Origin of the sequence: Streptacidiphilus anmyonensis (genome assembly GCF_000787855.1) — a bacterium.
Taxonomy (GTDB): domain Bacteria; phylum Actinomycetota; class Actinomycetes; order Streptomycetales; family Streptomycetaceae; genus Streptacidiphilus; species Streptacidiphilus anmyonensis.
In genome coordinates this window covers 1-49024 of record NZ_BBPQ01000063.1, presented here as the reverse complement: position 1 = coordinate 49024, position 49024 = coordinate 1, and the positions used below count along the sequence as shown (strand labels likewise).

Below are 49024 nucleotides of genomic sequence, written 5' to 3'. Positions count from 1 at the left end.
GCGGCTGCGCGTGCCTCGGACCAAGGGCACAGCCCGGGGGCGCGGGGCGAGCCCCTGACGCTGCGGGACATCGCCCCCAACGGTGACCGGTTGACCTGGAGGAAGTCCATCACCCGCCCGATGAGCCTCGCCTGATCGTCGCCGTTACAGTCGACGGCGACGCGCTGACCGGAACCTCCAAGGCGGGCCGTCTCCCGTCCTCGAAGGTCACCGGCCGACGCCGGCTGCGACGATGCCATCGACTCCGGGTCGGCGTGATGACGACATCACGATCACGCACGATGTTCGCTGTCACCGGTGCGGTTGCGGCGGTGCGTGCTCGGCCGTGGCCGGCTGGACGGGGCAGGCGCGGGGGTTCTTCCTGCCCCCATGCTGATCCCGGTCGTGGCAACGGCTGTCTGCCTGCTGTCCCTCGTGTCCGGCCGGCCCCTGGCAGGCCCTGGTCGCCAACAGGATCGTGGGCCGCCCACCCGGGTGGTGCCCCCACCAGGCACTGCACCGATTCTACGCAGTGTCAACTGTAGTGGTTGCGTTCGTCAGCGTCGCGAGCCCAGCCGCACAGGCGGCACTGTATCGCCGCAGCGACGTCGCCTGGCTGGGGCTTCTCCAAATGCTCATGGGACCGATGTGGGCTGCCGTCACAGCGCTCTTCGTACTCCTGGCCCGCAGGAAGGTCACCCGCGAGCGGACCGCCGCCCAGGCCGACAGCGGTTGACGCTCGACCCGGTCCGCGCAGGCCGCTCACTCGCGGCGGACAGGCTCACGTTGGTCTTCCCGTGAGCGACACGCTTTCAGTCCGGCGTCGTCAGTGGTCCCGGTAGGGACTTGCGTATCCGTGCTGTCGCGGTCGGATGCAGCGTGGAGATCAGATCCAGGGCGCGCGCTCGTGCCTTCTCCGCCTCTCCGGTGCGGCCGAGCTGGTCGAGTGCAATGGCGAGGGCCGCTGATGCGTGAGCCTCGTACAGGTCTCCGGCGGCGTGTCGGGAAGTGGCCAGGGCCTCTCGGAGCGGTTCGAGAGCCTGTTCGGGGCGTCTGTTGGTGATCTCGATGATGCCGATCTGCGTGAGCGCGCCGGCTTCGCTTTGGTGGTCCTGGAACTCGCGGGCAAGGCTCGCGCACTCCCGGTTGCTGCGGAGGGCCTCGTCGAAAAGGCCGAGGCCCTGCTCAACAACGGCAAGGTGGCCCAGTACGCTGCCGCGGCTCTTGCGCAGTTCCCTGGTGGTGGCGAGGCCGAGGGCCTGGAGGAGGTGATCACGCGCCTGGCCGTACTGGCCCTGGTTAGTGAAGAGAACTCCGAGCGTGGCCAGAGAAGCCACCTGGCCTGATCGGTCGCCGATGCGCCGACGGAGGTCGAGCGCGGCGTTGAGGTACTTGTCTGCCTGCTCCACGTTGCCAAGAAGGACGCAGGCGGCTCCGCCCGAACTCAGCAGGGTGCTCTCCGCGTGCTCGTCGCCGATGATCCTGGCGCTTCGCAGGCCGAGCTCGGCGGCCGTGAGCCAGTCGTCCAAACTGCAGGTGTGGTTGAGGTAGGCCCAGGCGTGGCCCGGTATGCGCCAGGCCACGTCGTGGAAGCCGTGTTCCGCCGCGAGGCCCGTGGCGGGGATCAGGTTGGCGTGTTCCGCCGCGAACCAGGCCAGAGCCTGCTTGCGGGTGGTGAACTCGTGGGGCAGGTAGTGCGGGTCGGGCTTCGGCGCCTGGGGTCGGGGGTGCCCGGGGAAGAGGGTCGAGTCGGCCTCCCGCACGCTGTGCAGGTACCACCGCGACACGCGGCCGACGGCTTCCTGCCGGGTGGGCCCGGAGTCGACGGTCAGGGCCTTGTCACGGGCGTAGGAACGGATGAGGTCGTGCATGCGGTAGCGCGCCGGCGCGGGACTGTCGAGGAGGCAGACGTCGACCAGTTGCTCGAGCTGGTCCTCGGCGAGATCGAGCGGCTGTCCCAGCATCGCCGCTGCGGCGCGTAGCGCGATGTCCCTGCCGGGGGCCAGACCCAGGAACCTGAATGCGCGAGCTGCGCCCTCGGTCCCCCCGCTCGCTTTGGAGAGCTGGGCGTAACTCATTTCGAAGCATGCGCGCACCGCCAGATCCTCGATGCGCAGTTCGTCGAGCTGCCGTGTCCGGTCGGTCAGTCTGGCGGCCAGCATGGTCATGGTCCAGGCGGGCCGGGTGGCCAGGCGGGCTGCGGCGATGCGCACGGCGAGCGGGAGTCCCGCGCAGGATTCCACCACGGCACGGGTCGCCTCAGGATCGCCGTCGGTGCGCTCGCGTCCGGCGACGGAGGCCAGGAGGGCTCGGGCGTCGGAAGGCGCGAGAACCCCCAGCTCGGCTCGATGGTTCACGGCCAGGCTCGCGAGTTTGCTACGACCGGTCACGATCGCGGCCGACGGGCCCGCGCCGGGCAGCAGAGGACGGACCTGGGCGGCGTCGCGCGCATTGTCGAGCAGGATCAGAACGCGCCGGTCGGCGAGCAGGCTGCGCAGCAGCGCGGACCGGCCGTCCAATGTTCTTGGGATGTCGTGCTGTTCGGTTCCCAGGTCGTGCAGGAATCCGGCCAGGACCTCCGCGGGTTCCAGGGCCGTGCGGTCCGCCCCGCGCAGGTCCGCGTAGAGCGTGCCGTCGGGGAAGGCGTCCGCGGCCAGGTAGGCGGCGTGGACGGCGAGGGTTGTCTTGCCCATTCCGCCCGGGCCGGTGATCGCGCAGACTGTCGCACTTCTGCGGAGTTTGCCCGGACCGAGCTCGGACAGCAGGAGGCGGAGCTCCTCGACGCGTCCGGTGAAGTCGTGGATGTCCGGCGGCAGCTGGGCAGGGCGCACCCGGTCCGGCGTCGTCCTCGGCGCGGTGCCGGAAGGGACGGGCATCCTGTCCGCGCGGGGGCGCCGTCCTGATGCCGGGGCCGCTGGCTCCGGCGCGCCTTCGAGCGCGAGTTGATGGACCTGTTGGGCCTCCGCGGAGGGATCGATGCCCAGTTCCTCGGCCAACGTGCGACGCAGCCTCTGGTAGGCGTTCAGCGCGTCGGCGTGGCGCCCGGTGTGCAGCAGAGTCCGCATCAGCTGGATGTGGAAAACCTCCGCCAGGGGGAACTCCTCAATGGCGGCGTTGATCTGCGTGGGCAGGCCGTCGGTCCTGTCGGTCCGCAAGGCGGCGTCGAAGTGCCACTCCAGCACGTCACGATAGCCCTCCACCAGACGCTGGACGGCAGCTTGGAGCTGGTCTGCGCGGATTCCGGTCAGCGGTCGGCCACGCCACAGTCTCTTCGCTGCGGTGGTGTGGTGCAGTACCGTGGCCCAGTCCGTGGCCCCGCGTGCCTGGCGAGCCTCGGCGAGGAGCTGCTCGAACTCCAGAGCGTCCGATTCCCCGGGCCCCACGTACAGCCGGTACCCCGACGCGGTGGTCATCAGCCGCTCGCGCGCTGAGCGGGGAGCGGGGGATGCGCTCTCGTCAAGGTGCCGGCGAAGCCGGGCGACGTGGTTCTGCAACGAGGCACGCGCGGTCCGCGGTATCTGCTCGCCCCAAAGAGCATCCATCAGAGTGTCAACGTCAACCGACCGGTTGGCCTGCAAGAGCAGGGTCGCCAGCAAGGTCCTCACCCTTGGGCTACCGATACTGACCGGCCCGTGACCGGCATGGACTTCAAGCGTGCCCAGCAGAGCGAATCGCACCGTGCCCCCGTGTCCCAACGACTCGGGCGATTCTAACCACCCGCCTCGGCAGCCACGAGCGATCCGTCAGGGCCATTGGCGCACTCCAGGAGGCTAAGAGAGCTCACGGGCGCCCGCGAGCGGGGCGAAAGGACGCGCCTGCGGGAGGCCGTCGCCTCGAAGCGCGCGGAAACACACCTCACGGCGGCACCGTGCACACGGCCAGTATCGCCCGGAGCGTCGGCGTCTTCGTCCCCGTCCCCGTGCCGACACGACTACCGGGCAGATACCGCCCCTGTACAGCAACGGCTCCCAGACCGCGACCGTCGCCCCGGTCAGCTCCCGGTTGGTGGCGCATACCAGACCCGGCGTTCACGCCCGGTCCGTGATCTGCTTGGGGGAGTCGAGACGCAGCTGACGGAGTCCGGGAGTCCTGGAGCTTCTCCGCAACTGGCTGGGGCGGCTGATCGGGCTCAGGCCCGTGCGGTTCCATCGATGGCGGTTGATTCGTCATAGCGCAGCGGCGAGGACTCGAGCCTTCGTCGCTGATGCTCCGCCAGCTCGCCCGGGGCGTTGTCGAGAACGGCGTCGCCCCGCGCCGCGCTGTGGCGTGCTTCGGCGAGGCGTCCTTGGCCGTACAGGGCCCGGGCCGTGCCGTGCAAGGACTCGGCGTGGCGGAAGGTGTCTCCGAGCTCCTGGAACATGACGGTGGCTTCGCGGAGTCGGGCTTCCGCGTTGAGGTGGTCCTCAAGGACGAGGTAAGTGAAGCCCAGGTTGCGGACCAGGGTCGCGACCAGCTGGCCGTTGTGGCCGGACCGGGCGTAGCGCAGCGATTCCTGCAGGTCCTTCAACGCCTGCGCCGGGCGGTGGAGCTGATGATGGGTGATGGCCCGGCTGTTCAGGACCTTCGCCGCGGCGATCGAGTCCCCGGGGAGGCGGGCGATGGACAGGGCCTCCGCCACCATGGCGAACGCCACGTCATGCCGACCGGCCGGGGCGGCATAGGCTGCGAAGTTCCCCAGCACGGCCATTTGTCCGGCGTGGTCCCCGAGCCGGCGATACGTGTCCAGCGCCGCCACGAGGTGCGTTTCGGAAGATTCGAGACGGCCCATCTCCGCCAAGGCGATGCCGATGCGCAGGCGCAGCCACGCAGTGGCGGTCTCGTCCTGCGCATCCGAGGCGTTCATCAGGACGGCCTCGCCGACAGTCGTGGCGTCGTGCCAGCGCCGCTCGATGCGCAGATACCAGTCGGCCGCCGCGTACAGGCGGATGCAGAGCAGGGCATCGCCTCGCTCGTAGGCGAGGTTGATCGCGGCGAGCAGGTTCGGCACCGTCACCGCAGCCGCCCGCGTCATCTGGCTCCGCACATGATCGGCCGGACAGCACCTAGTAGTGCTTTGTTAGGTCGGGGCTGGTTCTGGTGCCGTGATGTGCTGGTGGCAGGTGGGGCAGGTGCCGGTCCAGACGGTCAGTAGGTGCTCGAGGGCTTGGACCGTCTGGTAGAGGGTCAGGCCCCGGCAGGCACTCTTGGGTGGGTCCTGGTCAGGGTCACGAAGAGGTGGGCGGCGGTGACCAGGGTGACGTGGCGGTGCCAGCCGGTCCAGGAGCGGCCCTCGAAGTGGTCCAGGCCGAGGGCGGTCTTCAGTTCGCGGTAGTCGTGTTCGATCCGCCAGCGGATCTTGGCCAGTCGCACCAGTTCCTTCGCCGGTGTGGTCTCGGGCAGGTTGGACACCCAGTAGTGCGATGGTTCGGCCTGATCGGGCCGCCACTGGGCCAGTAGCCAGCATGCGGGCAGGGTGCCGTCGTCGTTCAAGCGCGGGCGGCGGCCGGCCAGGCGGACACGCAGGACGACGAACGTCGAGGTGAGCCGATCACGTGAGCCTTGCCGCCAGGCGGCCGCGTGGGCCGATGCCCGACCTGCGGTCCTCACGTGATCGGCCAGGGACAGGTGTGGGGTGCGGTAGCGGGGTTTGGGCCGCGGCCCCAGGCCGCTGTAGGGCGGGGTGACGGTGACCACGTCGATCCGGTGGGCGGTGGCCTGGCCCTTGACCTGCACGATCCACGGCAGGCCACGTTCGTCGAGGGCGTGGCGGAAGGCCGCATTGTCACCGTAGCCGGCGTCGGCCACGACCACTGACGGGCGCAGGCCCCGGGCGGCAAGCTGGTCCAGCATCTCGACCGCGAGCTCCCACTTGGGGCGGTGGCCCTGGTCGGCCGGGATCTTGCAGAGGTCCCGACGCCGGGTGATCTCCGCCGCAGCTGCCGGGTCGGTGGCCTGGTCAGGATCCCAGGAGGCGGGCAAGAACAGCCGCCAGTCCAGCGGGCAGGACGCGGTGTCGGTGACCGCGTGGACGCTGACCCCGATCTGGCAGTTGCCGACCTTGCCCAGCGTGCCGGAGTACTGGCGGGCGACCCCCGGCGAGCCGGTGCCGTCCTTCGGGAAGCCGGTGTCGTCGACCACCCACGCATCCGGCTTCAGCTCCCGCACGGCCCGTGCGGCGATCAGGTGGCGGACCTCCTCGACCGGCCAGGTCGAGGACGACACGAACTGCTGCAGCCGCTGGTGGTCGATCCCCAGACGCTCGGCCATCGGCTGCATCGACTTCCGGCGTCCGTCCAGCAGCAGCCCCCGCAGATAGGTCAGGCCCTTGTCCTGCTGATCAACACGTTGCAGCGGAGCGAACACCTCCGCCGCGAACGCCTCCAACTCACCACGTAAGCCCGCCAGATCCTCCGGAGTCATACACCCAACGAACTACCGGAACACGCCTCTGACCAGCCCCCACGCACCAAGTAACAAAGCACTACTAGGTGAGAACTCCGGCAGCCGTGCAGTTTCCTGCGCATCCGTTGGGCTTGGGAGTGAACCTCACTCGTTCGTGGAGGCTGCCCCTGGCACTGGCGGGTGGTGCGGCTAGGATCGGTGGCCGTGCCCAGCCAGGATCGTGCCCCCGCCTACGAGCCTTCCCGTGCCCGCCGGTTGGGCAGGTGCGTCAGGGAGTTGCGTCAGGCGCGGGGCTGGTCGCGCGCCCGGTTGGCGGAGCAGGCGGGCGTGTCCGAGCGGACCGTGGCACGCCTGGAGGAGGGCGCTGTTGTGCGGCCCGGGGTGTTCACTCTGGCCGCCGTGGCCGATGCCCTAGAGGTGACGGTGGACGGCCTGCTGGCCGCGGCGATGCCGGTTCCGGGGCTGTGGTCGACCGGCTACGAGGGCCGCACGATCGAATCGTTTGTCGCTGCGCTCGTCGAGGCGGGAGTGGAGGCCGTCGCGGATGTGCGGTTGACGCCGATCAGCCGTAAGCCTGGCTTCAGTAAGACCCGGCTGCGCGGCGCCCTCGCGGACGCCGACATTGCCTACGTTCATCTGCGCGCCCTGGGGAACCCGAAGGACAATCGGGCGCCCTTCTGGGACGGCCGTGTGCGGGAGGGGCTGGCCGGCTTCGAACGTGTGCTGCAGGAGAAGCAGGCGCAGGACCAGCTCGCCCAACTCGCCGTGCTGGCCGAGGAGACATCGGTGGCGGTGTTCTGCTTTGAGCAGGACGAGTCCCGCTGCCACCGCCAGGCCGTGCTGGGGGAGATCCACCGGCGCACCGAACTGCCTGTCAGCGCCCTGGCCTGACACCGCGCTTCGGGCGTGGAGGTGAAGGCCTTCTTGCGCGGATGGCATATGCGGGCCCCAATGGTGTCAGGGGCGAAGGGGGCCGGGCCATGACACCTTTAGGGTGGGAACGGGCACGGATCTTGATCACTGTGAAGACCTATCCCGACGTGTCCAACAAATACTTGGAGACGTGCTGTGTCGCCGGCATACGGCTGGACTGTGATCCGGTCCGGCACGTGCGGCTGTTCCCGGTTCCGCACCGACTGCTGGAGCAGGACAAGCAGTTCGCGAAGTACAACATCGTCGAGGTCGACGTGCGCCGTCACCACACCGACCGGCGGCCGGAGAGCCTGCGGCCGAACCTCGACAGCCTCACCGTCGTCGACGAGGTCGACACCCGTGACGGCTGGGCCGAGCGCCTGCGGCTGGCACGGCCGCTCATCGCCCCGTCGTTGTGCGCGATCAAGAGACGCCAGCAAGAAGACGGCACATCGCTCGGACTGTTCCGGCCCGCCGTGATCGAGTCCTTCCGGCTGGCGGACGCCAGGCCCTGGTCCGCGGAGCAGAAAGGCATCGTGAACCAGACCGACCTCATCCACCCGGACCACCGCCCGCTGGAGTGGGTGCCGTTCGAGTTCCGCTACCGGTTCCGCTGCCAGGACCAGGCATGCGCAGGGCATGACATGGGTCTGCACGACTGGGAAGCCGGACAGTCGTGGCGCAGGTTCCGCCGCACCTATCCGGCCGACCGCCTCAAAGACGTTCTGCACGACCGCTGGTGGACCAAGATGATCACACCCGGCCGGGCCACGCACTTCTTCGTCGGCAACGTCGCGGCACGCCCGAAGACCTTTATGCTGCTCGGGCTCTTCCAGCCCACCGTGCAGGCTCTGGAGGCGCCCCAGCAAGATGCGCTCTTCTGATCGGCGGCGTCAGCTTGTCGAATGACGTCGGGGGCCGTGTACCGGGGACGGACTTCTGTCCGATCTCATCTGAAGGGGAAGGTCCCAGCGTCCGCGAGGTCTGATGCTCACTGTTGGCTGGGATCCCGGGGTAGCCGATGAGTTCGTGGAGCGCCATGGGTCCATTTGGATGGGGATTGCGGCGTGCCAGTGACCTCTCGCTCTCCCAGGCGGGTTCTCAACATGCGTTCAGCAGGGTGCTCATAGAGGCCGTTCGCCGGTGACGCGCCCGAACACGGCACCTGTGAAGTGACCGGCCGCGATGACGCTCGCCGGGTGGGCCAGTACGTGCTCGCGGGCGGCGCGGGCCTGGGCGCGGTCAGTGTCCGTCGCGAACGCCAGGGCGGGGTCGCTGATCTGGGCGGTCGAGTGCAGGACGTCGCAGACGATGAGCACGGACTGGGGTGCGGAGCTGGCTGGGTCCCGGACGGTGATGCCGATGTGGCCGGGGGTGTGGCCGGGCAGGGACAGTACGTCGACCCCGGGAGCGATGGTGTTCCCGTCCTGGACGAACTCGATGGCGCCGGTCAGGGGTTCGAGGATGAGATCGCGGTCGGGGCCGCCGGTGGTGGAGGGATCCGACCAGTGCTGCCATTCGCGTTCGGAGACCAGATGCCGGGCTCGGCGGAAGGTGAGATCGGTGGGCGTGCGCGGTGTGGAAGCGAAGGGGGAGGCATCGGTTGTCCACCTGACGTGGTCCTGGTGCAGGTGTGTGTAGACGACGGTGTCGATGTCGTCCCGGGACAGGCGTTCACCGGCGAGGTTGTCGAGCAGTAGACCGCCCTGCATGTGGCCGACGCCGGGGAGGTCGGTGTCGGCGTTGCCGACGGCGAGGTCGACGAGGATGTTGCGGTCGGGCATGCGGATGAGGAAGGAGCCGAACGACAGGACGAGTGACCCGTCGTGGATGTGTCCCGGGTGTGCGGACCAGTCCGCTCCGGGAAAGAAGGTCCCCGGGTCGAGCGTGGCGAATCCGTCGGGCAGGTAGGTGATGGTCGTCGTTCCCAGGGCCAGTTGGGAACGCTGTGGGGCGGCTGGCCGGAGCATGGTGTTCTCCTCACGGTGGGCCCGTCGTTCGTCCGGCCGGCGGCGCGGGCGGGGTGCAACTCGTGTGGCGCGGGGCCGGCCCGGGGGCGGAAACGACTGGCCCGCGGCGGGGCCGGTAGGTGACGCGGTGTCCTCAGTCGTGGTGGTGCATCGCCGTCATGAGGGGGAAGGGGACCGGGGTTGTGTGGCCGGTGGGGTTGAGCTCGCCCGTCTTCGGGTCGGCGGCGAACTGGGCGACGTTGTCGGCTGTGCTGTTGTTGACGTAGAGCCATCGTCCACTGGGGTCGATGACGAAGTTGGTCGGGCCGCTCACACCTTGGTGGGTGTGCGCGATGACGGAGAGGGTGCCGGTGGGGCGGTCGATCCGGTAGCCGGTGATGGCCTGTGGGCCGCGGTTGGACGCGTAGAGGAAGTCGCCCGAGGGATGGACGGTGATCTCGGCGCCGCTGGGCGGGCCGGCATAGCCGGATGGTTCGCTTGCCAGGGTCTGCCGGATCTCCTGGAGCGTTCCGGTCGCCGGGTCGTAGCCGATCACCGCGATGGATCCGTCGAGTTCGCCGATCACGTAGAGCGTCCTGCCGTCCTCGGTGAAGGCGAGGTGCCTGGGTCCGGTGCCGCGCGGGAGCAAGGTCTCGCTGACGTGTTCGAGGCGGCCGTCGGTGAGCCGGAAGACCTGCACCTTGTCGATGCCGAGGTCGGCGGTCGCGAGGAACCGGCCGTCAGGGTCGAAGACGACGGCGTGGGGGTGCGCCGAGTCCTGGCGCGGGTGCGGGCCGCTTCCGGTGTTCTGCACCGCCGCGCTCACGGGGCCGAGCCGCCCGTCCTCACCGACCGGGAGAACGGCGTACGTGCCCCCCGTAGTAGTTCGCGACCACCACGTGCCGTCCGTCCGGAGCCAGGGCCAGGTGGGCGCAGCCGCTTTCCTGCAACGGCACCCGGTTCAGGAGTTCCGGGATGCCGGTGTGCGGGTCGATGGTGAAGGCGTCCACCGCGCCGACGCGGGGCGTGTCAGCGCCCTGGAGTGAGTAGCAGGTGTACAGGAACCGGCCGGACGGGGCGACCTCGATCCAGACCGGGCTCGCGCCGGCCACCTGCTGGACCGGCGTCAGGGCGCCGGTGTGCCGATCGAGCCGGAACACGTGCAGGCCGATCGCGTCGGCGGAGCCCGTGGCGGAACTGTTGGCGTACGAGGACACGTACGCGTACGCCGTGGATGTGCGTGACATTTCTCGTCTCCCTGAACGGCGGGCGTTCGGTGACGGCTACTCGCTCGCCTTGACGGGGGTGGGCATCAGGGCGTCCCACAGGGCGGTGGACTGGCCGCGATTGCGGGCGCTGAGCTCTTCCAAGTACCAGTCCTGGCCGAGGAGCTTCATGACGCGGGGGATGGCCTCGCCGTCGGGACCGCTGTAGTAGTGGACCTTCTTGGTGTCGCCGTCGGTGACCATGCGGAACATCACCTCGGCGGTGAGCGCCGGTTCGGAGCGGACGAGGTTCAGCGCGGCGAAGGTGTTCCAGGAGGAGGTGTAGTCCTCGGGGACGTTCTCCGCGCGGTCGACCTTGCTGAAGATCTTGGTTTCGTGGCTGCCCGGGTGCAGTGCCTTGACCTGGACGCCGAACTCGGCCAGCTCCGCGTGCAGCCCCTCGCTGAGCGAGGCGACAGCGGCCTTGGACGCCTGGTAGACCGAGGTGTACGGGAATCCGGCGTCGGCGCTGATCGAGCTGACGTTGACGATGACGCCCGAGCGCTGCTTGCGGAAGATCGGGATGACCGTCTTGTTCAGGGCGATCAGGCCGAAGACGTTGGTCTGGAACTGGTGGTGGGCCTGGTCCATGGTCGTGGCTTCCAGAGGACCGCTCTGGAAGTAGCCGGCGTTGTTGATCAGCGCGTCGAGGCGGCCGAACTGGCTCAGCGCGAGGTCGCCGAAGCCCAGGTCGGCTTCCTCGTCGTCGACGTCCAGCAGGAGCGTCCGCACGTTGTCGAGCCCAGCGTGGGCGCCCAGGTCGGTGTCCTTGCGGACGGTGGCTACGACGTTCCAGCCGGCGCCGGCGAAGCGGCGCACGGCCAGGTGACCGAACCCGCTCGACGTGCCGGTGATGACGATGGTCTTCGCAGACATCGGAGAGCTCTTTTCGTGAGGTGCGGGCGATCCCCCTCCGGTTTAGTGAAACACTGGTGCGCTAAGTCTGCAAGTGCAACGCACCAGCGTTGCGTTAAAGTGCTTTCATGACCACGCAGCCGTTCCAGCGCGCCCGCCGCCCGGAGCACAAGGAACAGCGCCGACATGACATCCTCGAGGCCGCCGCCACACTGGGGCTGCGCGACGGCGTGCGTCCGGTCACCCTCACGGACATCGCCGCTGAAGCCGGCGTCCACAAGTCGGCCGTGCTGCGCTACTTCCAATCCCGCGAGGCGGTCTTCCTGCTGCTGACCGCCCATGGCTGGCAGGACTGGGCCGCTGCTGTCGAGGAGGCCCTGCGCGGCCCGATGCCGACGTCAGACCTTGCCGCCGTGCTGGCCGAGACCCTGGCAGTCCGGCCACTTTTCTGCGACCTGCTCGCGCACGCGCAACTGAACCTCGAACGCGGCGTGACTCTGGAGCAGGTTCGCGACTTCAAGGTCGCGACGCTGGACGCTGTCGCCGGGATTGCCGATGCCCTGGCGGTGGCCATGCCAGGAATCACTCGTGAGCAGGCCGTGGATGTCATCGCCGGCGCGACCGCGATGGCAGCGTCGCAGTGGCAGACGTCCAACCCGCCAGAGACCCTGGCCCACCTCTACGCACAGGATCCGGCCTTGGCTCATGTAGCGTCCGACTTCGCCCCTCGGCTCACCCGACTGATCACCCTTCTCCTAGTCGGCGCAGCCACGGCGGGTCGGCTGACATAGGCACTCCGCGTAGATGCGCTCACACCCGCACCAGTAGCCGGCGCCGAAGACGCACCGGAACTGGTCGAACACCTCCAGCTCACCGCCGACCGCTACCGCCGCGCCACCACTCCGGCGGGCTGACCGGGGGCGCTCGGCCTCGCGACCCGGTCTGCCACGCAGCGGTCTGCCACCCAGCGGTCGGCGGGGCGCGGCGTCGATCGAGCGGTGCGGACAGCAGTCCAAGCTCAGAGCGCGGGCGTGATACCGGACCGCTTCCGGCGCCCGGCGATCCAGTCCCGTGTCTGCACCCGCCCCCCGAAACCAACCGGGAGGCCGCGATGCAGGATGAGCCGGCCGGTGCCTGCGAGGACCAGGCCGAAGGGGGGCGAAACGGCCTCACTGCCCGACGAACGGGGGCGGATCTCGTGAGCTACCCTTCCATCTCGCCCGGATCGACCAGGTCTCCTGGGTCGCCCCGGTCAGCCGGCTCGACGGCAGGGGCCGTGGGATCGCCCACCGTGTCCTGGCTCGGCAGGGGAGTCGCCGGCAGCAGAGCGTAGGAGAACCAGGTCGGCTCGACTGTTACGAGCGGTCGCCAACGGTGGGCGAGGAGCGCGGTGATCTCGCTCTCGTCGATCCCGCGGGGCCCGATAGCGCGGCGTCGGTGTTGTTCGGCACGCACCAGCAGGACAGCCCCTGGTGCGGCAAGAGTGCTGACCGTGGCAGCCCAGCCCGTCCGGCGTCCCACCGGGACCCCGTGCAGGCAGCCGTTGTCGAGCAGGAGCGAGGTGGCACCGGCGAGTCGGCCGTCGGGGTCGACCGCGCCGGGCTCGGTCACGTCCGCGACACGCCAGACGACGTCGCCGTGCGCATGGTCGCGGCGGGCAGCGGTGATGGCCTCGGGTGTGTAGTCGACGGCCGTGACCGACCAGCCGTGCGCGGCGAGGTAGTGGGCCTGGCGGCCGGTGCCGCAGCCCAGGTCCAGGGCCTGGGCGGGTGGCAGCGCTGCCGGGCCCTCGAGGAGGTCGACGAGAGGGGCTGGCGCCCCGGGCTGGTCCCAAGGGACGATGCCCAGCCGGTACAGCGTGCGGTAGGTGCGGCGCATGGGGAACTCCTCGGCTGTGATTGGCGGTCAGCGGTTGGCGGGCAGTCGGCGCGGGTGGAACCACAGGAGCGCGCCGATGAAGAGCGCCGGCGCGAACGCGGCGGTGCTGACCTGGCTCAGACTCAGGTCTCCGCCGGCCAGGTAGGCGAGCGTGGCGATCCAGTCGATGGCCTGGATGACGATCATCGTGTCGATCCAGCTGGCGCGCAGGCGCGGTGCCCGCGCCGCGGTGAACATGCCGTAGGCGTAGCCGAGGAAGCGGCCGGCCATCATCGCGAACAGCCAGTTCGCCCACGAGGGTGCTGCCGGGCGCAGGCCCAGCGCCTCGGCGCCTGCCACGGGTGCCAGCAGGAACAGGGCCCCCAGGGCGAGTTGGAATACTCCGACGGTGACAAGGGTGATGCGTAGTGCTCGCACGGGTGGTGCTCCGTTCAGCAGGTGGACGATGCCGTGACGGTAGGCGAGCACCAGGGTCGATTGTCAAAGAGTGAACTAGTATCCGTTATTGAACTATTGGGTCCGAGCAGGGAGATGTCATGGATGAGGAATGCGCCGACGGCGGCTGCCCGGTGGCCCGGGCCGTGCAGATCCTCGACGGCAGGTGGACGATGCTCGTGATCCGTGACCTGCTCGGCGGCACCAAGCGCTTCACAGAGCTGCGGACCTCGCTCGCCGGTATCAGCCCGAAGACCCTCACCGACCGGTTGCGCTCCCTGGAGGAGCACGGGCTGGTCCTGCGCGTCATCCACGCGGAGGTCCCCCCACGCGTGGAGTACACACTGACCGACACAGGCCTCAGCCTCGAGCCCGCGATTCGCGCGCTGGGTGCCTGGGGCGCAACCATGGCTCCAGCATCGGCAGGAACACCCGAAGCTGGCGTCAGCCAGCCGCTCGGACCGTCCTCGCCCGCTCGTCGCCGCGGCCGGTCTGTCATGGAACCATCAGCAGAACCAACTGCCTGATCGAACGCCACCCGATCCACACGGCCGACCGCACGCGACCTCGCCGGCGTCATCGAGAAGGTCGGCGCCGGGTCGCGGGATTTCTCGCCCGGTAACGAGGTGATCGGTTTCAGCAACAAGCGGGCCTCCCAGGCCGAGCTGGTCCTGGTGGAGGCCGACGAGCTCACGCGCAAAGCGGGCGCGGGTCTCCTGGGAGGTGGCGGGCAGCCTGTACGTCGCCGGCGTCACCGAGTGGGGGGCGAGTCACGCCGTCGGGCCCGAGAAAGGGGAGACCGTCGTCATCTCCGGAGCCGCCGGCGGAGTCGGCTCACGCGCCGTCCAGCTCGCGCGCCACACCGGGGCCACGGTCATCGGCCTGGCGAGCGGGCACAACCACGCCTGGCTGAGGAGCCATGACGTGATCCCCGTCAGCTACGGCGAGGGCGTCGCGGACCGCATCAGCGACGCCGCGCCGCGCGGCGTGGATGCCTTCGTCGACACCTTCGGAGCCGGGTATGTCGAATTGGCCCTGGCCCTCGGCGTCGCGACTGAGCGGATCGACACCATCGCCGACTTCGCGGCAGCCGAAAAGCACGGGGTGAAGACCGACGGAGGGGCCGCCGCCGTACCGGGCGCGAAGGTACTCGCCGGGCTCGCCCGTCTGGTCGCCGACGGACACCTCGAGCTGCTGATCGCCAACGTCTACCCGTTGACGGAGGTCCGCGAGGTTTACGCCGAGCTCGAGCGTCGGCACACCCACGGCAAGATCGTCCTCATGCCGTAGCCACGTGGAGCTGGGAGGCAAGCCGGGTGACCTCCGACGCTGGGACCAGATTCCCCGCTGCGGTACCGCGGGTCACTCCCATACGTTCGGGCCGCCGCCGATCCACTGCACCATGTCGTCGGCCTCAAGGTCGAGCTCGTCCAGGCCGGCGCGGCGGCAGAACTCGCCGACGTCCCGAAGGCTGTGTGCCCTGCCCACCTCGGTGCCGAGGATGTCCACGCGCCGGAACGGCGGGTTGGCGTCGACAACGTGGTGAACAACGACGTGAGCGTGATGGTGCGGCGCGCCGGAAGGCAATGGCTCGGTCATGCGCCCCAGCCTGCGACGCCTCCACGGTGACCGCACCTGCGTTCGGCCATACGTCACCCGAACGAACGACGCTGTCCCCGTGCACGAAGGTGCAGCACGGCAGAGCCGTCCCGGCTCTGCGCGTACAGCACTGTCAACGAGTTCAGGGCGGTCTTGGAGGATCGGTAGGAGGCGAACACGTCGCGGTAGCCGGCCATCTGTTCGCCCGCTCAGATCAGTGACGTGGTTCCGCTGGAGATGTTCACGATTTGTGGGTGCCGGGAGCGGAGCAGCAGCGGGAGCAGGGCGTTGGTGATCGCGACCGGGCCGAAGAGCACCACGGTCCCACCATTGAGTGCTCAATGGGCGAATTCCGAGGTGAGGCTGCCGTGAGCTCAAGCGCTGGCGTGATCCCAGGCTTATCCCATCCGGCTGGTGAACTGGCTTTGGTCGAAATAGTCGCGCCAGGCGTTGATCTTGCCGCCAGTGATCTCGAAGGTCCCCATGACCGGCAGCTCGAACGATCTGTCAGCGAGCCTGAAGACGTCCACCCGCTCCGTCATGACGACCGGTCCGTTGGCTGCGATGTTGATGACACGGAACTCGATGTGCTCGATACCTGGCGGTCCAGGGCGGATGAACGAGCTGATGGTGTCGGCGATGGCGTCTCGGCCGGTGATCGGCTCGAGTGGGATGTTGTGGTAGACGGCGTCGTCGGTGAAGAACGCTGCCAGCTCGGCGGCTCCGGCGTTGTCCGACCACGCCGTGCAGAACCTGCGTACCACCTCGATCGGGCTCTCCATCTGGTTCCTTCCGCGGTTGATCTGAACGGTGTGCTGCAGTGCGCGGCTAAGCGGTAAGGATGAGCTTCTCGTGCGCTGTGCCCGCTTCGAGGAGGGCGTGCGCCTGCGCGGCGTCCCGCATCGGGAGCAGCCGCTGGGCACGCAGGCGCAGTTGTCCGGACGCGAGGAGTGGCATCGTCTGTTCGACCGCGTCGGGGGCGCGGTCCGGGGTGGGGGCGGAGAGGGCGACGCCGAAGTCGGCCGCGTGCTCGTCCGCGAGGGTGATCACGCGCGCGGGGCCGCCGGCGAGTTCGACAGCGTCGTGCAGACCGCCCTTGCCTGCGGCGTCGAAGACGGCGTCCACCTTGGCGACGTGCGCGCGCACCCGCGCAAGGAGCGCCGATCCGTAGCCGACCGAGATCGCCCCGAGCTCCTTCGCGAACTGCTCGTCACGAGGGCCGGTGGCGCTGAAGACCGTGAGGCCCTGGAGTACGGCCAGCTGGGTGGCGATCACGCCGACCGAGCCTCCGCCGCCGAGGACGAGCAGGGTCTCGCCGGAGGTGACGCCGAGTTGACGCAGGACGCCGACGGCGGCCTCGGCCGAGGCGGGCAGCGCTGCGGCGTCGGCCCAGCTGACGGCGGCCGGCTTGACGGTCCAGGCCGAGGCGAGGGCGTATTCGCCGTACCCGCCGAGCGTGGGCAGTTGGGCGGCGACCTCGTCGCCCAGCGACACGCCGGTCACGCCCGCGCCGAGGGCGTCGACAGTGCCGGCGGCCTCGAACCCGAGAACGGCGGGGTCGGGCAGCGGGAACACCTCTCGGAGGTCGCCGCGCCGGATCTTCAGGTCGGTCGGACCGACCCCTGACGCGTGCACGCGCATCCTGATCTGGCCAGGTCCCGGTGAGGGTAGGGCGACTTCCGACCACACGAGCGTCTCGGGCGAACCGTATCCGGTGAGCACTGCTGCGTACGGCATGGGTACCTCCAGCACCCGGCGGTCCGCGCGCGATGATGTAGGGGCGGCACGCCTCGACGGTGGTCCTTGACGGAAAGCTTAGGTGAAATGTCACGCAATTCCAACGATGGCGCGCCGGTGCCCGAGGGCGGGTGGCTCGACGGCGAACAGCAACGGGCCTGGCTGGCGTACATCCGGGTGCAGCTGCGGCTGACCTACGAGATGAATCGCCAGCTCCAGTCCGACAGCGATCTGTCCCTGCCGGACTACGACGTGCTGACAGCCCTGAGCGTCGCTGACAGGGGCCTGATGTCGATCAAGGTGCTGGCCGCGCAGATCGGCTGGGAGCGCAGCCGGGTCTCGCACCACGTGCGGCGGATGGCCAAGCGGGACCTGGTGAGCTGCGGCCTGTCCACGGGCGACAGGCGCGTGACCGAAGTGGGGCTGACGCAGCACGGCCGGCAGGTGCTCGAGGCCGCGGCTGTGGGGCACGTGGAGCTCGTGCGTCGGCTGTTCTTCGACGGCTTGCCGCCTGAGCTCGAAGGGCCCCTCGGTCAGGCGCTGGAGAGCGTCTACACGAACATCATCGCGCAGGGCACGCTGCCGCCGCCTGTGGACTGGCGCCCGCACGGGGTGAGTGACCGCCGATGACAGGTCCGACTGAGGTCGATCGCCCCGCCCGGCTCAAGGGGTCTTTTTCCATTGCCGGATGCACCATCGCCCGGCGCTGTTTGTTCGCGCGCTGCACCTTATCGTGCGGCCGGGGCGGTGTCGCAGGTTGACCGACCTGCTGCTCCGCGTCACCGCTGCAAATGGTCTTGCCGCCCCCTTCGCTGCCCTGGATGCCGCCGCGTCACGCTGATGAGGCGTCATGCCGGTGCGCCGTCGGTGATTCCGGGCGGGAGCTTCGGCGTCGGAGTGGTGCTCGTCGCGGCTGTGGGTTCGGCGGGGAACCGCGCGGCGACCCGGGCCGCACTGGCGGTGGCGCACGGGGTGGTTGCCGCCAGGCCGATCGCCGCGATCAGCAGTCCGCCGGCGGAGAGGATCCACCACCCGGGGTGACTGGCCGCGGCGAATCCCGCACGGTCAGGGGTCGCGTGGGTGTGTGCGGCGACGACGGAGCCGAGAAGGGCGACGCCGAGGGTGTTGCCGATCTGGCGGCCGGTCGTGGTGATCGCGGCGGACACCCCGGCCTGGGCGCGTGGCATCCCGGCCACGGCCGTGGTGGTGATCGGCGCGTTGACGAGACCGAAGCCGACACCCAGCAGGACGTAGGCGGTGAGTAGAACAACCCAGGGCGTGGTCGGGGTGAGGGTTGTCAGCGTCAGCTCCGCGGCGGTGATCAGCAGGCCTGCCGTGACCATCGGCAGGCGCGGACCGCGCGCGGCGGTCAACCGCCCGGACAGCGGAGAGGCGAGCGCGATACCGACGGCCATGGGAACCGTCAGCAGGCCGGCGTCCAGCGCGCTGCAGTCGCGTACGTCCTGCAGGTACAAGGTGTTGAGGAACAGGAAGCCGGACAGGGCGAGGAACGCGGCGACGGCGACGACGAAGGATCCGGTGAACGGGACGGACCGGAAGAACAACGGGTCGATCAAGGGCTGCTCGCGGCGGCGTTCGTAGCGGGGCAGCGCCGCGGTCGCGACGGCCGACAGGGCGAACATGGCGACGATGGGGGCAGCGGTGTAGCCCTGGTGCGCGCCTTCGATCAGGGCGAACAGCAGGGAGGTCAGGATGGTGCCGACGAGCAGCTGACCCACCGGATCCGGCCGTCGCGTCGTGGTGGCGCGGGATTCTGGCACGAACGCGGCCGTGAGGGTCAGGGCGGCGACGCCGATCGGTATGTTGATCCAGAAGATCGAGCGCCAGCCGGCCGAGGCGACCAGCAGGCCGCCGACCACCGGACCGGCGGCCACGGACAGGCCGACCGTCGTACCCCAGAGCCCGATGGCGCGGGCGCGTTCGCGCGCGTCAGGGAAGGCGTGCGTGATGATCGACAGGGCGACCGGGTTGAGCATGCTGGCGCCCAGGCCCTGCGCGACCCGGAAAGCGATCAGCCACCTGAGGTCCGGGGCGAGTGAGCAGGCCAGCGAGCCAAGGGTGAACAAGGCCAGGCCGGTCTGGAAGACCCGACGGCGTCCGATGCGATCGGCGGTGGATCCGGCGAGCATCATGAAGCAGGCAACCGCCAGGGTGTAGCCGTCGACGGTCCACTGGAGTCCGCTCACCGGCGCGTGCAGATCACGGCCGACGGCGGGCAGGGCCACGTTCACGGCCGTGGTGTCCAGGGCGGTGATCAGCAGGCTCAGGCAGCACACTGCCAGCACGACACCTGACCGCCGCCGGCCGCCGTCGGCCGGGGGCGTGGGCGTCGTCACGCCGGCTCGCCGTCGGGCTCGACCTGGGTGTCGACGAAGTCTCCGATCGCGGCGAAGACGGCGGCAGGCTGCTCGATGTGGGGGAAGTGGCCGGCCTCGGCGACGGGCCGGAAGGTGGCGTGCGGGAAGGAGTCGGCCAGGGTCCGCTCGTAGGCCAACGGCGCGATGCCGTCCTGCTCGCCGGCGAGCACCAGCACCGGGACGGTGACCCGGTGCAGGCGGCCCTGGAGCTTCGGGTCGTAGCAGAACGGGTCGCCCGCATACACGGCCAGGGTGCGCTGGTTGGCGGCCATCGAAGCGAGCTGTTCGGGGCCGAGAGCGGCCGGGTCCAGGCGGAACTGCGGGTTGTGGAAAGCGAGTTCGCCGGTCTTCGCCGGGCCGAGCTCGGCCGGGTCGGCGATCCGGACCGGCGGTTCGGGGGCGATGCCGGTCGACGCGAGCAGCGTCAGGCAGGAGATCCGGGCAGCGTTGTCGCGCAGCGCCATCTCCGAGGCGATCCAGCCGCCCACCGAGCTGCCGGCCACCATCACGCCGCGCAGATTCAGCGCGTCGAGCAGGTCGAGGTAGGTGGTGGCCAGGTCGGCCACGGTGTCGGTGGAGTCGGGACGCGGCGTGCCGTCGAACCCGGGGTGGGTGGGCACGACGACGTAGGCGTGCTGCGACAGGCCCGCCGCGAAGCCGGCCATCGAGCGCGGTCCGGCGCCGCCGTGCAGCGCGAGTACGCCGGTGCCGTCGGTATTGGCGCCGAACTCCTGGATGGTGAGTGGGAGTCCGCCCGGCAGGTCGATGGTACGAGTGGTGGCGGTGGGAGCGGGGAGAGTCATGGTGTTTCCCTTGCGTTCGGGGGTGGAGTACGGAGTGGGTTCAGAGCTCGACGCGGATGCCGGGTTCGACGATGCGGACGCCGGTGGTGGGGGTTCGGGCCTAAGGGCGGTAGGTGAGCTCGGCACGGCGGCCCGGCCGTGCAGGAGCAACAACGGCTGGCAGGAACCGTAGTCGGCACGGACACCTCGACGGGCCCGATGCCGTCGAGGAAGCAGGGGAGGTTCGAGGGTGGGTGCGCTCACGCGAAGTCGGTGGCCGGTTCGGTGGCGTAGTGGCTCATGGTCTCGATGGTGGTCTCGGGGGTGAGGGGGCGTCCGGCGGCGATCATGTCGCGCAGGTCGCGGAAGTAGTCGACGTACAGGTCGGGGGTGAAGGTGTTGAGCAGGACGGTGACGTGGTCGGTTGGGTTGGCGAAGGTGTGCGGGGCGCCGGGCGGGATCATGACGAGCGTTCCGGCGGGCGCGTCGTGCACGGTCTCGCCGACGGTGAAGCGGGCGGCGCCGGAGACGACGTAGAACCCTTCGTCGTGGCGGGCGTGGCGGTGCTGCGGCGGTCCTTCGGTGTGCGGGGCGAGCGTGATCTCCCCGATGCCCAGGCGGTGCCCGGTCGTACTGCCGTCCTCCAGGATCCGCATCACGGTCGGACCGAGCTGGATCGACTCGCCGGCCTCGGGGCCGACCACGGAGACGTCTGCCATCTGAACCTCCAGGGAAGAGAACTGGCCAACATGGTGAGGGGTGACAGGCCTCTGGTTGTTGGTGGACGTCAGCCCAGGGCACCGGTTTGGCGTAACAGCCCTGCCGCGTCGGCGACGGCCCAGTGCTCGGCCCACTTCCCGTCCCGGTAACGGACCAGATCCATCACCCGGAGCTCGATCGGGTTGCCCGAGGGCGGGACACTGAACCACGGGCCGGTGTGCCGGCCGCGGAGCACCTTGTGGGTGGCCACAAGATCGCCGTCCCCGATGCAGTGCAGGATCTCGATCCGCAGGTGCGAGAAGGCCATGTGCATGGCCGCCACGATCTCGCCGATCCCGGCCCGGTCGTCGGGTTGTCCTGGTTCGACGGTGTCGTTGCGAAAGTCGGGCTGGACCAGGTTCTCGATCAGTTCGAGGCGGCCGTTCTGCTGGACTTGTTCCACGAACAGCAGCATGCGCTGCACGTTGGACTCCGGGGTGCTCATGCCGTTTCTCCTTGTCTGACGGAGCGGTGGGATCGCAACGGCATTCGAGGTCAGGCGTCGACGGCGTAGAGGTTGGTCTGGCCGTCGGACGCGGTCAGGCCACCGTCGACGGTGATGTGCGCGCCGTTGACGTACGCGGCGTCGGGGCCGGCCAGGAACGCGATGACGGCGGCGACTTCGGCCGGTTCGCCGGCGCGGCGCATGGGCACGCGGTCGGCGAAGCGCCGCTGCAGTGCGGTCCCCTCGGCCATTGCGTCGCGGTAGTACGGGCGGCTGAGGGTGAGGCCGGGGTGGACGGCGTTGACCCGGATCCGTTGGCCGTGGTCCAGTGCCATCGAGTTGGTCAGGCTGGTCACGGCGCCCTTGGTCATGTTGTACGCGGCCTGGTTCCACTCACCGCGCAGCCCGGCCACCGAGCCGACGTTGACGATGCAACCTTGCACGGCTTCCAGATGGGGCAGCGCGGCGCGCGAGGCGAAGAACACGCCGTCGACGTTGGTTGCCAGCATGGTCCGGTAGCTGTCGACGTCGATCCGGTCCACGGTGCCCGGCATCGCGACAGCCGCGTTGTTGACCAGCACGTCCAGCCGACCGAACCGCTCGGCCGCCTCGTCCATCACTGCGGCCACGGCCGCCGCGTCCGAGACGTCCGCGACCCGGGGATGCATGCACGCCGCGTCCGGGCCGGTCTGCGCGGTCTGCTTCAACGTCGCCTCGGTGCGGCCCACGAGCACCACGGTGTACCCGTCGGCGGCGAACCGGTGCGCGGTCGCGGCCCCGATACCCGTGCCGGCTCCCGTGATAACCGCCACGTGGCCGGAGAACTGATGATCCATGAGCCTGTCGCCTTCCCATCCGTTCGCGCTGAACCGGGGATTGCCCCCACGAACGAGGCTAGGAAGACTGGGGGTCCGCGGGCTTGCACGACAGCGCCGGCCGAATGGAACATCGGCGCCACACAGACACGCACCGCCGCCACCGGATGTCAGGGGACGAACGGCGATGGATACCACCGGACCGGACGGCACGGAGTCACGCGCGTTCGCTGCGTTCCGGCAAGGGTGGGAGGCGGAGTTCGGCACCACCGCCCCTCTGCCGGCGTTCAGTCCGGCCACGCGAGGCGACTTCCGGGTCAGGAGCCGCGCGGTCCGGGTGCACGACGTGGCGGTCACCGACCTGCGCGGCGCGTCGGTCATCCGAACCGAGGGCCCCCTGGGCGGGCCGGAGGACGTGGTGCGGCTGTACGTCGTCAAACGCGGCGCCTGGACGCTCGGCGGCGCCCACGACGGAACCGAACACACCATCGCGGCCGGTCGGTTCCTGCTGAAGCACGTCGGGATCCCGTCGCACTTCGAAACCCTCCCCGACACGACGGCAAAGGTCCTGGTCCTTCCGGCGCCCCTGCTCACACCCCTGTTGGGCAACCGCGCCATCACCGGCGCAGCGGACACAGCCGAGGTGCGCCTGCTGACCGCACACACCAACATGCTCTACCAGACGATGCCGGACCTTGGCCCGGCCGGAGCGCAGGCTGCCCACAGCACCCTGATCGAGCTGGCCAAGGCGGTGGCCCGCAGCCGGTTCGACGACACCGAACCCCTGCTCGCGCCCGCCCTCGCCCAAGCGGCCAAGGACCTCGCCGACACCCGCCTGACCGACCCGGGACTGTCGGCGGTGGTACTGGCAAGGGAGTTGAACGTGTCCCTCCGCACCCTGCAACGCGCGTTCGCCGCGATCGGCGATTCGGTGATCTCATACATTCGGCGAAGGCGGCTTGAAGAGGCCCGGCTCGCGCTCGCCACACCGTCCGGCCGCGGCCGACTCAGCATCTCGGAACTCGCGGCGCACTGGCAGTTCTCGGACAGCAGCCACTTCATTCGCACCTTCAAGAAGCACTACGGCTGCACGCCGAGTGAGTACGCCCGGTTCCAGGCGTCGCCCGGTGCCCGGATCATTCGGTGAGGCAGCCGGTCGACGACGTGCGTTGATGACTTCCCCCCGCTGCTCGTCGGCAGCGGTCCGATGGGCACGGACGACTCTGCGTCAGGCGAGCAGAGCAAGGCGGTGGGCGTCGGAACTGGCGGGCACTGCGGTGCCGACCAGGAGGTACTGGCCGGGCGCGTCCTGTACCTCGAAGGTCTGGTAGGTGAGGGTCAGCAGTCCCGCCCGGGGATGGTTGAAGGTCTTGGTCTTGCTGCCCAACCGGCTGACGTCCTGATGGCTCCACAGTGCCGCAAACTCGTCGCTCTCCGTGAGGAGGGCATCGATCAGGGCGGCAGTGCGGGGGTCGTGCCGGTCATGGCCGTAGGCCAGCCGTAGGGCGGCGACGGTGTCGCGGGCCACCGTGCACCAGTCGGCGAAGAGTTCGCGGGCCGCTGGGTCGCAGAAGAGGGAGCGGGCCATGCAGCGGGGGTTCGCGAGCGGGGCGAGCAGGGCGTCGGCCAGGGCGTTCGTGGCGAGGATGTCCAGGCGTCGGTTGATCACGTAAGTCACCGCCGCCGGGAAGGCGTTCATGAGCTGCAGGAGCTCGGGGGCAACCTGCTCCTCATCCGGGGACGGGCTCTCGGGCCCGGGCGCGAGCCCGGCCAGGCGGTAGGCGTGCCACCAGGCGTCGGAGTCCAGGTGCAGCGCCCGTGCGAGGGCGTCGAGGACCTGGCCGGAAGGATGCCGTTCGCGGCCCTGCTCCAGGCGGGCGTAGTAGTCGGCGCTGACCCCGGCCAGGACGGCGACCTCTTCGCGTCGTAGTCCGCTGACCCGGCGGGCTTGGGAGCAGGGCAGGCCCGCGTCGGCCGGGCTGAGGCGAGCGCGACGCGCGAGCAGGAATGCGCCCAGTTCGTTGCCGCTCATGTCTGGATCGTACGTCGCCGGTTCCTAGGAGTGGCGCACCCAGGAAGACCCGTCCTGCCGCTTGCGCACGATCGGACACATGCTGGCAGGGCCGGCCCACCCAGCAGGCGGCCACCGAGATGTCGAAGGGCAGAACATGACCAACGCTTCCTCTGGGCTCCCCCCGAAGGTGGTCCTGATCACCGGGGCCAGCAGCGGTATTGGCGAGGCCACGGCCAGACGGCTCGCCGCGGCGGGCCACCATGTGGTGCTCGGGGCTCGGCGCACCGGCCGTCTCGCCGTTCTCGCCAAGGAAATCGAGGAGCGGGACGGTAGTGCCTTGGCCCATGACCTGGACGTGACCGATCCGGCCAGTGTGGAGTCCTTCGTCGCAGCCGCCCACGGCCGGTACGGCCGCGTCGACGTCCTGGTCAACAACGCAGGTGTGATGCCGCTGTCGCGTCTGGACGCACTGCGGTTCGACGAGTGGAATCGCATGATCGACGTGAACCTGCGCGGAGTTCTGCACGGCATCGCCGCCGTCCTGCCGATCATGAACGCCCAGGGTACCGGGCACATCGTGAACATCTCCTCGGTCTCGGGGCTGAGAGTCGACCCGACAGCGGCCGTCCACAGCGCCACCAAGCACGCCGTGCACGCCCTCTCGGAGGGCCTGCGCCAGGAGAGCCGGGAACTGCGAGTCACCGTGATCAGTCCGGGCCTGACCCGGAGCGAGTTGACCGGGTCCATCGGCGACAGCGGCGTCAAGGACGCGGTGGAGGCACAGATGGGTATCGCGATCCCCGCCGCCGCGATCGGTGAAGCGGTCCTGTTCGCTATCTCCCAGCCCGCCGAGGTGGACGTCAATGAACTGGTCGTCCGGCCGACGGCCCAAGGATGAGCAGCGTGAAAACACGTCGTGGAAGGGCGGCATCGATGGTTACCGAGCAGCAGGTACGCGCCTGGGTCGAGGGATACGTGCTGGCCTGGACGTCCGGCGGTAAGAAGGACATCGCCGCGCTGTTCACTCCGCAGGCCGAATACCACGAATGGCCTTACGAAACCGACTGGGTGGGCCGCGAGGCGATCATCGCTGGCTGGCTCGGCCGCGCACCGTGGCAGGAGGGCGGCTGGGACTTCGAGTGGTTCCTCCTCGCCATCAACGGGGACACCGCGGCAATCGAGGGCACCGGCCGCTACAAGGAACTTGGTACCTTCGCCAATCTGTGGACCGTGACCCTCGACAAGAACGGCAAGTGCACTACGTTCCGCATGTGGAACAACCCGGTCTGAGGCGTTCCCGTTCGTGGGCGGGCGCAGCGCTGGCCACGGCCCCGGGCCCGAACTGGCTGGATCACAGCAGCGTGGCGGTGAGCATGTCGGCCAGCCAGCGCTGGTAGGCGTCGCCGTCCCAGCCGGCCTCCACGGTGAGCTTCGCGAAGAGCGCGGTCGTCGTGAGAGCCCAGCAGGCATCCGTGGCGTGGACCGGGTCGGCGCCCGTGCGCAGCGCGCCGTGGTCGGCGAGGTGGTCGACGAACGCGCGGACCGCCACCCGCCGCTCCTGCTCGCCGGTCGCCAGCACGGCGGCGCCCTCCGGGCCCGCCTGGGCCAGCAGTGTCGCCAGCGGAGTCACTCGCTGATGGATGGCCCGGACAGTGCCGGCGAACAGCCACACCTTCTTCGCGGGCTCGTCGGCGGCGAGCACCTCGCGTGCCTGCTTGCGGTCGAGCATGGCCACGGGCTCGTCGTCGCCCGCCAGGGTGATGTCCCACAGTGCCTTGACCAGTCCCTCCTTGCCGCCGAACGTCTTGTAGACGGTCTCGGCCGAGACGCCGGCGCGGTCGGCGACCGCGCGGATCGTGGCGGCCTTGAAGCCGTCGGCGACGAGCAGCTCGCCGAAGGCCCGGACCACGGCCGTGCGGGTACGCCGCGCAGCGGCGGCGCGCCGGGTGGAGTCGTACGGCTTGCGGCCCGGTGTAGACGGCATGGAGCATGGCCCCCAGAGATTGGATACAGTTGACTGTAGTCAAATATTTGACGCGCGCAGCAGTGAGGGGATCATGTCTCGTCGCACGCAGCCCGATCGAGTCCAGCAGGTCGCCCCCGCTGTCGAACGCCTCGGCGACGACATGGTCAACTTCTTCCTGGTCGACCACCCCGACGGCCTAGTGCTGGTCGACGCCGGGCTCCCCGGCCACCTGGGGCAACTGCAGGAACACCTGGCCCGCTCCGGCAGATCCCTGCGCGACATCAAGGCCGTCCTGCTCACCCACGGCCACCTGGACCACACCGGACTGGCCACCGCCGCCCAGCAGGCCGGCGCGGACCTCTGGATCCACGAAGCCGACGCGGCGATCCTCGCCGACGGACCCCGCAGTGCCATGCGCCACGCGAAGCCCGAACGCTCCATGCTCCCGTACCTGCTACGCCGTCCCGCAGCGATCAGCGGCCCGCTGCACCTGGCCCGACTGGGCGGCTTCAACGGCAAACCGGTGCACGGCGCGCACAGGTTCCAAGGCGACCACCACTTCGACGAGATCCCCGTGGCCGGCCACAGGCCGTCGCCCTGCCCGGCCACACCCAGGGCACCGTCGCCTACCACTTCCCAGCGCTCGGCGTGCTGTTCACCGGCGACGCCCTGGTCACCCGCGAGGACATGACCGGGCACACGGGCCCGTCCCTGGTCTCCCGCGGCTTCACCCACGACGGCGCCGCGGCCCTCGCCTCCCTCGACCGGCTCGCCGAACTGCCACCGGCACTGCTCCTGCCCGGCCACGGCCCCGCCTTCGCCGACGGACCGCAAGCGGCCGCCACCCAGGCGCGCCACGTCGGACTGCACTGAGCTCCGCACGCCACCTCGAACGAAGATCATCCATCGGACCACTGTCCTCGCGCGCGGTTCCGGGCCCGGCGAGAGCACGGACAAGAAAGGGCACACCATGACCAGCACCGCTCCCGGCGGCACCCTGCCCCTCGCCGACGACCTCACTCTGAGCCGGATGGGCTACGGCGCGATGCAGCTGGCCGGTCCCGGGGTCTTCGGACCGCCCAAGGACCGCGACCAGGCCCTGACGGTGCTGCGCGAGGCCGTCGAACGGGGCATCACCCACATCGACACCAGCGACTACTACGGTCCCTACGTCGTCAACGAGCTCATCAGGGAAGCCCTGCACCCGTACCCGGCGGACCTGCGCATCGTCACCAAGGTCGGGGCCAGGCGGGACGAGACCGGCGGCTGGCTCCCGGCGCAGCGACCCGCAGAACTGACCGCCCAGGTCCACGACAACCTCCGGCGCCTCGGCCTCGACACCCTGGATGTCGTCAACCTGCGCATCGCCTCCTTCGACGGCCCGTCCGAAGGCTCCATCGCCGAGCAGTTCGGCACCCTGGCCGACCTGCGCCGCCAGGGCCTGATCCGCCATCTCGGGCTCAGCGGAACCACGGACACCCAGCTCACCGAGGCACAGGCCATCGCCCCGGTGGTCACCGTGCAGAACCTCTACAACCTCGCCCACCGCAAGGACGACGCACTCGTGGACCGCTGCGCCGCCGAGAACATCGCCTTCGCTCCCTTCTTCCCCCTCGGCGGCTTCCAGCCGCTCCAGTTCCAGACCCTCACCGACACCGCCACCGAACTCGACGCCTCTCCGCAGCAGGTCGCCTTGGCCTGGCTGCTCCAGCGCTCGCTCACCACCGTGCTGATCCCGGGCACCTCCTCCCCGGCCCATCTGCGCGAGAACATCGCCGCCGCCGCCCTGTCGCTGCCCGCCGACGCGGTCGCCCGACTCGACGCCATGAGCCGGTAGAGCGCAGATCAGAGGGTGACGGTCTTGTACTCGAGGTAGGTGTTCAGGCCGGCGAAGCCGTACTCGCGCCCGATTCCGCTGGCCTTGAACCCGCCGAACGGGCCGTCGAAGCCGACCGGGGCACCGTTGATCGTGACGGTGCCGGTGCGGATGCGGCGGGCGACGGCCAGGGCGTGTTCTTCGTCGGCGGACCACACGCCGCCGGACAGGCCGTACTCGGAGTCGTTGGCGATGCGCACGGCGTCGTCCTCGTCCTCGTAGGCGATGACGACCAGCACCGGGCCGAAGATCTCCTCCTGGGCGATGCGCATCGCGTTGTCGACGTCGGCGAAGACGGTCGGGGTGACGTAGTAGCCCCGCTCCAGTCCGGCCGGTACCTGCGGGCCTCCGGTGACCAGGCGGGCGCCCTCCTTGATGCCGGTCTCGATGTAGTCGCGCACGCGCTGTTGCTGGTCGCGGCGGATCATCGGGCCGACGAAGGTGTCCGGGTCCTGCGGGTCGCCCACCTTCAGAGTCTCGACGACCTGCTTGACGGCGCCGACGACCTCCTCGTAGCGGCTGCGCGGGGCGAGGATGCGGGTCTGTGCGATGCACGCCTCGCCGTTGTTGAGCAGGCAGGAGAAGGCGAGGCCGGCGGTGAACTTGGCCAGGTCGGCGTCGGGCAGGACGATGGCGGCGGACTTGCCGCCGAGTTCCAGGCTGACCCGCTTGAGCTGCTGGCCGGCGATGGAGGCGATCCGGCGTCCGGCGCCGGTCGACCCGGTGAAGGCGATCTTGTCGACGCCCGGGTGGGACACCAGGTGCTCGCTGGTCTCGCGGTCGGCTGGCAGCACGCTGATGGTGCCCGCGGGCAGCCCGCACTCGGCCAGCAGGTCGGCGAGCAGGCCCATGCTCAGGGAGTTCTCCGGCGAGACCTTCAGGACGACCGTGTTCCCGGCCAGGAGCGCTGGGATGATCTTCGCAAGGGCTGCGGAGAACGGCGAGTTCCACGGGATGACCGCGGCCACGACGCCGATGGGCTCGCGGCGCACCAGGCTGCGCACGGTGGCCGCGGGATCCGTCGGCGCCAGGGTCTCCTCCCAGGCCAGGTCCTCGGCGGCCTTCAGGTAGGCGGCCGCCTGGCGGGACAGAGACGGCTGCCCGGCCCGGGTGAACCAGCCGGCGGACCCGTTCTCCGCGGTGATCACGGCCGCGATGTGCTCGGCGCGCGCCTCGCGCAGGGCGTTCAGGCGGCGCAGCACCGCGATCCGCTCGGCAGGCGGCATGTTCGGCCAGGTGCCCGCGTCGAAGGCCGCGCGGGCGGCGGCCACCGCTCGGTCCACGTCGGCCGGGCGGGCCTGGGCGGCGCGCCCGACGAGCGATTCGTCGTGCGGGGACAGGATGTCGAGCAGGTTCGGGTCGCTCGGCTCGGCCCACGTGCCGCCGATGAACAGTCCGTCGTAGGTGATCATGATCGTCCTCTCGGTCTGGGGCGAAGGGCTTCACTAACTGGCACATTAATGTAGCACTTAGAGGCGTTACTCACTCATGCGAGTGACAGAACCATCTCCATTCGCCTCATCGATGTCTATACTCGGGGGCATGAGAGCGGACGCAGCGCGCAACCTCGAACTTCTCCTGAGCACCGGGGCACGGATGCTCGCCGAGGACCCCTCGGCGAGCATCGCCGCCATCGCGGCGCGGGCGGGCGTGGACCGGCGCACCGTCTACCGGCGCTTCGCCTCGCGCGAAGAGCTCCTGGCCGCCGTCTACCAGGCCCGCTACGACGCGGTCGAGCAGGCCGTCGAGGCCGCCCGGCTCGACCAGGCGCCCGTCGCGGTCGCCCTGCACCGCTACGTCGAGGGGATCATCGCGGCCAACCGGACATGGCCGGTGGAAACCAGCCGCCTGTACGCCGAGGAGACGATCCGCGAGCGCCGCCGGCACCTGATCGACCAGGTCAACGCCTTCCTGCAACGCGCCACGCACGAGGGGCTGCTGCGCGCCGACCTACCGCCCGGCTGGGTGGCGGCGCTTCTTCCGCCGCTGATGCGACACGCCGCCGAGAACCTCCCCGACCTCAGTCCCGCACAGGCCGCCGACGTCGTGGTCGACACGTTGCTGCGCGGCGTCGGCGCCCCCTTGCCTACGGCGAGGTGACCCGGCATGGGCACGCAAGACCCCGCCGCGCCGGATGGTCCGCCCCCTGGCCGGGCATCGTCCCCGGGGCGTCCGGTGGGCAGCGGGGACGGCCCCGGCGAGCCGGGATCCGGGCCGGTCGAGACCGCCGCCTGGCGCAGCCCGACGATGACCGGCGAGTCCCACCGGGTGACCTCCTTCGAGATCTTCTTCGACCTGGTTTTCGTCTTCGCGATCACGCGGGTGGGCTCGTTCATGGCCCGCTCGCTCACGGCCACCACCCTGGCCCGGGGACTGATCCTGCTGTTGCTGCTGTGGTGGTCCTGGACGGCCTACGTCTGGCTGGGCAATCGGGTGCGCACCGACCAAGGACTGGTCCGGGCCGGGATGCTGGTGGTGATGGCCGCGCTGTTCATCGCCGCCCTGGTGATGCCGGACGCGTGGAGCCACCACACCGGAACGGTGAACGCGCCGCTGATCCTGGCCGCGGCCTTCATCCTGGTGCGACTGGTCTACTTCGGCCTGCATCTGACCGCCGCCGCCCAGGACAGCCGACTACGCGCCCAGTTGCTGGCTGACGCGATCCCGCAGACCTTCTCACTGGCCCCCCTGATCGCCGGGGCCGTGCTCGCGGGGGCCTGGCAGACCGCGTTGTGGGCCCTCGCGTTCACCATCGACTTCGGCGGGGGCTGGATCGCCTCCCGCGTGGGCGGGTGGAACGTCCGAAGCCCCGGGCACTTCGCAGAACGCCACCGCATGGTCCTGATCATCGTGTTGGGCGAATCCCTGATCTCCGCTGGAACAGGCGCTGGGGACTCGGTCTCGCGCACCACCGTGCTGGTCGCCGCCGCACTCGGCTTTGTGGCCGTCGTCTGCCTGTGGCGGCTCTACTTCGAGCACCTCGCCGCCGCTGCCGAGGACGCGCTGGAGCACGCATCCCCAGCACGCCGAGCCCGGATGGCCCGTGACGCCTACACCATGGTCCACTTCCTGCTCATCGTCGGCGTCCTCTACCTGGCGCTCGGTGCCCGGGAAGTGCTCACGGCGGTGACCGGCAGCGTATCCAACCTCGGTATCCCGCTGGACTGGCCCGCGCTCACCGGCCTGTACGCGGGGACCGCCGTATACCTGGCGGGGCTTGCGGCCTTCACCAGGCTGACCGTCCAGTACGTGCCGCGCGCGCAACTCGCCGTCGGCGCGGGGCTGCTGATCCTGCTCCCCGTGGCCCGTCACCTGTCGGCGCTGTCAGCGCTCACCGTGGTCAGCGTCGCGCTCATCGCGGTGACTGCCTTCGAGCGGCGGGTAGTGGCCCCGAAGTCAGACGGGGACGGTGGCAATACTGAGGCTCCCGAGCCGAAGGGTGCCGATTCCGTGTGACGGCGCCACGCCGCCACTCCACGGCGTCGCCAAGGCGGGCCAGGTCGAGTTTGGCCGCTGCCTGAATCCGGTTCGCCGGGTCGCACGCGGCGGGCTGTGCCGCCCCGTCGGGATCAAGCATCACGTATCGGCTGTCTATGCTGACCTGGTGAGCAGCGAATCCGTCCCGGCCGAGACCGTGGCCGTCGAGTTGATGCGTGCCATGACGCGCTTGCGGGCGCGTCTGCGCAGGGAGGCGCCGATCGAGGATCTGCCATGGAACTGGTCGCACCTGACCGCACTTCACCGCATCGTCGACGAGGGGCCGCTGACGGCCAGCGATCTCGCCCAGGCCGAGCACGTGCGGCGGCAGTCGATGGCCGAGACGCTGGCCGCCTTGCGGGAGGGCGGGCTCGTGATCGCGGCCAAGGATCCCAGCGACGGCCGCAAGGTGCTGTTCAGTGCCACCCCGTCCGGGCGGGCACTGACCGAGCGGATCCCCGCCGCCCGGGAGGCCTGGTTGTCGGCTGCCGTCTCGTCGTCCTTGCGGGACCAGGAGCGTCGCACGTTGCACCAGGCGGCGGAGATCATGAACCGACTTGCCGACGCCGGGTCCTGACGGGCCCGCGCGCGACGGCGGAGTCTCAGGCGCTGCTCAGGTTGGCCAGGTCGGTGGTGGTGATCATCTCGGCCTGGTGGGGGAAGACCTTCTCGGTCAGGACTCGGTGCACCTCGGGGTCCGTGTCGCCGGTGGCGTCGGTGAGTACGAACAGGCGGTAGTCCTCGTCGGCGGCCTGCCGCAGGGTGGTGAGGACCACTCCGCTGGTGGTCAGGCCGCCCAGGATCAGCGTGTCGATGCCTCGCTGAAGCAATTGCGCCCGCAGGTCGGTGTCGCTGGCGAAGGCGCTGATCCGGACCTTGCGGATGGTCAGGTCCCGCTCGTGGACCTTGAGAGAGTCGTGCAGGGCCGTCGCGGGAGTGCCGTCTTCGAGCCAACCTGCCCGGGCGGCCTGGGCGAAGGTCTTGTTGCGGTCGGGCACCGCGGCGGCGTCCGCGGGAGTGAGCGCGACGCGCACGAAGACGACCTGGACGTCGTGGGTGCGGGCCCAGCCGAGTGCCTCGGAGGCGCGGGCCAGCACGTCGGCCGAGCCGGGGACGGCGGCGAGGACGGCGGGCTGGAAGTCCATGAGCAGCAGTGCGGTGCGGGTGGGGTCGATAGCGGTGGCGGTGGTGTGCGGGACGGAGGTCATGTCTGTCTTTCGTTCGTTGGCGGTGGTGGTCGGGGGTCAGTCGGTCTGGGTTGCGTCGGCACGGGCCAGTCGGCGGTCGCCGACGGTGATGGCGAGGACGAGGGCGGCGATCAGGACCAGCGCCCAGCTGATGTGGTGCAGGCCGGTGTCGGTCACGTGACGGTGGAAGGCCGTGCCGGTGATCGCCGCGGAGGCGATCGATCCGACGTAGCCGAAGGTGCGCAGCAGTCCGGCGGCGGTGCCTACCGTGGCGGCGGGGCATTCCTGGTAGAGCACGGTCTGGTTGGCGACCGAGGCGATGCCGGAGGTGATCCCGAACAGTGCGCTCACCGCGACGACCACGGCCATGGGGGTGCTGGTGCCGATGGTGAGCATGGCCAGCGCGCCGGCCAGCAGCAGGACAGCGCAGGCGATCAGCGGCCGGCGGACCCGGGTGAGTCGGGCCACCGCTCGCGCGGTCACGGCGGTGAGGGCACCCGTCGGCAGCAGGGCCAGCCCGGCCTGGTAGGCGGACAGGCCGCGCGCCGCCTCCAGCCACTGGGTGAGCCCGTAGAGGATCACGTACGTCCCCAGCAGGGTCAGCCCGTTGCGCAGGTAGGTGCGGGTCAGGGCCGCGTTGGCGACCAGCAGCCGCACGTCAAGGAAGGGCTGGGTGGCGCGCAGTTCCCAGGCCGTCAGTGCGACGGCGAGCAGCAGCGCGGCGGCCAGGGCCGGCCAGGCGGGGTGCGGAAGAGCGTTGAGGAAGACGACGAGGGTGGTGAGCGAGCCGCCGAACAGCAGCATGCCGGGCAGGTCGATGCGGGCGGAGAGCGCGCGGGGCGAGCCGATCCGCACGGGCTGCGGGTCGGGAGCGACCCAGGCGAATGCCATGACCAGGGCGGCGCTCGCGACCGGGATGTTGATCCAGAAGGCAGCTTGCCAGCCGCACCAGCCGACCAGCAGTCCGCCGAGGGCTGGGCCCACGGCGACGGTGGCGGCACCGGTCACGGCCAGCCCGCCCAGGACCGCGCGGGGCGGGGCCTGGAGCCCGGCGCGCTGCGCTCGGCGCCGGATCAGCAGCATCGCGGAGGGATAGCCTGCCGACGTGCCCGCGCCGACCAGCACTCGGGCCACGATCAGCAGCGGCAGCGCGTGGGCCAGCGAGCCGACCACGCCGCCCGCGAGCACCAGCAGGATGCCCGCGACGAAGACCCGCCGCGGTCCGAACTCCTCGGCGAGCCGCCCCGCGGCGGGCTGGGCCAGGGCGCAGGTGAGGTAGAGGCTGGAGATGAGGATCGCGGTGTCTCCCACCGCCAGGTGCAGCGCCGCTGCGAGAGACACCAGCGCGGTCGCGATGATCGAGCTGTTGACCGGGTTGAGCGCCGCCCCGAGGTACAGCGGCGAGACGAAGCGCCGACCGAAGGGGTTTTGCGTCGGCGCGGGTGGGCCGACCGCTGGGGCCACCTCGGTGGTGGTGGCGGTGCCATCGGCGACGGGCACGACGGGCTCCTTCCCTTGGATGCGTGCGAGGGCGCGCCTGTCGGACAAAATGCGCAGGCTACCTGACAAACATAGCAGGCTGCCTGCCTATTCCAAGGGGTGCGGTGTCCGCTGGCATCCACTGTCGCGCGACGAGGACTTCCTCCGGTGGAGCTGGCGGCGTCCGGGCGGGGTCGGCGCCCGGACAAAGGCAGTCCCTGCCGCCGGAGAGCGGTCTGCACTACTCGGGGGACGGTGGCGGCGTCTCCTCTTGGCCCAGGCGGTACACCACGGCGACCGTCCAGGGGATGCTGAAGAGCGCGACCAACGCCAGGCCGAGGACCAGTGGTGCGGGTCGGGCCGCGCCGACGCCGAGGAAGGCTACGGCCGTTGCGGCGCAGGTCCGCGACAGTCTGCGGTACAGCTGCCCCTGGCCGTGCCACGCCGCCAGTGCGGCGGCGACCACCATGGTGGCGACCTGCACCGTCGCCGCGCCCCCCGCCAGCACCCATGCGGTGGGTGCCGCGGTGTGGGCGGCGTGCGCGTGCTCGACCAGGCCGACCATGGCGGCGCCCATCGCGGCCACGGCGGCGGTGAGCGGCAGATGGGCGAGCATCCACTGCGCTGTGGCGCGGGGTGTGGACCTGGGTTCGCGGTGGCCCGCGAAGTCGAAGTAGGTCCACCAGGCGCCGAACCCGACGACGACGCAGGTCAGGGCGACGGCGAGGGTGAGCGCATTGACCGGTTCGGCGGCGAGCCCGGTGACCACGCCGGTCACGGTCTCGCCCAGCACGATGATGATGAGCAGCCCGAAGCGTTCGATGAGCGCGTCGGTGACGGTCAGCAGCGTTGGCACGCCGGGCGCGGCCCGCAGGATCGCTGCGGCGAAACCCGCCAGATAGAGGAGGTCGAGCAGTCCCCAGGTCCACACCCGCACGCCGGCGGGGAACAGGGCGCTCGCGGCCAGGACGACGGCGCACGCGACGGTCCCGGCCACGAAGAGCCGGCTGGAACGCCGGTATTCGGGCCGGTCGCCCCGCGAGGCCAGCAGCCACAGCAGCGCCAGCACCGCGAACCCGATCCCCGCCGTGACCGCGAAGGCCGCGCCCAGCACGCCGTCGGCCTCGGGGATAAAGGCGCCCAGCGGGACCAGGACCAGGATCTGGAGCAGGAAGGTGGTCCGGGCGCGCGCGTCCTCACGGCCGTGCAGTTCGTGGTGCAGGCTCCCGTTGGCCCACATGATCCACACCAGCCCGAAAACGGCGGTGTACGCGCCGATGCCGCGCCAGGTGAGCTGCCCGGCAAGGTGGTGGGCCGCCTGCGCGACCAGGACCACCACGACCAGGTCGTAGAAGAGTTCGAGCGGGCCGACGACGCGTTCGCGTGGTTGCGCGCCGTGGGGGCGCGGTGGCTGCCACAGACCGCGACGAACCCTCCGCCACAGCGTCGTTTGCCCGCTCACGGAGGCGACGCCTTCGTCCCTCATCAGATGTCAGCTCCCCAGTGCTGGCGTTCGTGTGGCGCTCCTGGCCGGACCGCCGACCCGGAGTCTGAGCGCGCTGTCCGGGCGTGCGGGTGCCGGGTTTTGGTCCAGTCGATCACCCTTGGGTGCTCGGCGAATAGCCACACGCCGTTCGGCTCTCGGCAGGAGATGGCGCTCGGTCGCTCGAGTGGGTCGAGCTCTTGCCGGTGCTCCGGTGGTCGACCATGCGCCCGGATGTCCGGAGCCCGTGCCGTCCGCCTGTTGGCCAAGTTGCTGCGGCGTCAGTCGTTTCCGGGAAGCGCGAGATCGGCCCAGCTGGTTCTCCCGATCCTGTGGATCGGGAGAACCAGCTGCATCGTTGGGGTGGTTACACGGGGGCGCCGCCGGTGATGAGAAGGCTCTGGCCGCTGAGCCAGGACGCCAGGTCGGAGGCGAGGTACTCGGCGGCGTCCGCGACGTCGTCGACGCGTGCCATCCTTCGGCCGATGTGTCCGGGGCCGGCGGCTGCTTGCTTGACCCAGTGGTCGTCGTCGATGTTCGTGAACACGCCCGCGCCTTCGACGCCGGTCGGCAGGATCGAGTTGACCGTCACGCCTCGGTCGGCCAGCTCCTGGGCCAGGATGGACGCGGCGTAGCGTGCGGCGGTCTTGCTCGACCCGTAGAGGGCTTCGCGGGGGACTGGGGCGACCACGACGGTGGATCCCAGGTAGATGATCCTGCCGTTTTCCGCGATGGTGCGGGCGGCGGCCTGGAGGGTGAAGAAGGCGCCCTTGGTGTTGAGGGTGAACAGTCGGTCGAACTGCTCCTCGGTGATGTCGAGGAAGTCGATGCCGATCTCTTCGACTCCGGCGTTGGCGATGGCTATGTCGATCTTGCCGAAGTGAGCGGCGGACTCGTCGAACAGGCGCTGGATGTCGGCGACCTTGTTCATGTCCGCCTGGACGGTCAGCGCCTGCCGGCCGAGCTTCTCGATCTCGGCCGCGGTGTCCTCGGCCGCGGTCTTGCTGGAGGCGTAATTGACGACGATGTCGGCGCCGAGGCCCGCGTAGCGCAGCGCGATCGCTCGCCCGATGCCTCGGGCCGAGCCGGTGATCACGGCTGTTTTCCCAGTCAGGTCTGTCATGGCGATGGTGCCTTTCCGGAGTCCCCGCGGCGGGTGCTGCGGGCCTGCCGCGGGGTGGTGCGTCCAGGGGTGGGCGGCCGTCAGGTGCCGTCCGCGCTATAGGAGACGGCCTGCCATTGCTTCCAGGCTTGCAGCCGCTGGCGGTAGACGTCCGTGACGATCTCGTAGGCGAAGCCGGACAGCGGCAGGCGCAGCGGCGGCTCGGCGGCGTCGACGGCCGCGAAGACCGCGGGGACGGTGGCCTCGGGCCCGGGTTGTGGGACGGAGCTGAAGTGCGCGGCGATGGCGTCGCGCTGCGGCTGGTAGACCGGGTTCGGCTCCGAGTGGGATGCGGAGTCGCCGCCCCAGTCGGTGGCGTACCCGCCGGGTTCGATGAGGGTGACCTTGACGCCGAACGGCGCCACCTCCTGGGCGAGGGCATCGGAGAAGCCCTCCAGTCCCCACTTGGAGGCGTGGTAGGCGCCGAGGCCGGGGAAGGCCGCCACGCCGCCGACGCTGGAGACCTGCAGGAAATGGCCGCTGCCCTGCTCGCGCAGGAGCGGGATGGCGGCCTGGGTCACCCACAGGGCGCCGAACAGGTTGGTCTCCAACTGCGCGCGGACCTCCTGCTCCGTCAGCTCCTCGATGAAGCCGGAGTGGCCGTAGCCCGCGTTGTTGACCACCACGTCCAGGTGGCCGAAGTGGCGGTGCGCCTCCTGGACGGCAGCGAAGGCGGCGGCGCGGTCGGTGACGTCGAGCGCGAGGGGCAGTAGGGCGTCGCCATATCGTTCGGCGAGGTCCTTGAGGGAATCGGTGTTGCGGGCCGTGGCAGCGACCTTGTCGCCGCGGGCGAGAGCCGCCTCGGTCCAGACACGGCCGAAGCCGCGGGAGGTTCCGGTGATGAACCAGGTCTTGCTCATGGGGATGAGTCCTTCACTGTGGTGCGAGTCGCAGCCGTTGTGCGCGACGCCTGCTGGTCCGACGGCCCGGGGCCAGATCCGCGCCGTCGCCGATGCCGCGTCCTGGGGGGCGGCTCCAGCCGTTGCTAGAAGGGGCGGCCGGAGGCGGGGCTGGGCGGGGCGGCGTCCTCGGCGGTGGTGCTCAGGGGGAGCAGGGGCGGGTCTCGGTCCAGTCGACCATCAGGCGGCGTTCGGCGAAGTACCAGTTGCCGTCAGCCTGCTTGACGAACTGGTCGAGGTAGCGCATGGAGGCGATCATGATGGTGCGCTGCGGGGGCTCGTCGCGGGAGATGTGGTGGGCGATGCAGTAGCTCTCGCCGGTGGCGCGGTCGCCGTCGAGGGTGACGGTGCTCTGGCCGTTGAAGTGGGTGGTGGCCTGGTAGGTGTTCAGGTTGTCGAAGACCGGGGCCAGGGAGTCACGGCCGTTCAGTTCCTGGGTGGGTTCGGCAGCGGTGGCGTCCATGTACACGAGGAAGTGGGTGTCCTCGGTGAACAGGGCCATCTGGCCCTTCGCGTCGCGGCGGTCGGCGCAGTGGGCGTAGGCGTCGACGAGCCCGCGGATGGCCAGCCGGTCGGCGGCTTCCTGCTCCGTGATCCGTGCGTGGGAGGACATGGCGTCTCCGTTCGAAATCGGGTGCTTTGGATCGGGTGTCAGTGGTCAGGGCCCGGTGATCCGTACGGTATGAGGCTCCGTCGGAGCCGCCGGGCAGACGCGCGGGTTGGTCATCCGGTCCCCTGGTGCGTGGGTGACAGGGGTCCAGGTGTAGGCGATGCCAGCAGGGGTGACGCAGCCGAAGACGCCGTCGGTGAAGTGGCCGGCGGCGATGATGGTGTCGGGGCGCCCGAGGATGCGGCTGCGCACCTTCCGCGCTTGGTCCGGGTCGACGTCGGTGGAGAAGGCGCAGGTCGGCTCGGCCATCTCCACCGGTGCGTGGAAGATGTCTCCGGCGATCAGCACCGACTCCGCGCTCGCGCCGGAGGGGTCGCGGACGACGACGGCCAGGTGTGTCCGGCGGTGTCCTCGACGGTGACGCCCGGCGCGATGGTGTCACCGTCCTGGACGAACTCGATGACACCAGCCAGCGGCCCCAGCGTGGCCACGGGGTCGGGGCCGCCCATCTGGTGGGCTCCTTCACCGGTGGTCCAGTGCCGCCACTCCGGCTCGGCCATCAGATGGCGGGCGCGGCTGAATGTGAGGCCGCTGGGCGTGTTCGCGCCCTGCCCGTGCAGCGTTGGTGGGACGTCGCTGGTCCAACCGATGTGGTCCAGGTGGAGATGGGTGTACACCACGGTGTCGATGTCTTCGGGGGACAGTCCCTGCTCGGCAAGGCTTTTGAGGAGGCGGCCTCCCTTTACATGGGCCAGGCCAGGGATGTCCATGTCAAGTAGGCCGATGCCGAGGTCGGCCAGGATGTTTCGGTCCCCGACTCGTACGAGGAAGGCACCGAAGGTGAGCACGAGGTGGCCGTGCGTCAGGGAGCCGGGGTGGGCCGCCCAGTCCAGTCCCGGCAGCATGGTGTCCGGGTTGTGGTCGCCCGAGCCGTCGATCAGGTAGGTGATCGTGGTGGCGCCCAGGGTGAGGCGGTCGGCCGCTTGCGACATTGCGGTGTCCTCTTTCGTGATCGAAGAAGCGTTGGCCGGCGGTGCCCGGCCACGAGCCCGGGAGTGTCGGGTCAGTGAGGGCGCGACGCCCTTCGCCTGGCGAGGCTGTTGACCGCCTTGGCGACGTCGAGGTTGCGGTCGAAGTTCTCGCCCCGGAAGCGGGGGTCGGTGCGCCGCCAGTCGTCGGCGGCGAAGTCGTCGGGGCTGGTGATGGCACCGGACAGGAAACCCCGGCCCAGCGGGGAGTTCCATCGCGACCAACTCCAAACTAACCGGATAGATACCAACGTAGATCCGCCCTCTCCGCATGTCAACCAACTGGATAGTTAGTTGTATGGTTGGTCCATGCCACCACGCGATGCCGCCGCCACCAAGACCCGAATCCTCGACGCCGCCTTCGCCGAGTTCGCCGCCTACGGCATCGCCGGCGCCCGCGTGGACCGCATCGCCGAGAACGCCGGCGCGAACAAGCGGATGATCTACATCTACTTCGGCAACAAGGAGCAGCTGTTCGACGAGGTGCTGCGGCGGGCGGTCGAGGCCGGCATCGCGGCTGTGCCGTTCGACGTCGAGGACCTGCCCGGCTACGCAGGAGCGATCTTCGACCACCTCGTCGCCCGGCGCGACCTCATGCGCCTGCGCCTGTGGAAGCTTCTGGAACGCCCTGATGCCGACGGGCTCGAAGCCGAGGCCTTCGCGGGTAAGACCGCCAGCGTGGCCAAGGCTCAGCAGCGCGGCGACCTCGCCCAGGAGATGCTGCCCGACGACCTACTGACCATGGTCCTGGCCGCGGCCCAAGCCTGGTTCTGGGCCGACGAAGGCGGCCAGCTCCAAGGCCCGGATCGCCTGGCCCAGCACCGGGCGGCGGTCGTCGAGACCGCCCGGCGGATCATCGAACCCGCCGTCGACTGACGACCGCTCAGCCGCCGCACCGGCCATGCACAACCACCACCAGAACAGAAGGAGTGTCGTGGTGAAGGTCATCCTGTTTGGCGCATCGGGCATGGTCGGACAGGGAGTGCTCCGCGCCTGCCTGGAAGACCCCCAGGTGACGGAGATCATCGCCGTCGTCCGCCGGCCACTGGGCCGGAACGAACCCAAACTCCGCGAGGTCGTCCACGCGGACTTCGCCGACCTGTCCCAGCTCGAGAAGGACCTGGCCGGGGCCGACGCCTGCTTCTACACCCTCGGCGTATCCGTAGCCGGCAAGAGCCACGCCGAATACGAGCTGATCACCTACACCTACACGGTCGAGGCCGCCCGTGTCGTGGCCGGCGACAACCCGCACCTGACCTTCGTCTACGTGTCGGGCGAGGGAACCGACAGCTCGGAGCAAGGCCGCGCCTACTGGGCCCGGGTGAAGGGCCGGACGGAGAACGCCCTGCTGGCCATGGACATGCGCGCCTACATGTTCCGCCCCGGAATGATCCAGCCCCTCCACGGCGAGACGTCCGGCACCACCTGGTACCGGCTCTTCTACAAGATCACGTCCCCACTCTACCCGCTGCTGCGTCGCGTGGCGCCCCGCTACGTGACCAGCACCGAGCAGCTAGGGCGCGCGATGATCGCCACCACCCGCCTGGACGGCGCCGGACCCCACATCCGGTCCACCGCACAGATCAACCACCTCGGCACCTGACCGCAGCAACAGCCTGCGGCCGCGCTCCGAGCCCCAAGGCCGCAACGGGCGCCCGGCTATGCCGTGGTCCTGCCGGGATCCGAACAAGCCCTGCCCGAGATCGCCCGACCGGCTGGGGTGCTCGGGCCGGTTCGGCTGGCCTTGCGGGCCCGGGCCGGCTCTCAGACCTGCTCATTGCGCGCGGCGATACCTCGTTCCTGGTAGAGCTCGTCGTAGTAGTGGAGCACCAGCGGGCGGGTGAGCATGGCCTCGAAGGTCGCGGTGAAACCGCGTTCAGTGCGCCAGGCGAGGTAGTCGGTGTAGTTGCGGGCCTCGGTCCACTGGGTCAGACCTGTGACGTGGTCGGGATCGTTCTGGTCGCGCAGGATGCGGATGTCCTCGCAGCCCTCGTGCTTGAGGCTCTCGCCCAGGATGTCCAGCAGCAGTTGCGCGACGTCGTCGCCGCGGCCGGGTCGGGCGAACAGTTCGGCGGTGACCAGCGTGCTCATCGGGATGTTCCTTCTACGACGGTGACAGGCTCGGCCCGCCGCCCGGGGAGTGTGTGGCCCGAGGCTGGCTGGGCCTGCCCTCAGTAGGGCGAGGGCTGGTTGTGGACGATGACCAGCGAGGTGATCTTGCCGCCAGCGTCCGTGAGGTAGTTGGTGAGGACCAGTTCGTCGGGCAGGTTGGTCTTGTCGTAGGTACCGTCGTAGCGCGCCCGCACGATCGTCAGGTTGCCGTGCCGCGAGGTCTCCGCCGGGTCCATGGTGACCTTGTCGCCGATGATCTCGCGGTCCAGCCAGGCGCGGATGGAGGCCGGTTCGGCGAATTCGCGGCTCGCGTCGTTGACCACGGCGTCGTCGGCGAAGGTTGCAATGACGGCGTCCGCGTCGAACGCGTTGACCGCCTCGATGTAGGCGGCGACGACGTCGGGCAGAGCTGCAGCCTGGGCGTTGGTGTTCATGGGGAATCTCCTCGCAAGGCCTCGGCGCGGTGCGGCGCCTACCACCGACCCTGCGCCCTACCCCGACAGGAGGGTCAACCGGGGACTGTCCGCTGGACCCTCCGGCAGGGGGAGGGTTGACGCTGGTGCCATGCACACGGGCATGACGGTCGGCGAGTTCTCCCGCGCGACCCATCTGAGCATCAAGACGCTGCGGCACTACCACGACGTCGGGCTGCTCGCGCCGGCCGACGTCGACCCGGGCACCGGTTACCGGTACTACTCCGTGGACCAGGTGCCCACCGCGCAGGTGATCGTGCGCCTGCGCGACCTGGACATGCCGGTGGCGGACGTGAAGGCGGTGCTGTCCGCCGAGGACGTGAGCACCCGCAACGAGCTGATCGCCGCGCATCTCGCCCGGCTGGAGGACCGGCTCGCGCAGGCGCAGAGCGCCGTCGAGCCGCTGCGCGACCTGCTGGCGCGGCCCGCCCGCGGGTCGCACGTCGAGTACCGCACCGTCCGTGAGCAGGCGGCGATCGGGATCCGCGAGGTCGTCGACCGCCGGGACCTGGCGGGCTGGTGGCAGGGGGCGCTGGGCGAGTTGCGCGGCTTCACCACGGCCCGGCGGCTGCGCACCGCCGGCCCGATGGGCGGGCTCTTCGCGACCGGGCTGGTTGAGGACGAGCGCGGCGAGGCGCTGGTGTTCGTCCCCGTCGACGGCGCGGTGCGCCCGGTAGGGCGGATCGGCGCCGTGGTGGTGCCGCCGGGCGCGGAACTCGCGGTCGCGGTCCATCGGGGGACCCTGCAGACCATCGATCTCACCCCACGGCGACCCGGGCACGCATGCGGCCCGCCACGAGATCGGCGTCGACGGCCCGCTGCGCGAGTTCTACCTGCGCAGTCCGCTCGACGTGACCGGCGAGGACGAACTGGTCACGAGGTCGGCTGGCTATCTTCCGCGCGGACGGCTAGCGGTGCCAGTTGGCTGGGCGCGGGAGGGCACGGCCTTCTCCAGGTGCAACGCGTCGAACCGAGCGCAGGATCATGATCACGCCTGTCCGCTCGGGCGTCCCGCTGAACCGCTGGCTGTCGCGCGGCGTATGCCTGGTCGAGGCCGACGACTGTCATTCACGCCGGGCCTCGGCGCGTCCCGGCTGTCGTCGTGTCTCTCCTGACCAGCCGCGACACGCAGACTGGGGATCGCCGGGAAAGGAGCCGCGCCATGGCCGTCGAGGTGCGAGAACAGATGAGTTCCGTTGCCGTCGGTGCTGACCACCGGAGGCGACAGGAGAACCGGTGGGCGGCCTTTCTGGTCGGCGCCTCGGTCGTCGGCCTCATCGTCCTGACGCCCGGGATGTGGTATGGCTCCTTGCCTCTGCTAGGCTGCGTGGAGCTGATCTTGGTGATCGGGCTGGCCACGGGCGTCGCCCTGCTGCGTCGGAACGACGGCCGCAGAACGGTCCTTCCCGGCACACCGCCCAGATCCTCGGCAGTGGCCGCGAAAGCGGGGCATGTGCGCTCCCACCGACGATAGTCCAGCCGCCCCCTTGTGCCGTGTCCTGCGAGCGGGGCGCGTTCGGCGTCAGGCGAGGGGCGGGCGCAGTCGTCTACCTGGTAGGCCGCACGCACGCTTGGTTCAGCGGCGGTAGCTGCCCTGGCGGAACTCCTCCTCCAGGGACGGGTGCGTGGGGCGCCAGCCAAGGTCGGTTCGTGCCTTCTCGGCCGTCGTGGCCTGGTCCAGGAGCAGGACTTCGGCGAACCAGTCGCCGAAGCGGGCGCGGGCCTCCTGCTCAGAGCCCGAAATGGCGCCCGGAGCCCCCACGGCGACGGCCGCGGCCTGCGTCAGTTCGGTGACCGTCGGGTTCACTCCGTCGCCGACGATGTAGTACCCGTGGGCCGACTCGCTTTCCAGGACGGCACGGAAGAACGCTGCGAGGTCCGCGACGTGCACGGTCGACCATCGCTGCCCGCCGTCGCCGACCGTGATCAGGTTCCCGGACTCGTCGCGGGGCGAGCCGAGCAGCGCGCCGGGAAGCCCGCCCCCACCGTCGCCATAGGCGACGCTGGACACGACGACCGTCGAGCGAACGTCCTTCGCCGCCAGCGCCCGGGCCTCGATCGGCTCGCGCCACGCCACCAGCGCGGGTGAGTGGAAGGGTGAGTCCTCGGTGATCGCCGGGTTGGAGCCGTAAACCCAGAGCCCGCCGATCTGAGAGTAGGCCTTTCCGGTGCCGGCGAAGGCCTCCAGGACTGCGTCGACGACGGCGGAGTCCAGATCCGAGCTGGTGGCGTCGCCCGGGCTCGCGGTGTGCACGGCCGCGTCCGCTGTCGCGAAGGCGCGCACGGCTGCCGCGGTGTCGGTGAGGTCGAGCTGGACGGGCGTGGCGCCCAGCGCCTCGGCGGCGTTTGCGCTGCCCTCGTCGCGCACCAGCGCGGTGACCTCGTGACCGTGCTGGACAAGTTCGGTGAGGATGTGAGATCCGACGAAGCCTGTTGCGCCGGTCAGTGCGATGTTCATGGCGCCTGCTCTCCTTCTTGACGTGCCGGGGTGCGTGTGTCGTGGACGGGGGATGCCTTCTGTTTCACGGCCGGCTGCGCGGGGGCGGCGTCGAGGGCGACGGTGGCCGCCCCGAGGTTGGCCAGTGGAGGCCGAACAACCATCAGTGGGCGGTCCGGTCAACCGGGGCGCGCACCGGGAGGCGGCTGGTCTGGTCGAGTGGCGGCCAGTGGTGCTGCCGCAGCAGTGCGAGGGCGTCCAGGAGGTCGTCGGTGCGCGTGAGGCGGTTCCCGCGCGGGTCGTGGATCTCCCAGCAGCCGTAAGCGGAACGCGCGGTGCCCAGCGCGCGCGGGCGGGTGATGTCGGTGCGGTCGTGGAGGTGGATGGTGCCGTCGCGGGCGGTGGCGGTGTAGGTGCGCCCCATGCACTTGATGATGGTGGCGCGGCGGGCCACCTCGCCGACGGCCAGGTTTCGGGCCGCCGGTTCCTCGTCCGTGCCCGCGAGGTCAGGCTCCACCTGTTGCGACGTTCCGTAATGCTTCGAGCTCACACAGTTATCTTAGCGAGTCGGGCGAAGGCGGGCTTCCCCTGGCCGCCCCAGGACGCATCCTTGATAAGCCACAGGCAATGGCGTGGGTGGCAGAGGCCGGGGTGGGCCATGGGCTACCGTGCTGTGCTCGACGGGGTCGCCGCCGGGGCCCGGTCCACCTTCGGGACGCGGAGGGTCGCCGACCGCGTCCCGGCCCTGGCCGGCCCGGACCCGAAGGCATTCGGCCTCGCGAACGCCGACATGGTGTCCTCAGGGCCGGCTCGGCCGACCGGACGCGCGTGCCCTTCCACGCCGCACGGTCAGGTACGCCGCCGCCAGGAGCGTCAGCACGGTTGCCGCTTCGGCGAGGATGCTCACCAATGCCTGGGGTGCGGGTTGCAGGCCGCGTTCGCTGAACCCGAAGACCCCGATGGTGCGAGAGGCGACGAAGCCGGCGAGCGCGCCCAGCGCCGTGCCCGCGGCGGCCACGTGGACGAGGGCGGGTGGCCGAAGGAAGGCTCCCGCCAGCAGCAGCGCTGCGAGTCCGAAGGAGGCTGCGGCCTGGACCAGGAACAGCACACCGACCACCGGCACGTAGCGGTACCCGTCGAGGTAGAGCTGGGCATGGACCACTCCGCTGGCGGCGAGCAGCGCGCCGGCCGCCGTCGTGAGAACCCTCACCCCAGGCGGGCGTCCCGTGGCGGGCGCGCAGGAGGGCAGGGCTTGGACTGCCTGGTCGTTGTTCATGCCAGCTCCTGGTCGGTGATCGCCAGCGCGGTGGTGCCCTGTCGGTAGGTGACGGTGCGGATGCCGAGGGCGGTGTGCAGTTGCCGGGCGGGGAGGACCTGCGGGGTGGGTGCGGGTGCCTGGCCGGGCTTGGGCAGCGGGTAGGCGGTGGTGGTGGCGGAGTGGAAGGTGACGTTGCCCTCGACGCGGCCGAAGAGCTGGTGGACGTGCCCGTTGAGCGCCGTCACGGAGGAGAAGCGCTTCAGGAGGTTGAGGACCTGCAGCGCGTCGTCGGTCGACCAGCCCCACTGGGGGTACATCGCGAACAGCGGGATGTGGCTGAATACGACGATCGGGGTGTCGGAGGACAGGCCGGCGACGTCGCGGCGCACGAAGTCGATCTGCTCGGTGCCGAGGTGGCCGAGCTTCTCCAGGCTGAGGGTGTTCACCAGCGCGATGAAGTGCACGCCGTGGGTGTCGAAGCTGTACCAGCCGTCGCCCTCGGTCCCCTGGGCGAAGGCGCGCCGGTAGGCGCGGCCGTGGTCGTCGACGGAGTCGTGTTCGCCGGGGACGGTGAACACCCGGCCGGTGCGCAGGCCGCTCATCATCTGCTTGACCTGGTCGAACTGCCCGGGGGTGGACAGGTGGGTCAGGTCGCCGGTGTGCAGGACGAAGTCCGGCCGGAAGCCGAGCGAGTTGATCTGGTCGATCGCGTGGGTGAAGGAGTCGGTGACGTCGGTGTTGGCGGGCCCGGTGAAGCCGATGTGGCTGTCGGAGACCTGCACGAACCGCAGGGTGTTGGCGTCCGCGGCCGTTGCTGCCGGGATGGTGTCGCGGGTGTCGGCGATGTGGCTGACGACCTCGCCTCCGGTGACGCTGAGGACGACGGCGGCGCCGAACCAGCCGGTGTGGCGGGCGAACTGGCGCCTGGTCATGGGAGCGGTCATCGGGTCACCGTCACGGTGGCCGTCATGAACGGGTGGATGGTGCACAGGTAGTGGTAGGTGCCCGGGGTGGTGAAGGTGTAGGAGAAGCTCTGCCCGGTGTTCAGCGCCTGGGAGTTGAGCGGTCCGGTGTTGTTCTGGCTGGTGACGGTGTGCGCGTCGCTGTCCTGGTTGGTCCAGGTCACGGTGGTGCCGACCTTGACGGTCATGGCGGCGGGCGCGAAGGCGAAGTTCTTGATGGTCACAGCATCGGTGGCCACGGGCGCCCCGGTCGGCGCGGGTGCGGCGCCCGCGGGCATGCTCATTGCTGGCATGGAACCGGCTGCGGACGGTGCGGTGGACGGCTGTGTGACGGGGCCGATCGCGGTGGAGCCGGGCATGCCGGCCAGGCTCGGCTGGCCTGAGCCGGGCGTGATGGCGATGGTGGCCGACGCGGCGGGGTGCGCAGGGCTGGAGCAGGCGGCCAGGGTGAGCCCGCTCACCGCGAGCAGCGCGGCAGCCACGGCCGCGCCGCCGGCCCGGCGCTGGGGGAAGGACGTTTTCATGCGTTCGGCTCTCTGTTCGGCCCTTGATGGGCGCGGACTCGCATGTGATCACCGGACAGCGGTCCGGAGGCTTTGGTCCGCTGCCGTCGCAAGGGGATACGGATGGGGGTTACACCGCCTGCCGCACCGGGTGTAACCCCCGCCCGTATCTGTGGGCGATGGGATTCGACGGAGGGGTTGATCGATGCCGAGACAGTTCGGGTGCGGGCCGCGTTCTACGATGAGCCGTGGCCGGTCGCGGGAGATTCCAGGCGCTTCGGCGGGTCGGCGTGGCCATGATCTGGCGGGCTGACACCGCGGCACCGTCGCCGCGCCCCTCGGTGCTGCCGTGGGCGGTGTATCCGGACTGGGACGCGATCTACGCCGACAACGTGGGACGGATCTACCGGTTGATGTTCTCCAAGGTCGGCAACCGCCCCGACGCGGAAGACCTGACCTCACAGGTGTTCACCGCCGCGCTCGGACCGTTGCGACCTGGAGCGGAGATCGGCCAGGTCCGCTCCTACCTGACCACGACCGCTCGGACCGTTCTGGCTGAGCACTGGCGGCGCACCCTGGGCCACCAGGTCACCGAGATCGACCCAGACATCCTCGACCTCGCCGAACTCCCGCCCGGCGCGGGCGACGACGGGGATGCCGGGGCACAGGCCCAGCGGATCCTGGACGCGCTACCGGAGCGGTACCGGCAGATCCTCACGTTGAGATTTCTGCGCGGGTACACAGTTCGGCAAGCCGCCACGGAACTCGGGGTGTCGGTCGCGAACGCGAAAGTACTCCAGCTCCGGGCCCTGCGGGCGGCAGCCCGCGCGGAAACCGCGCAGGGTGTGCGGGACGTGGAAGCCAACATCGTCGGGGAAGGGGAGGCGTCATGAGACGGCAGGCAGTGGACCGCTACGTGGACCGGCTGCTCGGCCGGCGCCGCCCCAAGTCCTTCGCGGCTACCGAAGACGAGCTCGCGATGGTGCGCACCGCCATCGACCTCGCAGCCGCGGGACCGGACGCCCACGGCCCGAGCCCCGCGTTCGTCGACCGGCTGCGCGACCAGCTGCGCGAACACGAGCAGACCCAGGAGGCGACGCCCGAACCGCGGCCGGCCTGGCGCACCCCGCCCCGCCGCCGGTTCCTGGCCGCAGGCGCACTCACCGCCACCGGCGCGCTGGTCGGCGCCGCCGCCGACCAGCTCCTCCAAAGCCGCGACCAGAGCCCGCAGGCCCAGCCCCCCGACGCGCCCGGCGAGCTCGTCCCGGTCACCGGTACCTGGCAGCCGGTCGCCCAGACCTCCGAGGTGCCCGAGGGGGCCGTTGTCGCGTTCGACCTCGGTGCGGTGACCGGCTTCGTCCGCCGCACCGGCGGACGTTTGCGCGCCGTGTCGGGCAACTGCACCCACCAGGGCTGCCGGCTCAACCTCGACACCACCCGTGACAAGCTCGCCTGCCCCTGCCACGGCGCGACCTTCAGCCTCGCCGGCGTCAACCTGACCCGCCCGCACCAGTCCGGAACGCCCCTGCCGGCACTGCCGCGCGTGCCCGTGCGCGAACAGGGCGGCACCGTCCAGATCTACGCCCCGGCCGGCGACCACTCCCCGCCGGCCGCGTGACCTCGGCGACGGTCCTGACCAGGTTCGCTGGAGGCATGCCTGCCGCGCCGGTGTGCGTGAACCCGACCAGTACGCGGCGCGTAGTCCAGGCGCGGGGGAGTCCTGTTTCGCAGACCAGTCCGTAAAACGGGCAGGCACTGGGCGCGTCGGGCTTGAACCCGCGGCGAAACCAGTACCGGCGGGGGTGATCTCGACCAAGGAGATGACCATGTTCGGTTATCGGGTTCCCGCTCCGGACCAGACGATGCTGATCTCGGGCGGTCGGCGCGGCCTGGGTGCGGCGCCGTTCCGCGTCGTGACCGGTCACGGCG

At 70.2% G+C, this 49024-nt stretch carries 56 protein-coding genes; 21 read left to right on the top strand and 35 right to left on the bottom strand.

The features are described 5' to 3' along the window. Positions 1-791: 791 nt before the first annotated feature. The 3 genes from TR50_RS33775 to TR50_RS33765 form a co-directional block, all read right to left on the bottom strand. A complete protein-coding gene (locus tag TR50_RS33775) occupies positions 792-3656 on the bottom strand; it encodes an AfsR/SARP family transcriptional regulator (RefSeq protein ID WP_152648785.1) in 2865 nt (954 codons plus the stop codon). A 452-nt stretch (positions 3657-4108) separates the two neighbouring features. Continuing rightward, positions 4109-4972, bottom strand: coding sequence for a tetratricopeptide repeat protein (locus tag TR50_RS33770; RefSeq protein ID WP_160311230.1), 864 nt, complete (start codon positions 4970-4972; stop codon positions 4109-4111). Positions 4973-5142: 170 nt separating this feature from the next. After that, a complete protein-coding gene (locus TR50_RS33765; RefSeq protein WP_042431279.1) occupies positions 5143-6378 on the bottom strand; it encodes an IS701 family transposase in 1236 nt (411 codons plus the stop codon). 162 nt (positions 6379-6540) lie between these two features. Here TR50_RS33765 and TR50_RS33760 point away from each other — a divergent pair, with 162 nt between their 5' ends. Further along, entirely contained in the window at positions 6541-7251 is a 711-nt protein-coding gene (locus tag TR50_RS33760; RefSeq protein WP_369405801.1) for a DUF488 family protein, N3 subclade, read from the top strand. Positions 7252-7292: 41 nt separating this feature from the next. Continuing rightward, entirely contained in the window at positions 7293-8156 is an 864-nt protein-coding gene (locus tag TR50_RS33755; RefSeq protein WP_236654702.1) for a DUF8757 domain-containing protein, read from the top strand. A gap of 240 nt (positions 8157-8396) precedes the next feature. On the opposite strand, the gene TR50_RS33750 is transcribed toward TR50_RS33755, so the two are convergent. From TR50_RS33750 to TR50_RS33740, 4 genes are all read right to left on the bottom strand, one after another. Beyond that, on the bottom strand, positions 8397-9242 hold the full coding sequence (locus TR50_RS33750; RefSeq protein WP_042431275.1) for an MBL fold metallo-hydrolase: 846 nt from the start codon (positions 9240-9242) through the stop codon (positions 8397-8399). 133 nt (positions 9243-9375) lie between these two features. Then, on the bottom strand, positions 9376-10047 hold the full coding sequence (locus tag TR50_RS49895; protein ID WP_052441653.1) for a lactonase family protein: 672 nt from the start codon (positions 10045-10047) through the stop codon (positions 9376-9378). 19 nt (positions 10048-10066) lie between these two features. Then, complete coding sequence (locus TR50_RS49890) at positions 10067-10468, bottom strand: lactonase family protein (protein WP_052441652.1); 402 nt, start codon at positions 10466-10468, stop codon at positions 10067-10069. Positions 10469-10504: 36 nt separating this feature from the next. Beyond that, complete coding sequence (locus TR50_RS33740) at positions 10505-11362, bottom strand: SDR family oxidoreductase (protein WP_042431273.1); 858 nt, start codon at positions 11360-11362, stop codon at positions 10505-10507. A 107-nt stretch (positions 11363-11469) separates the two neighbouring features. Between TR50_RS33740 and TR50_RS33735 the strand changes: the two genes are divergently transcribed. After that, complete coding sequence (locus tag TR50_RS33735) at positions 11470-12132, top strand: TetR/AcrR family transcriptional regulator (protein WP_042431271.1); 663 nt, start codon at positions 11470-11472, stop codon at positions 12130-12132. A gap of 412 nt (positions 12133-12544) precedes the next feature. Here TR50_RS33735 and TR50_RS43175 read toward each other — a convergent pair whose 3' ends face one another. Both TR50_RS43175 and TR50_RS33725 read right to left on the bottom strand, forming a co-directional pair. Next, complete coding sequence (locus TR50_RS43175; RefSeq protein WP_052441651.1) at positions 12545-13219, bottom strand: class I SAM-dependent methyltransferase; 675 nt, start codon at positions 13217-13219, stop codon at positions 12545-12547. A 27-nt stretch (positions 13220-13246) separates the two neighbouring features. Then, a complete protein-coding gene (locus TR50_RS33725; RefSeq protein WP_042431269.1) occupies positions 13247-13687 on the bottom strand; it encodes a hypothetical protein in 441 nt (146 codons plus the stop codon). A gap of 113 nt (positions 13688-13800) precedes the next feature. On the opposite strand from TR50_RS33725, the gene TR50_RS33720 reads away from it, so the two are divergent. Together TR50_RS33720 and TR50_RS33715 are read left to right on the top strand one after the other, a co-directional pair. Beyond that, the gene (locus tag TR50_RS33720) at positions 13801-14181 is read left to right on the top strand and encodes a winged helix-turn-helix transcriptional regulator (RefSeq protein ID WP_236654701.1); all 381 of its coding nucleotides are present in this window, start codon (positions 13801-13803) and stop codon (positions 14179-14181) included. Between the two features lie 196 nt (positions 14182-14377). After that, positions 14378-14944: a zinc-binding dehydrogenase gene (locus TR50_RS33715; RefSeq protein ID WP_052441650.1), complete on the top strand. Its 567-nt coding sequence runs from the start codon at positions 14378-14380 to the stop codon at positions 14942-14944. A gap of 72 nt (positions 14945-15016) precedes the next feature. Here TR50_RS33715 and TR50_RS33710 read toward each other — a convergent pair whose 3' ends face one another. From TR50_RS33710 to TR50_RS33700, 3 genes are all read right to left on the bottom strand, one after another. Then, positions 15017-15253, bottom strand: coding sequence for a hypothetical protein (locus TR50_RS33710; protein ID WP_042431267.1), 237 nt, complete (start codon positions 15251-15253; stop codon positions 15017-15019). Positions 15254-15651: 398 nt separating this feature from the next. Beyond that, a complete protein-coding gene (locus tag TR50_RS33705; RefSeq protein ID WP_042431265.1) occupies positions 15652-16035 on the bottom strand; it encodes a limonene-1,2-epoxide hydrolase family protein in 384 nt (127 codons plus the stop codon). A 46-nt stretch (positions 16036-16081) separates the two neighbouring features. Further along, the gene (locus TR50_RS33700; protein WP_042431263.1) at positions 16082-16990 is read right to left on the bottom strand and encodes an alcohol dehydrogenase catalytic domain-containing protein; all 909 of its coding nucleotides are present in this window, start codon (positions 16988-16990) and stop codon (positions 16082-16084) included. 87 nt (positions 16991-17077) lie between these two features. Between TR50_RS33700 and TR50_RS33695 the strand changes: the two genes are divergently transcribed. Next, positions 17078-17620, top strand: a complete 543-nt coding sequence (locus TR50_RS33695) for a MarR family winged helix-turn-helix transcriptional regulator (RefSeq protein ID WP_042431261.1) — start codon at positions 17078-17080, stop codon at positions 17618-17620. Positions 17621-17838: 218 nt separating this feature from the next. On the opposite strand, the gene TR50_RS33690 is transcribed toward TR50_RS33695, so the two are convergent. The 5 genes from TR50_RS33690 to budC form a co-directional block, all read right to left on the bottom strand. Then, positions 17839-19296 carry an MFS transporter gene (locus tag TR50_RS33690; protein WP_236654700.1) on the bottom strand — a complete coding sequence of 486 codons (1458 nt, stop codon included), beginning with the start codon at positions 19294-19296 and terminating at the stop codon, positions 17839-17841. 47 nt (positions 19297-19343) lie between these two features. Then, the gene (locus TR50_RS33685) at positions 19344-20171 is read right to left on the bottom strand and encodes an alpha/beta fold hydrolase (protein ID WP_052441649.1); all 828 of its coding nucleotides are present in this window, start codon (positions 20169-20171) and stop codon (positions 19344-19346) included. A gap of 239 nt (positions 20172-20410) precedes the next feature. Continuing rightward, a complete protein-coding gene (locus tag TR50_RS33680) occupies positions 20411-20869 on the bottom strand; it encodes a cupin domain-containing protein (RefSeq protein ID WP_042431257.1) in 459 nt (152 codons plus the stop codon). Between the two features lie 68 nt (positions 20870-20937). Then, positions 20938-21354 (bottom strand): ester cyclase, encoded by a 417-nt coding sequence (locus TR50_RS33675; RefSeq protein ID WP_042431255.1) that lies wholly within the window; start codon positions 21352-21354, stop codon positions 20938-20940. A 50-nt stretch (positions 21355-21404) separates the two neighbouring features. Next, the gene (budC, locus tag TR50_RS33670; RefSeq protein WP_042431253.1) at positions 21405-22190 is read right to left on the bottom strand and encodes a meso-2,3-butanediol dehydrogenase; all 786 of its coding nucleotides are present in this window, start codon (positions 22188-22190) and stop codon (positions 21405-21407) included. A gap of 325 nt (positions 22191-22515) precedes the next feature. Here budC and TR50_RS49370 point away from each other — a divergent pair, with 325 nt between their 5' ends. Continuing rightward, complete coding sequence (locus TR50_RS49370; protein ID WP_236654699.1) at positions 22516-23316, top strand: helix-turn-helix domain-containing protein; 801 nt, start codon at positions 22516-22518, stop codon at positions 23314-23316. Positions 23317-23397: 81 nt separating this feature from the next. Here TR50_RS49370 and TR50_RS33660 read toward each other — a convergent pair whose 3' ends face one another. After that, positions 23398-24201 (bottom strand): helix-turn-helix domain-containing protein, encoded by an 804-nt coding sequence (locus tag TR50_RS33660; RefSeq protein ID WP_042431249.1) that lies wholly within the window; start codon positions 24199-24201, stop codon positions 23398-23400. 136 nt (positions 24202-24337) lie between these two features. Between TR50_RS33660 and TR50_RS33655 the strand changes: the two genes are divergently transcribed. Both TR50_RS33655 and TR50_RS33650 read left to right on the top strand, forming a co-directional pair. Further along, positions 24338-25081, top strand: a complete 744-nt coding sequence (locus tag TR50_RS33655) for an SDR family oxidoreductase (RefSeq protein WP_042431247.1) — start codon at positions 24338-24340, stop codon at positions 25079-25081. A gap of 5 nt (positions 25082-25086) precedes the next feature. Then, positions 25087-25473, top strand: a complete 387-nt coding sequence (locus TR50_RS33650) for a nuclear transport factor 2 family protein (RefSeq protein WP_236654698.1) — start codon at positions 25087-25089, stop codon at positions 25471-25473. Between the two features lie 61 nt (positions 25474-25534). On the opposite strand, the gene TR50_RS33645 is transcribed toward TR50_RS33650, so the two are convergent. Further along, positions 25535-26167, bottom strand: coding sequence for a TetR/AcrR family transcriptional regulator (locus tag TR50_RS33645; protein ID WP_042431243.1), 633 nt, complete (start codon positions 26165-26167; stop codon positions 25535-25537). 73 nt (positions 26168-26240) lie between these two features. On the opposite strand from TR50_RS33645, the gene TR50_RS33640 reads away from it, so the two are divergent. The 3 genes from TR50_RS33640 to TR50_RS33635 all read left to right on the top strand — a co-directional run bounded on the left by TR50_RS33640 (position 26241) and on the right by TR50_RS33635 (position 27986). Further along, positions 26241-26840, top strand: coding sequence for an MBL fold metallo-hydrolase (locus TR50_RS33640; RefSeq protein ID WP_236654697.1), 600 nt, complete (start codon positions 26241-26243; stop codon positions 26838-26840). Next, complete coding sequence (locus tag TR50_RS49365) at positions 26747-27022, top strand: MBL fold metallo-hydrolase (RefSeq protein WP_236654704.1); 276 nt, start codon at positions 26747-26749, stop codon at positions 27020-27022. Before TR50_RS33640 ends, TR50_RS49365 begins: the two co-directional genes overlap by 94 nt. 97 nt (positions 27023-27119) lie before the next feature. After that, positions 27120-27986, top strand: coding sequence for an oxidoreductase (locus tag TR50_RS33635; RefSeq protein ID WP_042431241.1), 867 nt, complete (start codon positions 27120-27122; stop codon positions 27984-27986). 8 nt (positions 27987-27994) lie between these two features. Here the strand turns inward: TR50_RS33635 and TR50_RS33630 are convergent, their stop codons facing one another. Then, positions 27995-29437 carry an aldehyde dehydrogenase gene (locus tag TR50_RS33630; RefSeq protein ID WP_042431239.1) on the bottom strand — a complete coding sequence of 481 codons (1443 nt, stop codon included), beginning with the start codon at positions 29435-29437 and terminating at the stop codon, positions 27995-27997. A 130-nt stretch (positions 29438-29567) separates the two neighbouring features. Here TR50_RS33630 and TR50_RS33625 point away from each other — a divergent pair, with 130 nt between their 5' ends. The 3 genes from TR50_RS33625 (at position 29568) to TR50_RS33615 (ending at position 32079) form a co-directional block, all read left to right on the top strand. Further along, a complete protein-coding gene (locus TR50_RS33625; protein ID WP_042431237.1) occupies positions 29568-30125 on the top strand; it encodes a TetR/AcrR family transcriptional regulator in 558 nt (185 codons plus the stop codon). A 75-nt stretch (positions 30126-30200) separates the two neighbouring features. Then, positions 30201-31481, top strand: a complete 1281-nt coding sequence (locus tag TR50_RS33620; protein ID WP_052441648.1) for a low temperature requirement protein A — start codon at positions 30201-30203, stop codon at positions 31479-31481. A gap of 148 nt (positions 31482-31629) precedes the next feature. Then, positions 31630-32079: a MarR family winged helix-turn-helix transcriptional regulator gene (locus tag TR50_RS33615; RefSeq protein ID WP_052441647.1), complete on the top strand. Its 450-nt coding sequence runs from the start codon at positions 31630-31632 to the stop codon at positions 32077-32079. A 25-nt stretch (positions 32080-32104) separates the two neighbouring features. Here TR50_RS33615 and TR50_RS33610 read toward each other — a convergent pair whose 3' ends face one another. From TR50_RS33610 to TR50_RS33575, 8 genes are all read right to left on the bottom strand, one after another. Next, on the bottom strand, positions 32105-32710 hold the full coding sequence (locus tag TR50_RS33610) for a cysteine hydrolase family protein (RefSeq protein WP_042431235.1): 606 nt from the start codon (positions 32708-32710) through the stop codon (positions 32105-32107). A 36-nt stretch (positions 32711-32746) separates the two neighbouring features. After that, positions 32747-34189 carry an MFS transporter gene (locus TR50_RS33605; protein ID WP_084701413.1) on the bottom strand — a complete coding sequence of 481 codons (1443 nt, stop codon included), beginning with the start codon at positions 34187-34189 and terminating at the stop codon, positions 32747-32749. Between the two features lie 220 nt (positions 34190-34409). Beyond that, a complete protein-coding gene (locus TR50_RS33600; protein WP_042431291.1) occupies positions 34410-35630 on the bottom strand; it encodes a low temperature requirement protein A in 1221 nt (406 codons plus the stop codon). Positions 35631-36018: 388 nt separating this feature from the next. Beyond that, a complete protein-coding gene (locus TR50_RS33595; RefSeq protein ID WP_042431233.1) occupies positions 36019-36774 on the bottom strand; it encodes an SDR family oxidoreductase in 756 nt (251 codons plus the stop codon). A gap of 80 nt (positions 36775-36854) precedes the next feature. Continuing rightward, on the bottom strand, positions 36855-37673 hold the full coding sequence (locus TR50_RS33590) for an SDR family oxidoreductase (RefSeq protein ID WP_042431231.1): 819 nt from the start codon (positions 37671-37673) through the stop codon (positions 36855-36857). Between the two features lie 181 nt (positions 37674-37854). Then, a complete protein-coding gene (locus TR50_RS33585) occupies positions 37855-38325 on the bottom strand; it encodes a nuclear transport factor 2 family protein (RefSeq protein ID WP_042431229.1) in 471 nt (156 codons plus the stop codon). Between the two features lie 45 nt (positions 38326-38370). Further along, a complete protein-coding gene (locus TR50_RS33580; RefSeq protein ID WP_042431227.1) occupies positions 38371-38670 on the bottom strand; it encodes an MBL fold metallo-hydrolase in 300 nt (99 codons plus the stop codon). Further along, positions 38664-39314: an MBL fold metallo-hydrolase gene (locus tag TR50_RS33575; protein WP_052441646.1), complete on the bottom strand. Its 651-nt coding sequence runs from the start codon at positions 39312-39314 to the stop codon at positions 38664-38666. Before TR50_RS33575 ends, TR50_RS33580 begins: the two co-directional genes overlap by 7 nt. A gap of 345 nt (positions 39315-39659) precedes the next feature. Between TR50_RS33575 and TR50_RS49350 the strand changes: the two genes are divergently transcribed. Continuing rightward, a complete protein-coding gene (locus TR50_RS49350; RefSeq protein ID WP_042431225.1) occupies positions 39660-40226 on the top strand; it encodes a TetR family transcriptional regulator in 567 nt (188 codons plus the stop codon). A gap of 61 nt (positions 40227-40287) precedes the next feature. After that, a complete protein-coding gene (locus tag TR50_RS33565; protein WP_042431224.1) occupies positions 40288-40953 on the top strand; it encodes an NAD(P)H-binding protein in 666 nt (221 codons plus the stop codon). A 161-nt stretch (positions 40954-41114) separates the two neighbouring features. Here the strand turns inward: TR50_RS33565 and TR50_RS33560 are convergent, their stop codons facing one another. Further along, complete coding sequence (locus TR50_RS33560) at positions 41115-41441, bottom strand: putative quinol monooxygenase (RefSeq protein ID WP_042431222.1); 327 nt, start codon at positions 41439-41441, stop codon at positions 41115-41117. 80 nt (positions 41442-41521) lie between these two features. Further along, positions 41522-41896 carry a nuclear transport factor 2 family protein gene (locus TR50_RS33555; RefSeq protein WP_042431220.1) on the bottom strand — a complete coding sequence of 125 codons (375 nt, stop codon included), beginning with the start codon at positions 41894-41896 and terminating at the stop codon, positions 41522-41524. Between the two features lie 130 nt (positions 41897-42026). Here TR50_RS33555 and TR50_RS33550 point away from each other — a divergent pair, with 130 nt between their 5' ends. Further along, a complete protein-coding gene (locus TR50_RS33550) occupies positions 42027-42923 on the top strand; it encodes a MerR family transcriptional regulator (RefSeq protein ID WP_052441645.1) in 897 nt (298 codons plus the stop codon). Between the two features lie 174 nt (positions 42924-43097). Beyond that, positions 43098-43409, top strand: coding sequence for a hypothetical protein (locus tag TR50_RS33545; RefSeq protein ID WP_042431218.1), 312 nt, complete (start codon positions 43098-43100; stop codon positions 43407-43409). A gap of 102 nt (positions 43410-43511) precedes the next feature. Here the strand turns inward: TR50_RS33545 and TR50_RS33540 are convergent, their stop codons facing one another. The 5 genes from TR50_RS33540 to TR50_RS49345 form a co-directional block, all read right to left on the bottom strand. Beyond that, positions 43512-44393, bottom strand: coding sequence for an NAD-dependent epimerase/dehydratase family protein (locus TR50_RS33540; protein ID WP_042431216.1), 882 nt, complete (start codon positions 44391-44393; stop codon positions 43512-43514). 142 nt (positions 44394-44535) lie between these two features. Then, positions 44536-44922, bottom strand: a complete 387-nt coding sequence (locus TR50_RS33535) for a hypothetical protein (protein WP_152648783.1) — start codon at positions 44920-44922, stop codon at positions 44536-44538. Positions 44923-45171: 249 nt separating this feature from the next. Further along, the gene (locus TR50_RS33530) at positions 45172-45648 is read right to left on the bottom strand and encodes a hypothetical protein (protein WP_201776910.1); all 477 of its coding nucleotides are present in this window, start codon (positions 45646-45648) and stop codon (positions 45172-45174) included. Further along, the gene (locus tag TR50_RS33525) at positions 45645-46574 is read right to left on the bottom strand and encodes a metallophosphoesterase family protein (RefSeq protein WP_042431212.1); all 930 of its coding nucleotides are present in this window, start codon (positions 46572-46574) and stop codon (positions 45645-45647) included. Before TR50_RS33525 ends, TR50_RS33530 begins: the two co-directional genes overlap by 4 nt. Then, on the bottom strand, positions 46571-47116 hold the full coding sequence (locus TR50_RS49345; protein WP_152648782.1) for a cupredoxin domain-containing protein: 546 nt from the start codon (positions 47114-47116) through the stop codon (positions 46571-46573). Before TR50_RS49345 ends, TR50_RS33525 begins: the two co-directional genes overlap by 4 nt. Positions 47117-47391: 275 nt before the next feature. On the opposite strand from TR50_RS49345, the gene TR50_RS33515 reads away from it, so the two are divergent. Together TR50_RS33515 and TR50_RS33510 are read left to right on the top strand one after the other, a co-directional pair. Further along, positions 47392-47988 carry an RNA polymerase sigma factor gene (locus TR50_RS33515; RefSeq protein WP_042431283.1) on the top strand — a complete coding sequence of 199 codons (597 nt, stop codon included), beginning with the start codon at positions 47392-47394 and terminating at the stop codon, positions 47986-47988. Next, positions 47985-48713, top strand: a complete 729-nt coding sequence (locus tag TR50_RS33510; RefSeq protein WP_042431211.1) for a Rieske (2Fe-2S) protein — start codon at positions 47985-47987, stop codon at positions 48711-48713. Before TR50_RS33515 ends, TR50_RS33510 begins: the two co-directional genes overlap by 4 nt. Positions 48714-49024 lie beyond the last annotated feature (311 nt).

What these genes read in the sequence shown, in the direction of transcription:
- TR50_RS33765 (WP_042431279.1), bottom strand. Translation starts at nt 6,378, where the DNA reads ATGACTCCGGAGGATCTGGCGGGCTTACGTGGTGAGTTGGAGGCGTTC.
- TR50_RS33755 (WP_236654702.1), top strand. Translation starts at nt 7,293, where the DNA reads ATGGCATATGCGGGCCCCAATGGTGTCAGGGGCGAAGGGGGCCGGGCC.
- TR50_RS33750 (WP_042431275.1), bottom strand. Translation starts at nt 9,242, where the DNA reads ATGCTCCGGCCAGCCGCCCCACAGCGTTCCCAACTGGCCCTGGGAACG.
- TR50_RS49890 (WP_052441652.1), bottom strand. Translation starts at nt 10,468, where the DNA reads ATGTCACGCACATCCACGGCGTACGCGTACGTGTCCTCGTACGCCAAC.
- TR50_RS33740 (WP_042431273.1), bottom strand. Translation starts at nt 11,362, where the DNA reads ATGTCTGCGAAGACCATCGTCATCACCGGCACGTCGAGCGGGTTCGGT.
- TR50_RS33735 (WP_042431271.1), top strand. Translation starts at nt 11,470, where the DNA reads ATGACCACGCAGCCGTTCCAGCGCGCCCGCCGCCCGGAGCACAAGGAA.
- TR50_RS43175 (WP_052441651.1), bottom strand. Translation starts at nt 13,219, where the DNA reads ATGCGCCGCACCTACCGCACGCTGTACCGGCTGGGCATCGTCCCTTGG.
- TR50_RS33710 (WP_042431267.1), bottom strand. Translation starts at nt 15,253, where the DNA reads ATGACCGAGCCATTGCCTTCCGGCGCGCCGCACCATCACGCTCACGTC.
- TR50_RS33705 (WP_042431265.1), bottom strand. Translation starts at nt 16,035, where the DNA reads ATGGAGAGCCCGATCGAGGTGGTACGCAGGTTCTGCACGGCGTGGTCG.
- TR50_RS33700 (WP_042431263.1), bottom strand. Translation starts at nt 16,990, where the DNA reads ATGCCGTACGCAGCAGTGCTCACCGGATACGGTTCGCCCGAGACGCTC.
- TR50_RS33695 (WP_042431261.1), top strand. Translation starts at nt 17,078, where the DNA reads ATGTCACGCAATTCCAACGATGGCGCGCCGGTGCCCGAGGGCGGGTGG.
- TR50_RS33685 (WP_052441649.1), bottom strand. Translation starts at nt 20,171, where the DNA reads ATGACTCTCCCCGCTCCCACCGCCACCACTCGTACCATCGACCTGCCG.
- TR50_RS33680 (WP_042431257.1), bottom strand. Translation starts at nt 20,869, where the DNA reads ATGGCAGACGTCTCCGTGGTCGGCCCCGAGGCCGGCGAGTCGATCCAG.
- TR50_RS33675 (WP_042431255.1), bottom strand. Translation starts at nt 21,354, where the DNA reads ATGAGCACCCCGGAGTCCAACGTGCAGCGCATGCTGCTGTTCGTGGAA.
- budC (WP_042431253.1), bottom strand. Translation starts at nt 22,190, where the DNA reads ATGGATCATCAGTTCTCCGGCCACGTGGCGGTTATCACGGGAGCCGGC.
- TR50_RS33660 (WP_042431249.1), bottom strand. Translation starts at nt 24,201, where the DNA reads ATGAGCGGCAACGAACTGGGCGCATTCCTGCTCGCGCGTCGCGCTCGC.
- TR50_RS33655 (WP_042431247.1), top strand. Translation starts at nt 24,338, where the DNA reads ATGACCAACGCTTCCTCTGGGCTCCCCCCGAAGGTGGTCCTGATCACC.
- TR50_RS33645 (WP_042431243.1), bottom strand. Translation starts at nt 26,167, where the DNA reads ATGCCGTCTACACCGGGCCGCAAGCCGTACGACTCCACCCGGCGCGCC.
- TR50_RS33640 (WP_236654697.1), top strand. Translation starts at nt 26,241, where the DNA reads ATGTCTCGTCGCACGCAGCCCGATCGAGTCCAGCAGGTCGCCCCCGCT.
- TR50_RS33635 (WP_042431241.1), top strand. Translation starts at nt 27,120, where the DNA reads ATGACCAGCACCGCTCCCGGCGGCACCCTGCCCCTCGCCGACGACCTC.
- TR50_RS33630 (WP_042431239.1), bottom strand. Translation starts at nt 29,437, where the DNA reads ATGATCACCTACGACGGACTGTTCATCGGCGGCACGTGGGCCGAGCCG.
- TR50_RS33625 (WP_042431237.1), top strand. Translation starts at nt 29,568, where the DNA reads ATGAGAGCGGACGCAGCGCGCAACCTCGAACTTCTCCTGAGCACCGGG.
- TR50_RS33610 (WP_042431235.1), bottom strand. Translation starts at nt 32,710, where the DNA reads ATGACCTCCGTCCCGCACACCACCGCCACCGCTATCGACCCCACCCGC.
- TR50_RS33595 (WP_042431233.1), bottom strand. Translation starts at nt 36,774, where the DNA reads ATGACAGACCTGACTGGGAAAACAGCCGTGATCACCGGCTCGGCCCGA.
- TR50_RS33590 (WP_042431231.1), bottom strand. Translation starts at nt 37,673, where the DNA reads ATGAGCAAGACCTGGTTCATCACCGGAACCTCCCGCGGCTTCGGCCGT.
- TR50_RS33585 (WP_042431229.1), bottom strand. Translation starts at nt 38,325, where the DNA reads ATGTCCTCCCACGCACGGATCACGGAGCAGGAAGCCGCCGACCGGCTG.
- TR50_RS33575 (WP_052441646.1), bottom strand. Translation starts at nt 39,314, where the DNA reads ATGTCGCAAGCGGCCGACCGCCTCACCCTGGGCGCCACCACGATCACC.
- TR50_RS49350 (WP_042431225.1), top strand. Translation starts at nt 39,660, where the DNA reads ATGCCACCACGCGATGCCGCCGCCACCAAGACCCGAATCCTCGACGCC.
- TR50_RS33560 (WP_042431222.1), bottom strand. Translation starts at nt 41,441, where the DNA reads ATGAGCACGCTGGTCACCGCCGAACTGTTCGCCCGACCCGGCCGCGGC.
- TR50_RS33555 (WP_042431220.1), bottom strand. Translation starts at nt 41,896, where the DNA reads ATGAACACCAACGCCCAGGCTGCAGCTCTGCCCGACGTCGTCGCCGCC.
- TR50_RS33550 (WP_052441645.1), top strand. Translation starts at nt 42,027, where the DNA reads ATGCACACGGGCATGACGGTCGGCGAGTTCTCCCGCGCGACCCATCTG.
- TR50_RS33545 (WP_042431218.1), top strand. Translation starts at nt 43,098, where the DNA reads ATGGCCGTCGAGGTGCGAGAACAGATGAGTTCCGTTGCCGTCGGTGCT.
- TR50_RS33540 (WP_042431216.1), bottom strand. Translation starts at nt 44,393, where the DNA reads ATGAACATCGCACTGACCGGCGCAACAGGCTTCGTCGGATCTCACATC.
- TR50_RS33530 (WP_201776910.1), bottom strand. Translation starts at nt 45,648, where the DNA reads ATGAACAACGACCAGGCAGTCCAAGCCCTGCCCTCCTGCGCGCCCGCC.
- TR50_RS33525 (WP_042431212.1), bottom strand. Translation starts at nt 46,574, where the DNA reads ATGACCGCTCCCATGACCAGGCGCCAGTTCGCCCGCCACACCGGCTGG.
- TR50_RS49345 (WP_152648782.1), bottom strand. Translation starts at nt 47,116, where the DNA reads ATGAAAACGTCCTTCCCCCAGCGCCGGGCCGGCGGCGCGGCCGTGGCT.
- TR50_RS33515 (WP_042431283.1), top strand. Translation starts at nt 47,392, where the DNA reads ATGATCTGGCGGGCTGACACCGCGGCACCGTCGCCGCGCCCCTCGGTG.
- TR50_RS33510 (WP_042431211.1), top strand. Translation starts at nt 47,985, where the DNA reads ATGAGACGGCAGGCAGTGGACCGCTACGTGGACCGGCTGCTCGGCCGG.